Here is a 57048-nt window from a genome sequence, read left to right as displayed (position 1 = left end):
GGACCGGATGCCGGAGATGCTCGGGGCGGCGGACGAACCGTCGGCGTTCGTGCCGCGGCACCGGCTGCTGGCGACGGCACAGCACCGGCGGCCCGGGCTGCGGCTGACGCGCAGCGGGCTGGTGCTGGAGTCGCTGATCCCGTCGATCCTGGAGCAGAAGGTCACGACGGACGAGGCCTACCGGGCGTGGCGGCTGCTGGTGCGCCGCCACGGCGAGCCCGCGCCGGGCCCGGCGCCCGAGCGGATGTACGTGATGCCGGCGCCGCGCACCTGGGCGCTGATTCCGTCGTGGGAGTGGCACCGCGCCGGGGTCGACAACAAGCGGGCGTCGACGATCCTGCGTGCCGTGCGGGTCGCCGCGCGGCTGGAGCAGGCCGCCGGGCTGGAGCCCGCCGCCGCCCGGGCGCGGCTGGAGCTGGTGCCGGGGATCGGGCCGTGGACCTCCGCGGAGACGGTGCAGCGCAGTCACGGGGCGGCGGACGAGGTGACGGTCGGGGACCTGCACCTGCCCGGCATCGTGGGCTGGGCGCTGGCCGGGGACCGGGACGCGGACGACGCGGCGATGCTGGAGCTGCTCGAGCCCTACGCGGGGCAGCGGCACCGGGCGGCCCGGCTGATCCTGCTGAGCGGACGGGTCCCCGCGCGCAGGGCGCCGAAGATGCCCCGGTGGGACATCGGGCGGCTGTGAACCGCGCGGACGGGACGGCCCGTCCGCCCCGGCCGCCCCGTCCGTCGTGCGTCCTACTGGTCCGACGAGAAGCGGACCGCGCCCGCGGGGATGCGGGCGTCGCACCATATGCGGGCGCCTTCGAGCAGTTCGTTGTCGGCGCCGATGACCGCGCCGTCGCCGATGACCGTGCCGGTGAGGACCGAGCGCTCGCCCACACGGGCCCGGGTGCCGATCAGCGAGTCGGTGATCACGGCCCCCGGCTCGATCACCGCACCCGGCAGGATCGTGCTGCCGAAGACCCTCGCGCCCTCCGCGACGAACGCGCCCTCGCCCACCACCGTGCCGCCGGACAGCTTGGCGTCGGAGGCGACCCGGGCCGTCGGCAGCACCAGGCGGTCGCCGCAGCGGCCCGGGACGGCGGGCGACGGGGCCCGGCCCAGCACCAGGTCCGCCGAACCGCGCACGAAGGCGGCCGGGGTGCCCAGGTCGAGCCAGTAGGTGGAGTCGACCATGCCCTGCAGGTGGGCCCCGGCGGCCAGCAGGCCGGGGAAGGTCTCGCGCTCCACCGACACCGGCCGGCCCTGCGGGATCGTGTCGATGACCGAGCGGCGGAAGACGTACGCACCCGCGTTGATCTGGTCGGTGACGATCTCCTCGGGCGTCTGCGGCTTCTCCAGGAAGGCCAGGACCCTGCCCGTGCCGTCCGTGGGGACCAGGCCGTAGGCGCGCGGGTCGGTGACCTTGGTGAGGTGCAGGGAGACGTCGGCGCCCGACGTCGCGTGGGTGTCGACCAGGGCCCGGATGTCCAGGCCCGTGAGGATGTCGCCGTTGAAGATCAGGACCGGGTCGTCGGGCCCGGAGTGCAGCCGGGAGGCGACGTTGCGGATGGCTCCGCCGGTGCCGAGCGGCTCCTCCTCCGTCACGTACTCGATGTGCAGCCCGAGCGCGGCCCCGTCGCCGAAGTAGGGCTCGAAGACCTCGGCCAGGTACGACGTGGCGAGGACGATGTGCTCGACGCCCGCCGCTCTCGCCCGGGCCAGCTGGTGCGTGAGGAAGGGCACCCCGGCCGCCGGGACCATGGGCTTGGGCGTGTGCACCGTGAGCGGGCGCAACCGGGTGCCCTTGCCGCCGACCAGGAGGATCGCTTCTGTCACGTGTCGTCTCTGCTTCCTGCCGGGACCGGCCGAACTGTCTTTCGGCCGGTCAGTGTATGCAGACCGTTCCGTGGCGCCTTCGCTGGCCGTGCGGCGTTCCGCCCCCCTGCCCCGCATGCCCCCCGGCGGCGGTGAACGTGCGCTCAGCGGCCCTGGTACTGGGCCGCCTTGGAGCGGGCCGAGCCGAGCTTCGCGTAGAGCTTCCCGCCGGGGCACTCCGTCTTGAAGCCGTCCCGGTGTCCCGAGATCACGTTCAGTCGTACCTTCTTACCTTTGCCGTAGAGGTTGCTGCCAGCCGACTTCAGCGTGGTCTTCTTCTTCGGGTTCATCCCGTGCAGCCCCAGCTTCCAGGCACTGAGCCGGGCGACGGCCTTGACCGCGGCCTTCGCCGGCTTCTTCGAGCCGTACGTCCCGAGGACGGCGATCCCCATGCTGTTGCTGTTGAAACCAAGGGTGTGCGCGCCGAGGACCGGCTTGGCCACGCCTCCGGCCCGGCCCTCGTAGATCTTTCCGCACTTGTCGACGACGAAGTTGTAGCCGATGTCCCGCCAGCCCATGCTCTTGACGTGGTAGCGGTAGATACTGCGGATGAGTGAGGGGACCTGCGAGCAGCTGTAGCCGTTGCCGCTGGCCGTGTGGTGCACGAAGGCGGCCTTGACCTTCTTCGTGTACTTGAAGCCCGACTCCCGCAGCCCCTCGTCCGCGCCCCAGCCGCGTCGCGTCACGATGGCGGGGCGGGGGCCGATGTACGGCTTGGCCCGGGGCGCACCGGCCACCCCCTCGGCGGCGAGCGCGAAGAGCTCCTGCTCGGTCTCGGCGCGGCTGAGGGCGGCGATCTCGGTGGCACCGGGCGCGGCGAGGCCGGCGTTGGCGGCGGACGCCTCGGCGGCTTCCGCACTCTCGGCGGCGGCGCCCGCCGTGCGGGGACCGTCGGCGGGCGTGGCGTCGTCGCCCGGGTCGACGAGTTCGAGACGGAGTCCGGCGGGCAGCGGGGGCGCGGCCGGCACTTCGCGGGCGTCCGCGCCCTGCCGGGCGTCCTGCTGCGCGGCCTCGGAGCGGACCCGGAGTTCCACACCGTCGGAGTCGCCCACCCACAGCGGTGCCGTGGCGCCGCGCACCCGGCCCGAGGCGCCCTCGGCGGTGTCCCGGTCGGCCGCGTGCTCGGTGTTGTGCGTCTCCAGGTCCTGCCAGCCCGACCAGGTGCCGGTGCCCGCGGCGCGGGTGCGGACCTGGACACGGCCGTGCAGTTCGGCCTCGGGGTCGTCCCAGACGACGCCGAGGAGGGAGAAGTGGCGTACGGAACGGCGGGGCACGACCTGCTCGGTGGCGGGGGCGGAGGGGGTGGCGCGGTCGCGGGCGGGTGGCTCCAGGGGGATCGACTGGGTGCTGCCGGGGGCGGTGGACGGGGCGACGCGCGGGGCCGGCGCGCCGGGGGTGCCCGCGTCGACCGCGGGTCTCGCCGCCGTGGCGGCCTCCGCGGTCGGCACCGGACTCGCGGTCGCCGCGGCGGCGGGCGGGGTGAGAGGGAGGGCCAGAGCGGCCGCACAGGTGACACCGATCGAGGAAGCAAGGAATCCACGCATGCCCCTGATCTTGGACATAGTCATACAAATCTGTCCATCCGGGATGTGACGGACTGTCGGCCCGGATTCCGCCGAACCGGTGGCGCATTCGGGGCGGGGCGGTGGGCCGTCCCTTGGGCGCGGAGCCGGGGGTTGCGTACGCTTGCGCGGGTGAACGCCACCGATCGCACCCCTGCCGACCTGCTGGCTTCCGCGCTCGCCGCGGACCCGGGACGCCCCCTGGTCACCTTCTACGACGACGCGACCGGCGAACGGGTCGAGCTGTCCGTGGCCACCTTCGCCAATTGGGTGGCCAAGACCTCGAACCTGCTCCAGGACGAGCTGTCGGTCGAGCCCGGGGACCGGGTGGCCCTGCTGCTGCCGGCGCACTGGCAGACGGCGGTGTGGCTGCTGGCCTGTGCGTCGGTCGGTGTCGTCGCGGACATGGCCGGGGACGTGCGGGCGGCCGACGTCGTGGTGAGCGGACCCGAAGGACTGGAGACGGCCCGGGGCTGCTCCGGGGCGCGGATCGCGATGGCTCTGCGGCCGCTGGGCGGACGGTTCCCGCAGGCGCCGGAGGGCTTCGCCGACTACGCGGTGGAGGTGCCGGGGCAGGGCGACCGGTTCGTGCCGTACGCGCCGGTGGATCCGGACGGGCCCGCGCTGATCGTGGCCGGCCGGGAGTTCAGCGGGGCCGAGGTCGTCGAGCGGGCCCGGGCGGAGGCGACGGGCCTCGGACTGACCGGGCCCGGGTCGCGCATCCTGTCGGGGCTCGGCTTCGACACGTGGGAGGGCCTGAACGCGGGGCTGTACGGGCCGTTGGCGACCGGGGGCTCGGTGGTGCTGTGCCGGAACCTGGACCGGGCCGGTGCCGGGGTCCTGGACAAGCGGATCGAGAGCGAACGCGTCACGACGGTCGCCCGGGGCTGAACCGGTCCGCCGGACCACGTGCGTCGGAGCCTGCCCCCGCGGTCGAGTCGGGCGGCCTGACCGGGTGGGTCCGGAGCGTTGCGCGGGGCCGCGGCGGTCCGGCTCCCGGGCACGTCGGAGCCTGCCACCGGCTCCCGGGCGGCCCGACCCGGCGCGTCGCACTGCAGCCCGGAGCCGCGGCGGGGAGCCGGACCGCGCGCGTCGGGGCCTGCCCTTGCGATCGAGTCGGGCGACCTGACCCGGCGCGTCGCACAGCCGCCCGGAGCTGAACCGGGCCGCCGGACCACGTGCGTCGGAGCCTGCCCCCGCGATCGAGCCGGGCGACCCGACCGGGCGGCTCCGGAGCGTTGCGCGGGGCCGCGGCGGGCCGGCTCCCGGGCACGTCGGAGCCTGCCACCGCGATCGAGTCGGGCGGCCCGACCGGGCGGCTCCGGAGCGTTGCGCGGGGCCGCGAGGGGTCGGCTCCCGGGCACGTCGGAGCCTGCCACCGCGGTCGAGTCGGGCGGCCCGGCGCGTCGCACAGCCGCCCGGAGCCGCGGCGGGGAGCCGGACCGCGCGCGTCGGAGCCTGCCCCCGCGATCGAGTCGGGCGGCCCGACCCGGCGCGTCGCACTGCCGCCCAGGGTGCGACGGGCCACCGCACCGAGTACCGGGGCCTGCCCCCACAACCCAGCCGGGCGTCCGGCCGAGTGCGGTTGCGGCCGTGGAGGGCCGATGCGGCCTGCGGCCGCAGCCGGTCCCGTTCGCCCGTTCGGTCCATCCCCACCCCGCGCCCGGGGCCCGTCCGGGCCATCGTCGTAGGAACGGTGCGCACGTTCCTACGTCAGGAGGGGTGGTCCCTGTCGTGGCCGACACAGGAGGACAGGGGCCGGTGCCGAGGCCGGTCGCCGGGGCCTCGGCCGGCGGGGGCCTGGTGCGACGGCGACGGCGACGGCGACGGGTGCGGATCGCCGCGTTCGCCTTCACCGGTGTCGTGCTCGCGGCCGCGGGCGCGAGCTGGGCCGTCTACGCGAAACTCAGCGGGAACATCACCCCGGACGAGGCCGCGGCCGCCGAACTGGCGCGGTACGACAAGGAGCGGCCCACCGCGCTGGTCAAGGGCGCCCGCAACATCCTGCTCATCGGTTCGGACTCGCGCGAGGGCGACGACAACGCCCGCTACGGGCGGGACTCGGGCACCGAGCGGTCCGACACCGCGATCCTGCTGCACCTGTCCGCGGGCCGGGGCCGGGCGACCGCGGTGTCCCTCCCGCGCGACCTGATGGTCCACCTGCCGGGCTGCCGCCGCCCGGACGGGTCCCGCAGCGCGCCCCGGTTCACCGTGTTCAACCAGGCGTTCGAGGTGGGCGGTTCGGCGTGCACGATCCGCACGGTGGAGAAGCTCACCCGCATCCGGGTGGACCACCACGTCGTCGTCGACTTCCACGGTTTCAAGGAGATGGTCGACGCGGTCGACGGCGTCGAGGTGTGCCTGCGGGAGCCCATCGACGACCGGGCCGCGAAGCTGCGGCTGCCCGCAGGGCGGGTCACCCTGAACGGCGAGCAGGCCCTCGGTTACGTCCGTGCCCGCAAGTCACTCGGCGACGGCAGCGACACCGAGCGGATGGAACGCCAGCAGCACTTCCTCGGGGCACTCGTCACCAAGGTGCGCAGCAATGGCGTCCTGCTGAATCCGGCGAAGCTGTATCCCGTGCTGGACGCCGCCACGTCCTCTCTCACGACGGACCCGGACCTGGCGAGCCTGCGCGGTTTGTACGAACTCGTGCGCGGTCTGCGCGACATCCCCGTCGAACACGTGCAATTCCTGACCGTACCCCGGGAGTCGTACGCGTTCGACGCCAATCGCGACCAACTCGTGGAGCCCGAGGCGGAGGAGTTGTTCGAGCGGCTGCGCACCGACAGACCGGTGGTCGTGGCGGGAAACGTACCGCCGGGTTCCGCTCCCGGCCGGCCACGCGACGGGCGCGGCGGGTCGAACGGGGAGACGTACCGGGAACACTCGGTGAAGCCGTCCGTCACCGTTTCTCCGCCTCCGACGTTCCGGGGGAACACGGCGGCCGAACACTCCTGTGAGTAAAGCGGGCCCCAAGGCGGTCCGCGGCAACGAACTCTTCATCTGGGAAATGGGCGAATTGCCCAGGTGTAGGGACGTGGAATTTGTCACCGCCGTCGTTCGACGCTGAAGTGGGCGGTTAGTGTGAGCGATCCGGTGCGCCCGGCTTCCGGGGAACGGTCCTCGGGCCGCGCACCGTGACCGAGACCCGAGCGCCTGAAGGGGGAAGGCGCCGCGTGCCCCGACGGAGGAATCAGGCAACCGTGGACGCGCAAGGCCGTGGGCGGGCGGACGACATCGATCCCGCCGACCAGTGGGTGCTCAACCCGAACACCGGCGAATACGAACTGCGACTGGGCCCTTCCGCACCGCAGTCGGCGGTGCCCGGGCCCCGCAGGCCGCGGTCCTCCGACGCGGCCCCGCCGGCCCGCGGCCGCAGGGAGGCCGCCGGACGCCAGCGCCGCGACGGCGCGGGCCGGGAGGGCGAGGGACGCGAGGGCGCGGGCCGGGGCGGCGCGGGCCGGGAGAACCGGAGTCGTGAGACACCGCGCCGCGAGGGCGCGGGGCGTGAGAACCGGAGCCGTGAGACACCGCGCCGCGAGGGCGCGGGGCGTGAGGGCGCGAGCCGGGCCGTGCCGCCGCCGCGCAGACGCCGCGCGGCGCCGGAGGAGCCGCCGCCGGGACGCCGCGGCAGGCGGCCGGTCAAGAAGTCCTCCAAAGGCAAGAAGATCCTGCTGTGGACCGGCGGCACGATGGCCTTCGTGCTGGTCGCCGGGGCGGGCGCCGCGTACCTCTACATCCAGCACCTCAACGACAACATCGCCTCCGTCTCCGACGACGGAGCGAGCACCGGTGGCTTCGAGAAGGACAAGGCCATCAACATCCTGCTGATCGGCACGGACAAGCGCACCGGCAAGGGCAACGAGAGCTACGGCGACGCGGGCAGCGTCGGGCACGCCGACACCACGATCCTGCTGCACGTCTCCAAGGACCGCTCCAACGCGACCGCGCTGAGCATTCCGCGCGACCTGATCGTGGACGTGCCGGACTGCCCGACCACGCAGGACGACGGTTCGCAGAAGGTCATCCCCGGCACCCAGCGGGTCCGCTTCAACACCAGCCTCGGCCAGGACGGCCGCACCCCCAGCTGCACCATGCGGACCGTGACCGAGCTGACCGGAGTCAAGCCGGACAACTTCATGGTGGCCGACTTCAACGCGGTCAAGACGCTGACCAGCGCGGTCGGCGGGGTCGAGGTCTGCCTGGGCAAGGACATCGACGACCCGGACTCCCACCTGAAGCTGTCGAAGGGCACGCACACCATCGAGGGCGAGCAGGCACTGGCCTTCGTGCGCACGCGCCACGCCGTGGGCTTCGGCGGCGACCTGAGCCGGATCGGGCTGCAACAGCAGTTCCTGAGCGCGCTGATGCGCAAGCTGAAGTCCAACGACACTCTGACCAGCCCGCAGAAGATGCTCGACCTGGCCGAGGCCGGCACCAAGGCGCTCACCGTCGACTCGCAGCTGGACAGCATCGGCAAACTGAAGGACCTCGGCCTGGAGCTGGGCAAGCTCAACGTCAAGAACCTGACCTTCACCACCGTGCCCGTCGTCGACAATCCGGCGGAGAAGGTGAAGGCCACGGTCGTCCTCGACGACTCCAAGGCGGCCCAGGTCTTCAAGATGATCCGGAACGACGTGTCCTTCACCGCCGTCAAGCAGAAGAAAAAGAAGGAGGCGGCCGCGGTCGCCGCCCGGCTGAAGGGCACCAAGGCCCCGGCCTCTGAGGTCCGGGTGCGGATCCTCAACGGCGGTGCCGTCGCCGGCAGCGCCCAGGAGACACTCAGCTGGCTGCAGAACGAGGAGGGCGTCACCAAGTCGGAGAACGCCGGCAACGCCCCCGAGGCCCTGAAGAAGACGACCCTGGAGTACGGCCCCGACCAGGCCGGCCAGGCCCGGCGCCTCGCCGCCATCATGGGCCTGTCCGGGTCCGCGATGAAACCCGGCGAGAGCGTCACCAACTCCCAGGGCCTGCCCGCCATCACCCTCACCCTCGGCAAGGACTTCGAGGGCGCGGGGGTGCCGCTCACGACCCCCGACAAGGCGCCGGAGGGCGTCGACAGGTCCACGGCCGACAAAGTCGAGTGCGCCAAGTGACGTGACGGGCCTGTCGTACGTCCTCCAGGGCGTACGGCAGGCCGTCCGGCCGGGCGTGCGACGCGCGGGGCGGGGAAGCGGGGAGAGATGGCGCAGGGCAGCAGTGTGTTCGCGGAGGGGACCAAGCCGGGTCCCGGGCCGCGCCGGCCGGTGGACGGCCCGGACAGCCGGGACGGCGGAGCGGACGGCCGCGGCGGTACGGGCGGCCGGCCGCCGCGAGGCCGCGGGCGCCGAGCGCTGCGCTGGTCGGCGCTCGGGCTGTCCGCGCTCGTCCTCGTCACGGCCGGGGCCGGCTACCTCTACTACGAGCACCTGAACGGCAACATCCTCAAGGGCGAGCGCAGCAGCGGCGACTCCAAGGCGCGCAGGGCCGAGCCGAACGCGGCCGGGCAGACACCGCTGAACATCCTGCTGATCGGCTCCGACAGCCGGAACTCCGACGCGAACGTGCGGCTGGGCGGCAGCCGGGACAGCCGCGGCAATCCCCCGCTGGGTGACGTGCAGATGCTGATCCACCTGTCAGCGGACCGCGAAAGCGCGTCCGTGGTGAGCATCCCGCGCGACACCCGGGTCGACATACCCGAGTGCACCGACCCGGCGACCGGCCGGACGTACCCGCCGGTCAACACCATCATCAACGCCTCCCTGGCCCGCGGCGGGGCGGGTTGCACGCTGACCACGTGGGAGAACCTCACCGGCGTCTACATCGACCACTGGATGACGATCGACTTCGCGGGCGTGGTGCGGATGGCCGACGCCATCGGCGGGGTCGAGGTGTGCGTGCGCCAGAACGTGTGGGACCGCCCGCTGCCCGGCGTGCCCGGCGGCTCGGGGCTCAAGCTGAAGGCCGGTCACCCCAAGGTCCGGGGCGAGCAGGCGCTGCAGTGGCTGCGCACCCGCCACGCCTGGGGCAGCGACCCGCTGCGGGCCCGGGCGCAGCACATGTACATGAACTCGATGATCCGCACGCTCAAGGCGCAGAACGTGTTCACCGACACCGGCCGGCTCACGGCCCTCGCGGAGGCGGCCACCAGGTCGCTGCACGTCTCCGAGGAGATCGGCACGGTCAAGAAGCTGTACGACCTCGGGACGCAGCTCAGGACCGTGCCCACCGGCCGCATCACCATGACCACGCTGCCGACGGCCGCGGACCCGCAGGACGCCAACCACCTGGTTCCGGCGGGTGCCGACGCCGACCGGGTGTGGGAGATGCTCCGCGACGACGTCCCGTTCGACGGCGAGGGCGCCCGGCGGGCGGCGAAGAAGCCCGGGGCGAAGGCCTCCCGGGACCCGGCCGCGCCGGACGGCGAGATCGAGGTGCTGGTGCGCAACGCCACGCGTTCCGCCACCCTCGGGCCGGTCGGCGGACGGGCGGCTGCCGTTGCGCGCACCCTCACCGGGAAGGGCTTCACCAAGGCCTCGGCGGACACCTCCGGCGCGCTCGCCGAGGAGCGGACCGTGGTGCGGTACCCCGGCGCCGGCCTGGAGGGCGACGCCCGGCGCGTGGCCAAGTCACTCGGGATTCCGGTGAGTTCGGTACGCCGGTCGACGGACGTCTCCGGTGTCACGGTCGACGTGGGCGCCGACTGGCGTACGGGCACGGCGTATCCGAAGCCGCCGAAGGCCGGGGCCGGGCACCTGCCCGGTGACGCGGACGCCCTCAACGGCTCGGACGCCGGCACGTGCATGGACGTCTACCAGCCCTACCGCTGGTAGGACCCGGAGCCATACACGCACACGGGTCCGCCGAACGGCCGTTCCCGGACTTGAGGGGTATTGCCCGATGTGCGGATGTCGAATTTGTCGTTCGGCGCACATCGACGTTCAACTGGGCGGATAGTGTGAGCGATCCAGTGCTTCTGTGATGACCGAGTACCCGTGCGCCTCCCGGGGGGAGGGGCGCCGCGTGCCCCGACGGAGGAAACAGCGACCGTGGACGCGCAACGCCGTGGGCGGGGGGAACGGATGGACCCCGCGGACCAGTGGGTGCTCAACCCGAACACCGGTGAGTACGAGCTGCGACTGACACCTTCCGCCCCGCAGTCGCCCGGCGGCCGGGCACCCGGATCCGCGACCGCCGCCCGCACGGCGGCTCCCCGCCCCGGCGCCTCACGCCCGGCGGGTTCCGGCACGACGGGCTCCGGCACGGGGGGCTCCCGGACGGCGGGTTCCCGGACGGGCGGCGCCACCCGCACGGACGTGCCGCCGCAACGCAAGCGGCGCACCCAGCCCGCCGAGCCCGCGGCCGGACGGCGCGGGGGTCGCCGGCCGGTGCGGCAACGGCCCCGGCGGACCCGGAAGATGCTGCTGTGGACCGGCGGCACGATGGCCTTCGTGCTGGTCGGCGTGGCCGCCGCCGGCTACCTCTACCTCCGGCACCTGGAAGGCAACGTCACCACCACCGACGTCGGCAGCGCCGGTGCCTCGGACTTCAGCAAGGACGAGGCCTTCACCATCCTCGTCGTCGGCACGGACAAGCGCACCGGCGCCGGCAACGAGGGGTACGGCGACAAGGGCAGCGCGGGGCACGCCGACACCACGATCCTGCTGCACGTCGCCAAGGACCGCACCAACGCCACCGCGCTCAGCATCCCCCGCGACCTGATCGTGGACATCCCGGACTGCCCGACGAAGCTGGAGGACGGCTCGGAGAAGGTCGTCCCCGGGGTGCGGGGCGTCCGCTTCAACCGCAGCCTCGGGGAGGGCGGCCGGGACCCGGGCTGCACGATGCGCACGGTGGAGGAGAACACCGGCATCTCCGTGGACCACTTCATGATGGCCGACTTCAACGCCGTGAAGACGCTGACGACGGCGGTCGACGGCGTCGACGTGTGCGTGGAGAAGCCGGTCGACGACAAGGACTCCAAACTCGTGCTGCCCGCCGGCGAGTCGACGGTCGAGGGCGAGCAGGCCCTGGCCTTCGTCCGCACGCGCAAGAGCTTCGGCAACAGCGGTGACCTCGACCGGATCAAGGTGCAGCAGCAGTTCCTCGGTTCGCTGATGCGCAAGATGGCCTCCGGGGACACCCTCACGAGCCCGTCCAAGCTGCTGAAGCTGGCCGAGGCCGCGACCGAGGCGCTGACGGTGGACAAGGCGATCGGCTCGGTCGGCGCGCTCAAGGACGTGGCGCTGGAGCTGAAGAAGGTGCCGACGAAGAACATCACCTTCACCACCGTCCCCGTGAAGGACAACCCGGCGGAGACGGTGAAGGCGACGGTCGTCCTCGACGAGTCGAAGGCGCCCCAGGTGTTCGAGATGATCAGGAACGACGTCTCCTTCACCGAGGTCAAGCGGCGGCAGAAGAAGGAGAAGGACGCCGCGGCAGCCCGGCTGAAGGGCACCAAGGCCCCGGCCTCCGAGGTCCGGGTGCGGATCCTCAACGGCGGTGCCGTCGCCGGCAGCGCGCAGAAGATGCTCCAGTACCTCCAGGTCGAGGAGGGCGTCACCAAGTCGGAGAACGCCGGCAACGCCCCCGAGGCCCTGAAGAAGACGACTCTGGAGTACGGCCCCGACCAGGCCGGCCAGGCCCGGCGCCTCGCCGCCGTCATGGGCCTGTCCGGGTCCGCGATGAAACCCGGCGAGAGCGTCACCAACTCCCAGGGCCTGCCCGCCATGACGCTCACCCTCGGCGAGGACTTCAAGGGCGCCGGAGTGAAGCTGAGCGCCCCGGCCGAGGCGCCGGACGTGGAGAGGTCCACGGCCGACAAGGTCGTGTGCGCGAGTTGACCCGCTGAGGGCAACTGACGGGCCCGTCGTGCGTCTAACAGGGGGCAGGACGGGCCTGCTGCATGCGCCGGGGGGCGGGAAGGACCGGGGAAGTGACGCAGAGCGGTGTGCGGGAGGACGGAGCGCGACAGGGCGTCCGTGAACCGGGAGCGGAGAAGACGGTGCCGGACGAGGATCCCCCCGGCGACGGACCGGCGTCCCACCACGGCGAGTCCGTCACGTCGGAGCGGGACGCAGCGCCGCACGAGGGCAACCCCTCGGACGACCCCGGCCCGCCGGACGGTGACACCGCCCCGGACGGCGCCGTCTCCCGCGGTGCGTCTCTCGCCGGTGCCGCCTCCCCCGGCGGCGGCTGCGGTGACGGCCGCGACGGGAAGGCGGGGAAGCCGGGTCGCGGGGGCCGCCCCCCGCGGCGGCGGCGGGCGCTGAAGTGGGCCTCCGCCGTACTGGCCGTGCTCATACTCGGGACCGCCGGGGCGGGTTACCTCTACTACCGGCACCTCAACGGCAACATCAAGAAGGACGCCCTGAACCTCGGCGACGGCAAGGTCGCCGCCCCCACCCCCAACGCCGCCGGGCAGACGCCGCTGAACATCCTGCTCATCGGGTCCGACGCCCGCGACACCGAGGAGAACCAGAAACTCGGCGGTGCCCGCGAGACGTTCGGCTCCACCCCGCTCGCGGACGTCCAGATGCTGCTGCACGTGTCGGCCGACCGCAGCAACATGTCGGTCATCAGCATGCCGCGCGACACCCTGGTCAAGATCCCCAAGTGCACCGACCCGGACGACGGGAAGGTCTACCCGGCCACCCGGGGCCGGACCATGACCAACCAGAGCCTCGGCCACGGCGGTCCCGGCTGCACCGTCGCCACCTGGCAGGAGCTGACCGGCATCCACATCGACCACTTCATCATGGTCGACTTCGCCGGGGTCGTGTCGATGGCCGACGCGATCGGCGGTGTCCCCGTCTGCGTGGACGCCAACATCCACTCCCGCACCTCCGACGGCAAGGGCTCGGGCCTGAAGCTGAAGAAGGGCACCACGTACATCCAGGGCGAACAGGCCCTGCAGTGGCTGCGCACCCGCTACGGCTTCGAGGACGGCAGCGACCTCGCCCGCGCCAAGGCCCAGCACATGTACATGAACGCGATGGTCCGCCAATTGCGCGAGAACGCCACCCTCAGCAGCCCCAACAAGCTGCGCAGACTCGCCGAGGAGGCCACCCGGGCGCTGACCGTCGACCCGGGCCTGGACACGGTCAAGAAGCTCTACGACCTCAGCGACCAGCTGCGGATGGTCGAGCCGGAGCGCATCACCATGACCACGATGCCCAACCGGTACGTCGGCGCCCGGGTCGAGCCCACCGAGGACGCCGAGCAACTGTTCCGGCTGGTGCGCGAGGACATCGCGCTGGACGGCAGGGACAAGCCGAAGACGGCGGTGGACAAGACCTCCGACGACCCGGCCGCCGCCGACGCCGAGATCGCCGTGCAGGTCCGCAACGGCACCCGGACCGACACCCTGGCCCCGGCGGGCGGCCGGACCAGCGCGGTCGCCGGGCTGCTGAAGGAGCGGGGCTTCACCCAGGCCGTCGCCGACACCGACGGCTCGTGGAGCGAGAAGACCACCGTCGTCCGCTACCCGAGCGCCGACCTGGAGGGCGACGCCCAGCGCGTGGCCAGGGCCCTCGGGATCCCGCTGGGTTCGGTGAAACGGTCCACCGACGTCAGCGGCGTCACCCTCGTCGTCGGCGCGGACTGGCGCACGGGCGACGACTACGAGGCGCCCGAACGCAGCGACAGGACGCCCGAGTCGGCGCAGGCGCTCAACGGGGCCGACGACAAGGCCTGCATGAAGGTCGGCACCGGCTTCACCTGGTGACGGCCACGGGCCCCTTCCGCGGTGGGAAGGGGCCCGTCGCGCAACACCCGTGCACCCAAGCGGCGTCAGCCGGTGGCCGCGTCCGCGCGGACCGCCGGACGACGGGAGGCGATGACCTTCTTCGCCAGCGACCGGGGACTCGTCAGGAAGCCCCAGCCCCACGACATGTGCATCGTGGCCAGCGCCACCGGGATCTGCAACCGCGCCTTCAGCGGCAGCCCCTTGCCCGCCGGCACCGAACCGAGCACGATCGCCGCGAGGTAGCCGCCGGGCACGACGAAGCCCCACGGCGTCAGCAGGGCGCCCACCACGGTCCCGGCCGCGATCGCGCACACGGCGGTCGGCGGGGCCAGGTAGCGCAGGTTGATGGAGCCCTCGTGGTAGCGCGCGACGACGTGCCGCCACCGGCCGTAGTCCTTGTACTGCTTGGCGAGCGCCTTCATGCTGGGCCGCGGCCGGTACGACACCTTCAGCTCGGGCGAGAACCAGATCAGCCCGCCGGCCTCACGGATGCGGAAGTTCAGTTCCCAGTCCTGGGCGCGGATGAACTCCACGTTGTAGCCGCCCTGCTGCTCCAGCGCCTCGCGCCGGAACACCCCCAGGTACACCGTCTCGGCGGGGCCCGCCTGGCCGCCCGTGTGGAAGGCGGCGTTGCCGACCCCGATCTTCGAGGTCATCGCGGCGGCGACCGCGTGCTCCCAGTCGTTCTCGCCCTCGGCGTGCATGATGCCGCCCACGTTCTGCGCGCCGGTCTCCTCCAGGAGCCGTACGGCGGTGGCGATGTAGTTCGGCGAGAGCATGCCGTGGCCGTCGACGCGGACGACGATCGGGTGCTTCGAGGCGTCGATCGCGGCGTTCAGCGCGGCGGGCGTACGGCCCGTGGGGTTGGGGACGGTGTGCACGCGCGGGTCTTCGGCCACGAGCTCGGCGGCGATCTCGTCCGTGCGGTCCGTGGACGGACCGAGGGCGATCACGACCTCCATCTCGCCGGCGTACTCCTGCGCGAGGATCGCTTGGACTGCTCCCCGCAGATGCCGCTCCTCGTTGAGGACGGGCATGATCACGGAAACGGCGGGGAGCCGCACGTCGGGATTGGCGTTCATAGGGGCCTCACGTTACCGCGAACGGGGGACACCGGTGCGCGCCACCGGGGCGGTACCGCGGGCCGCAGATCGTATCGGCCTACGGTTTCACGGATCCCACGCTCGGCCGTCGTCCGGAGGTGCCCCATGCCCACGCCGCCGCGGTCCCCTCGGTCCACCGCCGCCCCGCAACGCCGCCCCCAGCCCCCCTCCGAGCGGGCCGCCCCGCGCCGGCCCACGCCGACCGGGCGCGTGCGCCGCCCCCGCTGGGGCCTGCGGATCGTCACCACGCTGTCCGTGGTGGTCCTCGCCTCGGCCGGGATCGGGCACGCGGTGATGACCAGTCTGGACGCGGACATCGCCCGGGTCGACCCGTTCAAGGACATGAAGAACCGCCCTCAGGCGGGCCACGGCATGAACGTCCTGCTGGTCGGCACCGACGGCCGCGACAGGATCAGCAAGGAGGAGCGGCGCAAGTACCGGCTGGGCGGCGCCCCCTGCCACTGCACGGACACGATGATGATCGTGCACATCTCGCAGGACCGGGAGCGCGCGAGCGTGGTGAGCCTGCCGCGCGACTCCTACGCCGTCACGCCGGCGCACGTCGACCGCACGTCGGGCAAGCGGCACCGCGGGCACCCGGTGAAGCTGAACGCGGCGTACGCCGAGGGCGGGCCGCAGCTGACCGTGCGCACGGTGGAGAGCATGACCAAGGTGAAGATCGACCACTACCTGGAGGTCGACTTCACCAGCTTCATGAAGACGGTCGACGTGGTGGGCGGTGTGCGGATCTGCACCGCGGATCCGCTCAAGGACAGCTACACCGGCCTGAACCTGCCGGCCGGCCGGCACACGCTCGCCGGCGGGCAGGCCCTGCAGTACGTGCGTGCCCGCCATGTCGACGGGGCGTCCGACCTGGGCCGGATGAAGCGGCAGCAGCGTTTCCTGGCGGCGCTCGTGGAGCGGGTCACCTCGTCCGGGATCCTGCTCAACCCGATGAAGTTCCGGGACGTGACCCGGGCGGTGCTGGGCTCGGTGCGCGCGGACAAGGGGTTCGGCACGGACGAGATGCTGGACCTGGGCCGGGCGATGCGGAACTTCTCCCCCTCCTCGTCCGAGTTCACCACCGTCCCGATCGGGCGCATGGGCTACGCCGTCAAGGGCGTCGGCTCCACGCTGAAGTGGGACCCGGTGAAGGCCGAGCGGCTCTTCGACGCCCTGCGCCGGGACCAGCCGCTGTCGGTGCACCGGCAGCGCGGCGCGGCGCTGATCGTCCCGGTCGCCCCGCAGCAGATCCGCGTCCAGGTGGAGAACGGCACCCGGACCGCCGGTCTCGGGCGCCGCGTGGACGCGGCCCTGGCGTCGACGGGCTTCCGCACCACCAAGGCCCCGGTGAACTCGGCCTCGCGCGACGTCAGGCGCACGGTCGTCGCCCACGACCCGCGCTGGGACCGCTCCGCGAAGTCCCTCGCCGCCGCCCTGCCGGGCAGTGAACTGCGCCCGGTCAAGGGCCTGGGGCCGACGCTGAAGGTGATCGCGGGCGCGGACTTCGAGCGGGTGCGCAAGGTGCGGGCGGAGGACCCGGGGCAGGGCGAGTTCGGCGTGGTGCGCGGCGACGAGGTGGCGTGCTCGTAGGACCGCGGTCCGTGCCGTGGGACCCGCGGCATCTGCCGGGAGGGGGCGGCCCGCCCTCCTCCGGGAGCGGGCGGGTCAGTCCTCGAAGCCCTCCGCGGCGCGCTTCTCACGGAGTTCCATGATCGCGCGGCGGCGGGCCAGGCGGTGGGTGCGGCGGATCTGGGCCTCCTGGTAGCGGCGCTTGTCGCGCTCCGTCTCCGGGAGGACCGGCGGGACCCGGCGGGGCTTGCCGTCGGCGTCGACGGCGGCGAAGACCAGGTAGGCCGAGCCGACCTGGGTGGGCGGGGTGGACTCGTTCCAGCGTTCGGCCAGCACCCGGACGCCGACCTCCATGGAGGTCCGGCCGGTCCAGTTGACCTGCGCCTTGACGTGCACCAGGTCACCGACGCGGACCGGCTCCAGGAACACCATCTCGTCCATGGAGGCCGTGACCGCCGGCCCGCCGGAGTGCCGTCCGGCCACCGCCCCGGCGGCGTCGTCGACCAGCTTCATGATGACGCCGCCGTGCACCGTCCCCAGGAGGTTCGTGTCGTTGTGGGTCATGATGTGGCTGAGGGTGGTGCGGGACGCCGAAGTCGGCTTGCCCGGGATCTCCGAAGCGCCGGAATCCGCAGCTGGGGCCTGGTCTGTCATGACCCCCACCTTATGCCGAGGCGGCCTGCGGGGGATTTGTGTCAGCTTCGCCACAGCCACGCTCTGATTTTCCGACGACTCTTGTATGGCCCACCACCGGGACCTGCACACTGTCGGCATGAATGATTGGCCCGAGGGGTTCTCCGGCGACAACCGCGGCAGCCGGTACGGACGGGGCAGCTCCAGCGCACGGCCCGAGAGCGCCCGTGTCATGCGGCAGGTCCGCCGCGGTCCGGCGGCACCGCCCGGGCAGTCCGGCTACGGCGGGGTGCCGCCGCAGCCGTCGTACGTCGACGGCGCCGGGTACGGACCCGGCGACGGCTACGACAGCGGCTACAACACCGGCCAGGTCTACGGCACTCCCGGCGGCAGCGGCCCCGGCGGTCCCGGGGACGGCAGGTACGAGCCGCGCCCCGCGCCCGACTGGCGCCGCCGCATCAAGCTCACGGCCATCACGGTCGCGACGGTGCTGGTGGTGACGGGCGTCGGCACCTACTTCTGGGCCGACTCCAAGCTGAACCGCGAGGTCGACCTGTCGAAGGTCATCGAGCGGCCGGAGGCGGGCGAGGGCACCAACTACCTGATCGTCGGCTCCGACAGCCGCAAGGGCATGTCGGCCGAGGAGAAGAAGAAGCTGCACACCGGGTCCGCCGAGGGCAAGCGCACGGACTCGATGATGATCCTGCACACCGGTGGCGGCGCCCCGACGCTGATCTCGCTGCCGCGCGACTCGAACGTGACGATCCCCTCGTTCAAGGGCTCCGACTCCGGCAAGTTCTACCCGGCCACGGGCCGCCAGACGAAGCTGAACGCGGCCTACTCCGAGGACGGCCCGGAGCTGCTGGTGCGCACGGTGGAGGCCAACACGGGCCTGCACATCGACCACTACGTGGAGATCGGCTTCGCCGGCTTCGCGAACATCGTCGACGCGGTCGGCGGGGTCGAGATGGACATCCCGCAGGACATCAAGGACACCAAGTCGGGCGCGGACCTCAAGAAGGGCAGGCAGACGCTGAACGGCGAGCAGGCCCTCGCCTTCGTCCGCACCCGCTACGCCCTCGCCGGCTCCGACCTGGACCGGACGAAGAACCAGCAGAAGTTCCTCTCGGCCCTGGCCAACCAGGTCGCCACCCCCGGTACGGTCCTGAACCCGTTCAAGCTGTACCCGACCATGGGCGCGGGCCTCGACTCGCTGGTCGTCGACAAGGACATGGGCCTGTACGACCTGGCGTCGATGTTCTGGGCGATGAAGGGCGTCAGCGGCGGCGACGGCAAGTCCATGAACATGCCGATCGCGGGCAACGCCGCCAACGGCAACCTGCAGTGGGACACCGCGAAGGTGAAGACGCTGGTGAACCAGCTGAAGAACGACGAGACGGTCACCGTCTCGGGCAACTGAGCACGGCACAGCGCAGGCCGGCGAGGAGGGGGCATCCGGGCGGGTGCCCCCTTCGCCGTGCGGGCGGTGCTCACATCGCCGCGGTGGACATCGACCGGCACAGGTCGGCGCAGTGGCGACACGCCTCCGCGCACCGCATCATCTGGGCGTCGTCCGGCATGGACATACACGCCTCGGCGCACATGTCACAGGCCCGGGCGCACATCGCGCACATCTCGGCGGACAACGGCGAGCGGCGCATCATCATGTCGGCGCACATGCGGGTCATCTCGGCACAGTCGATGACCGCGCGCATGATCGGCATCTGGGCCGGGCCGCCCCTGTGCAGGCAGGAGCTCATGGTCTCCTCGCAGACGCCGTGGCAGGTCATGCAGGCCTGCACGCAGTCCTGCATCTCCCGGCTCAGCGGGGTGGCGGTGGCGGGCTGCTGGGTCATGACTACCTCCCGGAGGGAGCGGGAGCCGCGGATCGGCGCCCGCCCTTCCGTCCTACGCCTGTCGTCCCATGAGCACCACAGGGCTGACGCGTCCGTCCGCGAGGCGGTGCCGGCCCGTCCCGGCTCCCGCGGCGGTGAGCCACGACTCGAACACGGCGGCGTGAAATCCCCGTCAGCGGCAAAGAGGGTGGGTGGCGCGTCCGCGGGGAGCGGCGTCGCGCAGGCGGGGCGCCGAGCAGTTCGTGGCAGGGGAGACCACACATGACACAGCAGACCGAGGAACGGCCGTCGGCAAGGCCGGAGGACCCGGAGGAGCGCAAGCAGCGGCTGCGCAGACGGCTGGAGCGGCTCATCGGCATCGCCGCGACCGAGGGCAACGAGCTGATCCCGCTGCGCAACGGCGACGAGATCTTCCCGGCGATGCTGGCGGCCATCCGCGCGGCGCGGCACACCGTCGACATGATGACGTTCGTGTACTGGCGCGGCGACATCGCCCACGAGTTCGCCGCCGCGCTGGCCGAGCGGGCCCGGGCCGGCGTCCGGGTACGGCTGCTGCTGGACGGTTTCGGGGCCAAGCAGATCGAGCGGGACCTGCTGGACGCCATGGACGAGGCCGGCGTGCACGTGGCCTGGTTCCGCAAGCCCACGCGGTTGTCGCCGATGCGGCAGAACCACCGCTGCCACCGCAAGGTGCTGGTCACCGACGAGCGCACCGCCTTCACCGGCGGTGTCGGCATAGCCCGCGAGTGGTGCGGCGACGCGCGGAACCCGGACGAGTGGCGCGACACCCACGTGCAGGTGCGCGGACCGGCCGTGGACGGCATCGCCGCGGCCTTCGCGCAGAACTGGGCCGAGTGCCACGACGACCTGTACGACCACCACGACCGCTTCACCGAGCAGGAGCAACCGGGGCGGGCCACGGTCCAGGTCGTGCGGGGGTCGGCGAGCTTCGGCTGGCAGGACATGCAGACCGTCCTGCGGGTGGTGATCACCTCGGCGCAGGAGCGGCTGCGGCTGTCCACCGCCTACTTCGCCCCCGACACGTACTTCATCGACCTGCTGGCCGCCGCGTCCCGCCGGGGCGTGGAGGTGGAGATCCTGCTGCCCGGGCCGCACACCGACCAGCGGGCGTGCCTGCTGGCCGGGCGGCAGCACTACCAGACGCTGGTGGACGCGGGCGTGCAGGTGCGGGAGTACCAGCCGACCATGCTCCACACGAAGATCCTCACGGTGGACGGGGTCTGCTCCCTGATCGGCTCCACCAACTTCAACCGCCGCTCCATGGAGCACGACGAGGAGGTCCTGCTGGCCGTCCTCGACGAGGACTTCACCGCGGCGCTCGACGCCGACTTCGAGGCCGACCGGAAGCTGAGCGAGCCCATCGACCCGGCGCGCTGGCGGCGGCGCCCGCTGCCGATGCGTCTGGCCGAGGCCTCGGTCACCCCCATCCGCCGCTTCCTGTGAGACACCGCGGCCCCCGGCGCGAGCCGGGGGCCGAGGGCGTCGCGCGGGACGGGGTCACGGCAGGTTGCGGGCCATGACGATGCGCTGGACCTGGTTGGTGCCCTCGTAGATCTGCGTGATCTTGGCGTCGCGCATCATGCGCTCGACCGGGTAGTCGCGGGTGTAGCCGTAGCCGCCGAGGAGCTGGACGGCGTCGGTGGTGACCTCCATCGCCACGTCCGAGGCGAAGCACTTGGCGGCGGCGCCCAGGTAGGTCAGGTCGGCGTCGACGCGCTGGGAGGCGGCGGCGGCCTGGTAGGTCAGGGCGCGGGCGGCCGAGATCTTCATGGCCATGTCGGCGAGCATGAACTGGATGCCCTGGAAGTCGGCGACGGGCTTGCCGAACTGCTTGCGCTCCTTGACGTAGCCCTTGGCGTAGTCGAGGGCGCCCTGGGCGATGCCGAGGGCCTGGGCGGCGATGGTGATGCGGGTGTGGTCGAGGGTCTTCATCGCCGTGGCGAAGCCGGTGCCCTCCTCGCCGATCATGCGGTCGGCGGGGATGCGGACGTTGTCCAGGTAGACCTCGCGGGTGGGCGAGCCCTTGATGCCGAGCTTCTTCTCCGGGGCGCCGAAGGAGACGCCCTCGTCGGACTTCTCGACGACGAAGGCGGAGATGCCCTTGGAGCGCTTGGCCGGGTCGGTGACGGCCATCACCGTGTAGAACTCGGACTCCCCGGCGTTGGTGATCCAGCGCTTGACGCCGTTGAGCACCCAGAAGTCGCCGTCGCGGACGGCCTTGGTCTTCATGCCCGCGGCGTCGGAGCCGGCGTCCGGCTCGGACAGGCAGTAGGAGAACATGCCCTCGCCCTTGGCGAGCGGGGCCATGTACTTCTTCTTCAGCTCCTCGGAGCCGGAGAGGATCACGGGCAGGGAGCCGAGCTTGTTCACGGCCGGGATGAGCGAGGAGGAGGCGCAGACGCGGGCGACCTCCTCGATGACGATGACGGTCGCCAGGGCGTCGGCGCCCGCGCCGCCGTACTCCTCGGGCACGTGCACGGCGTGCAGGTCGTTGGCCACCAGCGCCTGGAGCGCCTCACGCGGGAAGCGGGCCTCCTCGTCCACCGCGGCGGCGTACGGCGCGATCTTCGCCTCGGCCAGCGAGCGGACGGCGTCACGGAGCATGTCGTGCTCCTCGGACGGGCGGTACAGGTCGAAGTCAGCCGATCCGGCCAAGGTCTCTCACGCTCCAAAACGCTGCGATGGTGGCGCTAACTACCGTTAAGTAATCAAAAGTTTATGACGTAGCCCACGGGAGTGATACGTGAGCTAGGCGACAGCCGGAAAGTCGCCCCGTGGGGCGCGCCGCCGGGCCCCGGATATGCTCGGGCGCGCACGACATGCCGCAGACGTCTGGAGCACCCATGGCCCTGAAGATCACCGTGATCGGCACCGGTTATCTCGGTGCGACCCACGCGGCGGCCATGGCCGAGCTGGGCTTCGAGGTACTGGCCCTCGACGTGGTGCGCGAGAAGATCGAGAAGCTGGAGCGCGCCGAGGCCCCGATGTACGAGCCGGGCCTGGACGACCTGCTGCGCCGGCACGTCGCAGGGATCGAGGGCTCCAGCGGACGGCTGCGCTTCACCCAGGACTGGGCCGAGGTCGGCGCCTTCGGCGATGTGCACTTCGTCTGCGTGAACACCCCCCAGCGGCACGGCGAGTACGCCTGCGACATGTCCTACGTGGACTCCGCGATCGCCTCGCTCGCCCCGCACCTGCGCGGCCCGGCCCTGGTGGTCGGCAAGTCGACGGTGCCGGTGGGCTCCGCCGACCGCCTCGCCTCCTACCTGGCCGCGCACGCGCCCGCCGGGGAGGACGCCGAGCTGGCCTGGAACCCGGAGTTCCTGCGGGAGGGCTTCGCCGTCGACGACACGCTCCATCCCGACCGGATCGTGGTGGGCGTGCGCAGCGAGCGGGCCGAGAAGCTGCTGCGCGAGGTCTACGCGACGCCGATCGGCGAGGGCTCCCCGTTCGTGGTGACCGACTTCCCCACCGCCGAGCTGGTGAAGACGTCCGCCAACTCCTTCCTCGCGACGAAGATCTCCTTCATCAACGCCATGGCGGAGGTGTGCGAGGCGGCCGGCGGCGACGTGGCCAAGCTCGCCGAGGCGATCGGTTACGACGACCGGATCGGGCGGAAGTTCCTGCGGGCCGGGATCGGCTTCGGCGGCGGCTGCCTGCCGAAGGACATCCGGGCGTTCATGGCGCGCGCCGGTGAGCTGGGCGCGGACCAGGCGCTGACGTTCCTGCGGGAGATCGACTCCATCAACATGCGCCAGCGCGGCCAGATGGTGGAGCTGGCCCGGCAGGCGCTGGGCGGCGGCCCGTTCCTGGGCAAGCGCGTGGCGGTACTGGGCGCGACCTTCAAGCCCGACTCCGACGACGTACGGGACTCCCCCGCGCTGAACGTCGCCGGGCAGATCCACCTCCAGGGCGGCCAGGTCACGGTCTACGACCCCAAGGGCATGGACAACGCCCGCCGTGTCTTCCCGACCCTCGGCTACGCCGGCTCGGCGCTGGACGCGGTGCGCGGTGCGGACATCGTGCTGCACCTGACGGAGTGGCGGGAGTTCCGCGAGCTGGACGAGGAGGCCCTCGGCGAGGTCGCCGCGGCCCGCGTCATCCTGGACGGCCGCAACGCGCTCGACCCGGAGCGCTGGCGCAAGGCCGGCTGGACGTACCGGGCGATGGGCCGCCCGAGGGCCTGAGCGCGCGGAGCGCGAGACGGGTGACGCCGGTTCGGCCGAGGCTCAGTCGGCCGAACCGGCGTCTTGCTGCATTCTGCACCACCGAAGCGGACCGCGGGGCGGTCGGCGGGCTCTCGGCGCCCTGCCCGGCCGCGCGGGGGTCCTGGTGTGCGGCCCGTCCCCGCAGGCCGCACCTCCACCCGTCACACCCCTACCCCTCCTTGGCGCGGTACCTGCGCATCTTCGCTCTGGCCCCGCACACCTGCATGGAGCACCAGCGGCCCCGGCCGGCCGGGCTGCGGTCGTAGTAGGCCCAGTGGCAGTCGGCGGCCTCGCAGGCCTTCAGCCGGGTCCAGGCTCCGGTGACCAGGGACTCGGCGACGGCGGCCGCCACGCGCGCGTGCAGCGAGCGGGTGCCGGCGGGGGCCAGGGCGGCGGAACCGTCCGCGGTGTCGACCGTGACGACGAGCGGGGCCGCGGCCAGCAGCTCCCCGAGCGGCGTCACCGCGCGGTGGGGCGGATGCCCGGCGTGGGCGAGGAGCGTCGCGCGCAGCGACTCGCGCAGCTCACGGGCCCGGTCCGTCTCCTTCGGGGCGATCCCGAAGCGCGCCCGGCCCTCGGCCGTGTCCAGGGCGTCGGCGCCCGACTCGATGTCCAGCGTGTTGACCAGCGCCTCGATCAGGGCCAGGCCGCCGGGCGCGGGCGATCTCTCCGTCATGGCTGGACCGTACCTCTCGCGTTTTCCCTTGCGAGGTTACCGCCAATGCGGGAGCATGCAGTAACGGTTACTGGTTACCCGCCCTCTGTTGGTAACACGACGGGTGACGCGACTTCGAGGAGGAAGTCATGGCTCTCGCCAAACTGGGTGTCGTCGTCCTGGACTGTCCCGACCCGCGCGCACTGGCCGGTTTCTACGCCGAGGTGCTGGGCGGCACACCGACGGTGGAGACCGACGGGGAGGGCGAGTGGGCCGACCTGAAGGTGCCGGGCGGGCCGGCCCTGGCCTTCCAGACCGCCCCCGGGTACGTGCCGCCCCGGTGGCCCTCTCCGGAGCACTCGCAGCAGTTCCACCTGGACCTGGTGGTGGAGGACCTGGACACGGCCGAGAAGGGCGTCCTGGCGCTGGGCGCGAAAGCCCTCGACGCCGACGACCGGGAGCGCACCTTCCGGGTTTACGCCGACCCGGCCGGGCACCCGTTCTGCCTCTGCGCCTGCTGACAAAGGGAGGGTTCCATGTCCGCTGTGGCACGTTTCCGTTCGGTGGTCGTCGACTGCCCCGACCCCCGCGAGCTGGCCCGCTTCTACGCCCAGGTCGCCGGCGGGACGCCGGAGGACGGCGACCCGGACTGGGTGGTGCTGCGCGTGCCCGACGGGCCCCGGCTCGCCTTCCAGCGCTCCTCGGACCACACGCCACCCGAGTGGCCCCGTGCCGACCGCAACGCCCAGCAGTTCCACCTCGACTTCGACGCCGGGTCGACGTGGGAGGAGATGGACGCGGCCGAGGAGCGGGTGCTGGCGCTGGGCGCACGGGTGCTGGACAAGGAGGACGACGAGAAGAAGGACTTCCGGGTCTACGCCGACCCGGCGGGGCATCCGTTCTGCCTCTGCCGCATCGAGCACGGCTGACCCCCGCGGGCCCGTCCGGGAAGGACGGGCCCGTCAGCCGTCCAGTTCCGCGATCGTCGCGGTCGACGGCCGGCGCCGCTGCTGCGCGGCCCGGGCCGTGAAGTCCGCCCCGCGCAACACACGCTGCACGTTGCCCCAGGTCAGCAAGGACACGTCGTGCTCGTCCCAGCCGCGCCGCAGCAGTTCCGCGACCAGCTTGGGGTAGCAGGAGGTGTCGCCCAGCTCCTGAGGGTGGGCGGCCCCGGAGTCGTAGGTGCCGGACAGCCCGACGCTCTGGGCGCCGGCCACCGCGCGTACGTGGTCGAGGTGGTCGGCCACGTCGCGCACGGTCGGCCCCGTCTGCTCGGCGGTCAGCGGCACCAGGCACAGCCCCTTCGCCGCGCCGAGCTCCGCCAGCAGGTCGTCGGGGAGGTTGGCCGGGTGGGGGCGGATGGCCCGGGCGGCCGAGCGGCTGCACAGCACGGGCGCGCGGGACAGGGACAGCACCCGGCGGATGGTGGGGGCGGACGCGCCGGACAGGTCCGCGATCACCCCGAGCCGGTTCATCTCGCGCACGACCGCCTCCCCGAACCGGGTCAGCCCGGCTTCGCTCGCCCAGGACACCCCGGTCAGGGTCAGCGCGCGCACCCCGAGCAGGTGCAACTGGCGCAGGATGCCGAGCGAGTCGCCGACGGCCGGGGCACCGGCGGGCCCCAGCAGCACGGCGACCCGGCCGCAGTTGCGGGCGTCCACGACCTGCCCGGCCGTGGCGGTCAGCCGCAGCCCCTCGTCGCAGGTCCCGGCGACGCTCTTCGCCAGGTCCAGCTGGTCGAGGGTGGCGCCGACGGCCCGGTCGCCGTCCAGTCCCTCCGGCAGGTGCAGCGACCAGAACAGCGCGCCGACCCGGCCCTCGCGCAGCCGGGGCACGTCCGTGCCGACCGTGCTCTCGCCCTCCTCCAGGTCGTACCAGGACAGCCGCTTCAGCGCCCAGGGCAGGCCGTTGTAGCCGTCGGCGACGGGGTGCGCGGCGAGGACGGCGTGAGCCCGGGTCAGGGGCGCGTCGTCCGGGTCGGAGACGGGCTCGTAGGACTCCGCCGTGACGACGGCCTCTTCGGGGTACGGGTCGGCCAGGTCGTCGAACTCGCCGGCCGCGGCGGTGGGGCGCAGGTCGTCCTGGAGGTCTGCCATGGCGGCTCCCGTACGGTCGTTCGTGAGGTACGGTCACCGTCGCACGCGGCAGGGGGTTGTTCCTGGTGGGCGGGGCGTTCGGGGTACGGCTCGCGGAGCCGCCCGGCACGCGGTGCGCGCGGCTCCGCGACGGACCCGGGCGGGACGGCCGGCCGCCCGGCCCGGGACGCTCAGCCGGCGGGCCCGTCCAGCGACTCCAGGGTGGCGTGGGACGGCGGGCGCGTCGCCCGCAGCCCGCGGGCCACGTCCTCCGCCGCCTCCAGCACCCGTACCGCGTTCTTCCAGGTCAGCTTGGTCAGGTCCGCCTTGGACCAGCCGCGGTCGAGGAGTTCGGCGATCAGGTTCGGATAGCCGGAGACGTCGTCCAGGCCGGCCGGGGTGAAGGCCGTGCCGTCGTAGTCGCCGCCGATGCCGATGTGGTCGACGCCGGCGGCCTCGCGCATGTGGTCCAGGTGGTCTGCGACCGTCGACACCGTGGCGACCGGCCGCGGGTGGCGTTCCTCGAAGTCCCGGTGGACCCTCATGGCCTCGGCGGTGGTGTCGAGGTGGTGGAAGCCGTGGGCGCGCAGGTTCTCGTCCGCCGCGGCCGTCCAGTCGACGGCGGCCTGGAGCACGAACTTCGGCACGAACGTCACCATCGCGACCCCGCCGTTGGCGGGCAGCCGCTCCAGGACGTCGTCCGGGACGTTGCGCGGGTGGTCGCAGACGGCCCGGGCCGAGGAGTGGGAGAAGATCACCGGGGCGGAGCTCGCGTCGAGTGCGTCCCGCATGGTCGTCGCGGCCACGTGGGAGAGGTCGACGAGCATGCCGAGACGGTTCATCTCCCGTACGACCTCGCGGCCGAACGCGGTGAGCCCGCCGGCCCTCGGCACGTCCGTCGCCGAGTCCGCCCAGTCCACGTTGTCGTTGTGGGTGAGCGTCAGGTACCTCACGCCGAGCGCGTACAGGCCGCGCAGGGTGCCCAGGGAGTTGGCGATCGAGTGGCCGCCCTCCGCGCCCATGAGGGAGGCGATGCGGCCCTCCCCGCGCGCGGCCTCCATGTCGGCGGCGGTGAGCGCCGGACGCAGGTCGTCCGGGTGGCGGTCCAGCAGCCGCCGCACGCAGTCGATCTGCTCCAGCGTGGCGGCGACCGGGTCGGGCGAGTCCGTGCGCACGTACACCGACCAGTACTGCGCACCGACCCCGCCGGCGCGCAGCCGGGGGATGTCGGTGTGCAGGTGGGCGCTCTGGTCGGCGGACACGTCCCGCGCGTCGAGGTCGTAGCGCACCTGCTCGCGCAGCGCCCAGGGCAGGTCGTTGTGCCCGTCGACGACGGGGAACTCGGCCAGCAGCGCCCGGGCCTCGCCGAGGGACGGCACCGCCGTCACTTCCCGAACCCGAAACCGCCGCCCGCGCCCTCGACCTTGGAGCGCAGGCGCTTGCCCTTCTCGGTGGCCTGGTCGTTGAGCTCCTGCTGGAACTCGCGCATCCGTGCGCGCAGGTCCTCGTCGTGCGCGGCGAGGATGCGGGCCGCGAGGAGACCGGCGTTGCGGGCGCCGGCGACGGACACCGTGGCGACCGGGACACCGGCCGGCATCTGCACGATCGACAGCAGGCTGTCCATGCCGTCCAGGTACTTCAGCGGCACGGGCACGCCGATCACGGGCAGCGGGGTGACCGAGGCGAGCATGCCGGGCAGGTGGGCGGCGCCGCCCGCCCCGGCGATGATCACCTTGAGCCCGCGGGTGTCGGCCTGCTCGCCGTAGGCGACCATCTCGCGCGGCATGCGGTGCGCGGAGACGACGTCGACCTCGTAGGCGATCTCGAACTCGTCGAGGGCCTTGGCGGCGGCCTCCATGACGGGCCAGTCGGAGTCCGACCCCATGACGATGCCAACAACGGGGCTCATTCGGTGATGGTGCCTCTCAGGTAGCCGGCTGCGTGACGGGCGCGCTCCAGCACGTCGTCCAGGTCGTCGCCGTAGGTGTTGACGTGACCGACCTTGCGGCCGGGCTTCACGTCCTTGCCGTACATGTGGATCTTGAGCTGCGGGTCGCGGGCCATGCAGTGCAGGTACGCGGAGTACATGTCCGGGAAGTCGCCGCCGAGGACGTTGACCATCACGGTCCACTTCGCGCGCGGGCGCGGGTCGCCCAGAGGCAGGTCCAGGACCGCGCGGACGTGGTTGGCGAACTGGCTGGTGACGGCGCCGTCCATCGACCAGTGGCCGGAGTTGTGCGGGCGCATCGCCAGTTCGTTGACGAGGATGCGGCCGTCGCGGGTCTGGAACAGCTCGACCGCGAGATGGCCGACGACCCCGAGTGCCTCGGCGATGTTCAGCGCCATCTCGGAGGCCTGAAGGGCCAGGGCCTCGTCGAGGCCGGGCGCCGGGGCGATGACCGTGTCGCAGACGCCGTTCACCTGCTGCGACTCCACCACCGGGTAGGCCACCGCCTGGCCGTGCGGCGAGCGGACGACGTTGGCGGCCAGCTCCCGGACGTAGTCGACCTTCTCCTCGGCGAGCACGGGGACACCGGCCCGGAAGGGGTCGGCGGCCTCCTCGACGGACTCGACGACCCACACGCCCTTGCCGTCGTAGCCGCCGCGGACCGTCTTCAGCACGACGGGGAAGCCGTCGCCCTCGGCCGCGAACGCGGCCACGTCCTGCGGGTCGGACACGATCCGGTGCCGGGGGCAGGGCACGCCGATCGCGTCGAGCCTCGCGCGCATCACCCCCTTGTCCTGGGCGTGCACGAGCGCGTCCGGGCCCGGGCGCACGGGGATGCCGTCCGCCTCCAGCGCCTTGAGGTGCTCGGTGGGTACGTGTTCGTGATCGAAGGTGATCACATCGCACCCGCGCGCGAACTCGCGCAGCGTGTCGAGGTCGCGATAGTCGCCGACGACGACCTCGCTCACGACCTGCGCAGCGGAGTCCTGCGGGGTGTCACTGAGAAGCTTGAACCTGATGCCGAGCGGGATGCCCGCCTCGTGTGTCATACGAGCGAGCTGGCCACCGCCGACCATGCCGACTACCGGGAACGTCACGCTCCCAGGGTAATGGCCGCGCCGGGGTGGCCGGTTTCCCGTCCCTCCCCGGGCCGGACCCGGACCCTCCGCGGCCGTCCTCCGGCGTCCACAGGAAGATCGCGCGAGCGGGTGGTTAGCATGGCTGGGTTGACGCCGACCACGGACGGGGGCCTGTACGACCATGGCAGATGGTGCCTCCGGGCTTCGGCGGCTCGTCCGCGAAGTCGCCAAGTTCGGCGCGGTGGGCGGTGCGGGGGTGCTGGTCAACCTCCTCGTGTTCAACCTGGTGCGGCACGTCACGGACCTCCCGGTGGTGCGGGCGAGCGTCATCGCGACCGTCGTGTCGATCGCCTTCAACTACGTCGGCTTCCGGTACTTCACCTACCGCGACCGCGACAAGTCCGGCCGCACCCGTGAGCTGACCCTGTTCCTGCTGTTCAGCGCGGTCGGTCTCGTCATCGAGAACGGCGTGCTCTACACGGCCACGTACGGCTTCGGCTGGGACACCCCACTGCAGAACAACGTGTTCAAGTTCGTCGGGATCGGGGTGGCGACCCTGTTCCGCTTCTGGTCCTACCGCTCCTGGGTCTTCCGGGCCCTGCCCGCCGCCCAGGAGCCGGGGACGGACACGCGGCCGGAACCGGCCCGTCCGGCCCGGACCGGCCAGCGCGTGCCGTAGGGCCTGCCCCGGGCACGTCCCGCGCGCTCCCGGCGGCTCTAGCGGACCGTCGGCTCGTCGCCGCCGGGGGACTTCCGCACCGGCGTGCGGGACAGGAACAGGCCGAAGACCGGGGGCTTGGTCTGCAGCATCTCCAGACGGCCGCCGTCGGCCTCGGCGAGGTCGCGGGCGACCGCCAGGCCGATGCCCGTGGAGTTGCGGCCGCTGATCGCCCGCTCGAAGATCCGGGCACCGAGGTCGGCGGGGATGCCGGGGCCCTCGTCGGTGACCTCGATGACGGCCTGGTTGCCGGTGACGCGGGTGCGCAGGGCGACCGTGCCGCCGCCGTGCATCAGCGAGTTCTCGATCAGCGCGGCGAGGACCTGCGCGACCGCGCCGGGCGTGCCGACCGCCTCCAGGTGCCGTTTGCCGGAGCTGACGATGGCCCGGCCCGCGCTGCGGTACGCCGGCCGCCATTCGGCGAGCTGCTGCTGGATGACCTCGTCGAGGTCGAAGGTGACGGCGGAGCCGGTGCGCGGATCGCGCGAGTTGGTCAGCAGCCGTTCCACGACGTCCGTGAGCCGCTCGACCTGCGTCAGCGCGATCGTCGCCTCCTCCTTCACCGTGTCCGGGTCGTCGGTGAGGGTGATCTCCTCCAGTCGCATGGACAGCGCCGTCAGCGGGGTGCGCAGCTGGTGGGAGGCGTCGGCGGCGAGCCGCCGCTCGGCGGTCAGCATGCGGGCGATGCGTTCGGCCGAGCCGTCCAGCACGTCCGCGACCCGGTCCAGCTCGGGCACCCCGTAGCGCTTGTGCCGCGGGCGCGGGTCGCCCGAGCCGAGCCGCTCGGCCGTCTCGGCGAGGTCGGTCAGCGGGGAGGCGAGCCGGTTCGCCTGGCGCACGGCCAGCAGGACGGCGGCCACCACCGCCAGCAGGGCGACCAGGGCGATGATCAGCAGGGTGCGGCCGACCTCGCGGGTCACCGAGGAGCGCGGCTCCTGGACGGTGACGGTCTCGCCCTCCTCGCCGGGGGCGGTGGCGCTGATGACGTCCCCGGCCGGCTGGGTGCCGATCTCGATCGGTGCCTCGCCGGGGATGCGGATGACGGCGTAGTAGCGGTCCTGCGCGACCTGGCCGCGCAGCACCTCGGCGTCGACCTGCTGCTCGCCGAAGAGCCGGCTGTCGACGATGCTGGCCAGCCGCACCGCCTCGGACTCGACCCGCTCGCGGGCACTGTTGCTGATCGTCCGCGTCTCGACGATGACGAGGGAGACGCCGAAGACGGCGATCACCACGAGCACCACGGCGAGCGTGGACTGGATCAGTCGGCGGCGCATGTTCTCTTACCCGATCCCCGTGACGGCCCGCGGCTCAGCTCTTCTCGAAGCGGAAGCCGACACCGCGCACGGTGGCGATGTAACGGGGGTTGGCCGCGTCGTCGCCGAGCTTCTTGCGCAGCCAGGAGATGTGCATGTCGAGGGTCTTGGTCGAGGACCACCAGGTGGTGTCCCAGACCTCGCGCATCAGCTGGTCGCGGGTGACGACCCGGCCCGCGTCGCGCACCAGCACCCGCAGCAGGTCGAACTCCTTGGCGGTGAGCTGCAGCTCCTCCTCGCCCATCCAGGCGCGGTGCGACTCGACGTCGATGCGCACGCCGTGGGTGGCGGGCGGCTGCTGCGGTTCGGCGGCGCCGCGCCGCAGCAGGGCCCGCACGCGCGCCAGCAGCTCGGCGAGCCGGAACGGCTTGGTGACGTAGTCGTCGGCGCCGGCGTCGAGCCCGACGACGGTGTCCACCTCGTCCGCACGGGCGGTCAGGATGAGGATGGGGATGCTGTGCCCCTCGCCGCGCAGGCGGCGGGCCACCTCCAGACCGTCCATGCCGGGCAGACCCAGGTCGAGCACGACCAGGTCGACGCCGCCCTGCAGTCCGGCGTCGAGCGCGCTGGGTCCGTCCTCGCGCACCTCGACCTCGTAGCCCTCCCGGCGCAGAGCACGGGCCAGCGGCTCCGAGATGGACGCGTCGTCCTCGGCGAGCAGTACTCGGGTCATGAGGTGATGGTAGACCTGCACGGCCCCGAGCCGGCGTGTGACCGCGAGCCCCGGCTCTTACCGCGCGCATACCCGCCTCTCACCCTCCTGGGGTATGGGTACGTGCCTGCGCCTGTGGGGTGCGATCCTGGTAAGGACCTTGGAAACCGGGTGCGCGGTTCCCCCGGCACCTGTGATCCGCGTCTCAAACGCTTCCATATCCGGCGGTGTCCTGCCGTATGGTGATTCAACGCCTGTAGCACCGCGGCGACCTTCAGAGGCCGTTTGCCCTGAAGGTCTCTTTTGTGTGCGGGCCGGTTTCCGCCGGCCCCCGACAGTGAACGACCTGTGGCCGGGCCTTCGCGTGCGGCGATGCGCGTGAGGGCGTGGATCCCGGTGGCGACCGCCCACCGCTTCGTGATCCGGAGCGGACCCCCGAAGGCGTCGGGCGGACGGCCGTACGCACCGGTGCCGGCAACCCCACCGGGCGCGCCACCGCTGCTGCGGTACGCGTCCCGAGCAGCAAGGAACGACCATGGCGTCCAGCCTGACGAAGGACTCGGCCCGACCGGGCACCCCCGGTTCCGAGAAGACCTTCTTCGGCCACCCCCGCGGACTGGCCACTCTCTTCATGACCGAGATGTGGGAGCGCTTCAGCTTCTACGGCATGCGGGCCCTGCTCGTCGTGTACCTGCTCTCCGGCGGCCCCGACGCCAAGAAGGGCAGCATGGGCGGCGGTCTGGGCATGGACCTCGCCACGACTACGGCGATCTACTCCGTCTACCTGTCGATGGTGTACCTGCTCGCCATGCCCGGCGGCTGGCTCGGCGACCGGGTCTGGGGTCCGCGCAAGACGGTGGCGATCGCCGCGGTGACGATCATGGCGGGTCACCTGGTGCTGGCCCTGCCCGGCGGCCAGGCGCCGTTCTTCGCCGGCCTGGCCCTGGTCGCGCTCGGCTCCGGCCTGCTGAAGGCCAACATCTCCACGATGGTCGGCCACCTCTACGACGGCCCGGACGACCCGCGCCGTGACGGCGGCTTCACGATCTTCTACATGGGCATCAACATGGGTGCCTTCTTCGCGCCGCTGATCATCGGCACCGTCGGCCAGCAGGTCAGCTGGCACCTCGGCTTCGGCCTCGCCGCGGTCGGCATGGGCATCGGCCTGATCGCCTTCCTCCTCGGCACCCGCCACCTGAGCCCGCAGAGCAACGTCGTGCCCAAGCCGCTGGCCGCCGAGGAGCGCGCCTCCTGGCTGCGCAAGGGCCTGCTGTGGCTGATCGTCGCGACCGTCTTCTACGGCGTCGTCGGCTTCACCGGCCACTTCACGCTCAACTGGGCGATGATCCCGCTCACCGTGATCGGCCTGATCATCCCGGCGGGTGTGCTCATCCGCATCAAGCGGGACAAGGAACTGAGCGACGTCGAGCAGTCGAAGATGACCGGCTACATCTGGTTCTTCGTCGCGGCCGCCGTGTTCTGGATGATCTACGACCAGGGCGGTTCCACGGTCCAGGCGTTCGGCGAGACGAAGGCCTCGGGCTCGCTGCTCGGCTTCGACTTCCCGTCCTCCTGGTACCAGTCGCTGAACCCGGTCTTCATCATGGCGCTGGCCCCGGTCTTCGCCTGGATCTGGCTGTGGCTCAACCGCAAGGGCAAGGAGCCGAGCACCGTCGCCAAGTTCGCCGCGGCACTGTTCTTCATCGGTGTCTCGTTCTTCTTCTTCCTGCTGCCGCTGGGCATGGCCGACGGCGAGAAGCTGGTCAGCCCGATGTGGCTGGTGGGCATCTACCTGATCCAGACCGTCGGCGAGCTGTGCCTCTCCCCCGTCGGCCTGTCGGTGACCACGAAGATGGCCCCGGCCAAGTACGCCAGCCAGATGATGGGCGTGTGGTTCCTCGCGGTCACGGCGGGCGACTCGGTGACGGGCCTGCTCTCCAACCCGGCCGTGGGCGGCGTCGACCTGAGCGGCACCGGCGCGGTCGCCGTGGAGGCGATCCTGGCCGCCGCCGCGGGTGTCGCGGTGTACATGTACCGCAGGAAGGTCAAGGCCCTGATGGGTGACGTGCACTGACCCTCTGCACCGGCACGCGGAAGGGCCGCCACCCCGCTCGGGGTCGGCGGCCCTTTCCGCGTGTGCGGCCCTCTTCCGGCGAGAAGCCGGTTCCGGCGTGCGGGGCCCCGAGGACGAAACGGCAGCCCCGGAGCTTCGCGACCCCGTGCCGGCCTGGCTGCCCACAGCAGGGACGGCGGCACTCCGCGGCGTTGCGTCACCCGGACGGCCCAACGGAACGGTGAGAAGCCGACGAACCCACGGCGGGGCGGTTGAAGCCGGAGGAGCGCCGGTGACGGGGGACGGACGGCGGCAGGGGTGGGCACGGCATCGGGGCACCCGCGGGAGGGGGCCCCGTGTGGCGCGTGCTCAGGCGGGGGCGCCCAGTTCCGCCCAGACGGTCTTGCCCGCGACCCCGGGCGTACGCACGACACCCCAGTCCAGGCACAGCCGCTGGACGATGAACATGCCGTGGCCGCCCGGGCGTCCGGCCCGGTGGGGCGTACGCGGCGCCGGCTGGCCCGTGCCGCGGTCGGAGACCTCTATGCGGATCACCTTGTTGTCACAGGTGATGTGCAGCTGGTCGGGCCCCTCGGCGTGCAGGCAGGCGTTGGTGACCAGCTCGGACACCACCAGCAGCACGTCCTCGGCGGCGGCCCGCTGGTCGGCCGAGTCGGCCGGCAGCCAGCCCCACGCGTACAGCGCCTGGCGGGTGAAGTCGCGGGCGAGCGGTACGACGCCGCTCTCGCCCTCGAAGCTCAGCCGGCGCACCTGCCGGCCTCCCGGCGGCGCCGCGGCCCCGGAGGGCGCGGCCGCGCCCTCCACGGACGCACCGACCGCCGGTTCGCCACCCTCGGACGTCCCGGAAGCGCCGCTGGGCTCCGGCCCGCGGTCGCCCGGCGGGTAAGGCCGGGTGGTGCTCATCAGCGCTTCACCTCACCGATTAGCCAGTTCACGATTCAAAGGATTCACTTCACCGTCAGTCACGCGGAACGCGGCCGGTCGGTTGCGCGGCGCCACTGCCACCCCGGTGGCCGACAGGTTCAGGATGTCTCCTGCCCGGGGGGACCGGCGGAACACCCATGTATTCGGCACCAAACTCGTGACGGTTGTGGAGAACCGGTCACAAGGGGACGGCCGGGGCTCGGCGCGCCGACGCACCGCCGCTCAGCCCGACCCTTCGCTCAACGCCGCTTCGATCGTGTCGTGAACACTGAAGACGGCGTCCGCTCCCGTGATCTCGAAGACGCGCGCGACCACCGGCTGCATGCCGACGAGCGCGACGCCGCCCCCGGCGGCCTCCGCCTTCAGCCGCGCCCCGAGGAGCACGTTGAGCCCCGTGGAGTCGCAGAACTCCAGGCGCGCGCAATCGATGACCAGGCGCTTGAATCCCTTGGCGAGGCAGTCCTCGAGTGGCTCGCGCAACACATCGGCGGTGTGGTGATCCAACTCACCCGCCGGAGTCACGACGGCACTAGGGCCCTCTTCCCGCACCTCGACCAGAAGCCGGCCAGACTGTGCGCTGCCGACCGTCCCGCGGTCCATGCCGTCTCTCTCTCCCGACGTCGTGGCTGGTTGCTGACGCCCTCGAACACTACGCCTTCCCGCCACGCTTCGACACCCGAACAACTACACACAAACGGACATATGCCCACACAACGCACTTGCGGTGGGCTCAGGAAAGCGGGTAGGCCTAGTAGGGACACGTACCCGACACGGCCGGCTTTGGAGGCGCCGCACACCGCAGTGCACGTACTGGCTCCGGCAGCCATATGCCGAGAACGATGGAGGACATCATGTCACCCCGGCTCGACGGATCGCGTACCCACGAAGCGACGTCGACACCCCCTCCGGAACATCTGGATCCCATCGAGCAGGACGAGATGCTCGTCACACAGGACGACCTCCTCGCCGGACTTCCGGACATCCCCCCGTACGCGGACGTCGACGCGGTCGACGCGCGGGCCCTGTCCAAGACCCTCTTCGAGCGGCTCGAGTCGCTGGAGGAAGGGACCCACGAGTACTCGTACGTCCGCAACACGCTCGTCGAACTGAACCTGGCGCTGGTCAAGTTCGCCGCGTCCCGGTTCCGCTCCCGCAGCGAGCCGATGGAGGACATCATCCAGGTCGGCACCGTCGGCCTGATCAAGGCGATCGACCGCTTCGAGCTGTCGCGCGGTGTCGAGTTCCCCACCTTCGCGATGCCGACCATCATCGGCGAGATCAAGCGCTTCTTCCGCGACACCTCGTGGTCCGTGCGCGTACCGCGGCGGCTGCAGGAGCTGCGGCTCGACCTGGCCAAGGCCGGCGACGAGCTGGCCCAGAAGCTGGACCGCGCCCCGACGGTGGCCGAACTGGCCGAGCGCCTCGGCATCTCCGACGACGAGGTCGTCGAGGGCATGGCGGCGTCGAACGCCTACACCGCCTCCTCGCTGGACGCTCAGCCGGAGGAGGACGACTCCGAGGGCGCGCTCGCGGACCGGATCGGCTACGAGGACAACGGCCTCGAAGGCATCGAGTACGTCGAGTCGTTGAAGCCGCTGATCGCCGAACTGTCGCCGCGCGACCGCACGATCCTGTCCCTGCGGTTCGTCGCCGGCATGACCCAGTCGGAGATAGGCGAGGAGCTGGGCATCTCCCAGATGCACGTCTCGCGGCTGCTGTCGCGGACGCTGGTACGGCTGCGCAAGGGGCTGACCGTCGAGGAGTGATCCTCACCGGGTGCACGTGTCCCCCGGGGGCGGACCGCACGGTCCGCCCCCGGGCGCGTGTCACGGATGCCCGGCCGCCGGCCTTTCAGAAGTCGAGGAACAGCACCGCCGTCGGCGGCGACGGGGCCGTCGTCACACCACGCGCACTCCGCGGCGCCACACCCCGCTCACCAGCGGTACGCCCGGCCGGTAGGCCAGGTGGACGTGGCTGGGGGCGTCGAGCAGCGTCAGGTCGGCGTACGCGCCCGGCGTGAGGCGGCCGATGTCGGTGCGGCGCAGGGCCGCCGCGCCCCCCGCCGTCGCCGACCACACGGCCTCGTCCGGGGTCATGCCCATGTCCCGTACGGCGAGGGCGACGCAGAACGGGACGGACGAGGTGAACGACGACCCGGGGTTGCAGTCGGTGGACAGCCCGACCGTCACGCCCGCGTCCAGCAGCCGGCGGGCGTCCGGCCACGCGGCGCGCGTGGAGAACTCCGCACCGGGCAGCAGGGTCGCCACCGTGCGGCCGCTCGCCAGGGCGTCCACGTCCGCGTCGGTGAGGTGGGTGCAGTGGTCGGCGCTGGCCGCGTCGAGTTCCACCGCGAGCTGCACGCCGGGGCCGTGGGTGAGCTGGTTGGCGTGGATGCGGGGGTGCAGGCCCCTCGCCCTGCCCGCGGTGAGGACGGCCCGGGCCTGGTCCCCGTCGAAGGCGCCCTTCTCGCAGAACACGTCGATCCAGCGGGCGTGCGGGGCGCAGGCGTCGAGCATCTCGCCGGTGACCAGGGCGACGTAGCCGGCCGGGTCGTCCGCGTAATCCGGGGGGACGACGTGGGCGCCGAGGTAGGTGACCTCGTCGGTGTGGGCGGCCGCCAGGCGCAGGGACCGGGCCTCGTCCTCGACGGTCAGCCCGTAGCCGGACTTGGTCTCGAACGTGGTGGTGCCCTGCCTGAGGGCCTCGGCGAGGTAGCGGGTGAGGTTGCGCTCCAGTTCCTCGTCGCTCGCCGCCCGCGTGGCCGCCACCGTGGTCCGGATGCCGCCGGCGCTGTACGGGCGGCCCGACATGCGGGCGTTGAACTCCTGCGTGCGGTCGCCCGCGAAGACGAGGTGGGAGTGGGAGTCGACGAAGCCGGGCAGGACCGCCCGGCCACCGGCGTCGACCCGGTTGTCAGTGGCGGGTGCTTTCCTGTGATCACCGGTCCACGCGATGCGGTCGCCGTCGATGACGACGGCCGCGTCCTGGATCAGTCCGAGGGGGGAACCGTCACCGAGGGAGGGGTCGTTGGTGACCAGGGCGGCGATGTTGGTGATGAGCGTGCTTGCGGTGCTCGCGGAGTGGGCGGGGCTGGGGGTCGTCGCGTTGCTCATGGCGTCCTTGCTGGCCTGGTCGGCGGTGGGCTGGGGGTCGGGGGCGGACCGCCCGCAGGGGCGGCCCGGGATCATCCGCGCAGGGCTGCGACGGCGTCCGCGAGGGCGCGCGGCACGTCCGGGACGAGCGTGTGCACCCCGTCCCGTACGACGTGCCGTCCTGCCACGACCGTATGCGACACGTCCGCTGCCGACGCGGCGAATACGGCCGTCTCGGCCCCGAGTCGCGGAAGCGGCCCTGCCGTCCTGACCGAGTCCAGGCGGATCGTCGTGAAGTCGGCGAGCGCGCCGGGCTCCAGGGCGCCCGCGTCCTGCCAACCGAGGGCGGCGTGACCGTCGGCGGAGGCGGCCCGCAGCAGGGCCCCGGCCGTCCAGTGGCCCCGGGTGCGGGAGCGCAGCCGCTCGTTCAGCTCCATCGCCCGCGCCTCTTCGAGCAGGTCGATCACGGCGTGGCTGTCGGAGCCCAACGACAGGGGGGAACCGGCCCGTTGCAGGGCGGCGGCGGGTCCGATGCCGTCGGCCAGGTCCCGCTCGGTGGTGGGGCACATGCAGGTGCCGGTGCCGGAGCCGCCGAGCAGGGCGATGTCCTCGTCGGTGAGGTGGGTGTTGTGGACGCCGGTGGTGCGCGGCCCGAGCACTCCGTGGTCGGCGAGGAGCCGGGTGGGGGTGCGGCCGTGGGCCTCGCGGCAGGCGTCGTTCTCGGCGGTCTGCTCGGAGAGGTGGACGTGCAGCGGGGCCCGGCGCTCCTCGGCCCAGCGGGCGACGGTCGCCAACTGGGCGGCGGGCACGGCCCGTACGGAGTGGATCGCCGCTCCGATCCGGGCGTGGGCGCGGTCCTTCAGGGCGGTGCAGCGTTCCGCCCAGGCGTCCGCGGTGCCGTCGGAGAAGCGCAGCTGGGGGGTGGTGGGCGGGTGCCCGAAGCCGGAGGAGAGGTAGGCGGTGTCGAGGAGGGTGATGCGGATGCCGGCCTCGGCGGCGGCCGCGATCAGGGCCTCGCCCATGGCGTTGGGGTCGGCGTAGGGGGCGCCGCCGGGGGCGTGGTGGACGTAGTGGAATTCGCCGACGGCCGTGACACCGGCCAGGGCCATCTCGGCGTACACGGCGCGGGCCAGGGCGTGGTAGCTGTCCGGGGTGAGCCGGGCGGCCGTGGCGTACATGACCTCGCGCCACGTCCAGAAGGTGCCGGAGCCGACCTGGACGGTGCCGCGCAGGGCCCGGTGGAAGGCGTGGCTGTGGGTGTTGGCCAGGCCGGGCAGGGTGAGCCCGCGCAGGACCTCGGCGCCGGGGGGCGGGGCGGGGGTGTCCGGGCGGACGGCGGTGACGCGGCCGCCGTCCACGTCCAGGGCGACGCCCGGCTCGACGGCCGAGCCGAGCCAGGCGTGCTCCAGCCAGTACGTCTGTGTCACGTGCGGGCCAGTCCTTCCAGTACGTCGGCCAGGGCGAGCACACCGGCGACGCAGTCGTCCTCGGCCGCGGACTCGGCCGGGGAGTGGGAGACGCCGGTGGGGTTGCGCACGAACAGCATGGCGGTCGGGACGCTCCCGGACAGGATGCCGGCGTCGTGTCCGGCACCGGTGCCGAGGACGGGGACCGTCAGCTCGGTGTCCTTGCCGAGGATGCGGGCGAGTTCGTCGCGCAGGGCGTGGTCGAACTCGACGACGGGCGTGAAGGACTCGCGGACGACGGCGAGGTCGACCCCGTGGGCGGCGGCGTGCTCGGCGGCCGCCTTCTCGATGCCGGCGACGACGGTGTCCAGCCTGTCCTGGTCCTCGGCGCGGGAGTCGAGCCAGCCGCGCACGAGGGAGGGGATGGCGTTGACCCCGTTGGGTTCCACGGAGATCTTGCCGAACGTGGCGACGGCCGAGGTCAGTTCGGCCTCGCGGCGGGCGGCGAGGACGGTCTCGGCGTAGGGCAGCATGGGGTCGCGCCGGTCGGCCAGCCGGGTGGTGCCGGCGTGGTTGGCCTCGCCGGCGAAGTCGAAGCGCCACCGGCCGTGCGGCCAGATGGCGCTGGCGATGCCGATCCGGTCGCCGGACAGGTCCAGGGCCCGGCCCTGTTCGACGTGCAGCTCGACGAAGGCGCCGATGCGGGCGAGCCGTTCGGGGTCGGGTCCGATCGTCTCCGGGTCGAGACCGGCGGCCTCCATGGCCCGGGGCAGGGTGGTCCCGTCCCCGTCGGTCAGCCGGTGGGCGTCCTCGACGGTGAGCCGCCCGGCGGTGAGCCGGGAACCGACGCAGGCGAGTCCGAAGCGGGCACCCTCCTCGTCGCCGAAGTTGACGATCCCGAGGGGCTTGGTGAGGTCCGCTCCCCTGACACGCAGTTCGTCCAGTGCCGCGAAGGCGGACACGACGCCGAGGGGCCCGTCGAAGGCGCCGCCGTCGGGCACGGAGTCGAGGTGGGAGCCGGTGACGACCGCGTCGCCCCGGGCCGGATCGCCCAGCCAGGCCCACTGGTTGCCGTTGCGGTCGGTCTCGTAGGCCAGTCCGCGGGACTCGGCCTGCTCCTTGAACCAGGCCCGGCAGTCGAGGTCGGCGCCCGTCCAGGCGAAGCGGCGGTAGCCGCCGGAGGCGGAGCTGCGGCCGATCGGCAGCAGCTCCGCCCACATGCTGTGGAAGCTCACGCCGGGTCACCCTCGCGCATCGGGACGCGCACCCCGCGCTCGCCGGCGACGGACTCGGCGATGTCGTAGCCCGCGTCGACGTGCCGGATGACGCCCATGCCCGGGTCGTTGGTGAGGACACGGCGGATCTTCTCGCCGGCCAGGGCGGTGCCGTCGGCGACGGTCACCTGTCCCGCGTGGATGGAGCGGCCCATGCCGACACCGCCGCCGTGGTGGATCGACACCCAGGACGCCCCGGACGCCACGTTGACCATGGCGTTGAGCAGCGGCCAGTCGGCGATCGCGTCGGAGCCGTCGAGCATGGCCTCGGTCTCCCGGTAGGGGGAGGCGACGGAGCCGCAGTCGAGGTGGTCGCGGCCGATGACGACCGGGGCGGCCAGCTCCCCGCTCGCGACCATGTCGTTGAAGCGCTCGCCGGCCTTGTCGCGCTCCCCGTAGCCGAGCCAGCAGATGCGCGCGGGCAGGCCCTGGAAGTGGACGCGCTCCCCGGCCATCCTGATCCAGCGGGCCAGGGACTCGTTCCCCGGGAAGAGGTCGAGGATCGCCTTGTCGGTCTTGGCGATGTCGGAGGCCTCGCCGGACAGGGCGGCCCAGCGGAAGGGCCCCTTGCCCTCGCAGAACAGGGGGCGGATGTAGGCGGGGACGAAGCCGGGGAAGGCGAACGCCCGCTCGTACCCGGCGAGTCGGGCCTCGCCGCGGATGGAGTTGCCGTAGTCGAAGACCTCGGCGCCCGCGTCCATGAACCCGACCATGGCCTCGACGTGCCGGGCCATGGACTCGCGGGCGCGGGTGGTGAAGCCGGCCGGGTCCTTGGCGGCCGCGTCGGCCATGTCGTCGAAGTCCACGCCGACCGGCAGGTAGGCCAGGGGGTCGTGGGCCGAGGTCTGGTCGGTGACGATGTCGATGGGCGCGCCCATGGCGAGGAGCTGCGGGACCAGTTCGGCGGCGTTGCCGAGCACTCCGATGGACAGGGGGCGGCGGGCGTCACGGGCCTCGGTCGCCAGGGAGAGCGCGTGGTCCAGGCTGTCGGCCTTCACGTCCAGGTAGCGGTGCTCGATGCGCCGGTCGATGGCGCGCGGGTCGCAGTCGACGCAGATGGCGACGCCGTCGTTCATGGTGACGGCGAGCGGCTGGGCGCCGCCCATGCCGCCGAGTCCGGCGGTGAGGGTGATGGTCCCGGCCAGCGAGCCGCCGAACTTCTTGGCGGCGACGGCGGCGAAAGTCTCGTAGGTGCCCTGGAGGATGCCCTGGGTGCCGATGTAGATCCAGGACCCGGCGGTCATCTGGCCGTACATGGTCAGGCCGAGCTGTTCCAGGCGGCGGAACTCCTCCCAGGTGGCCCAGTCGCCGACCAGGTTGGAGTTGGCGATGAGGACGCGCGGGGCCCACTCGTGGGTCTGCATCACGCCGACCGGACGGCCCGACTGGACCAGCATGGTCTCGTCCTGCTTCAGGCCCTTGAGCGTGCGGACCATGGCGTCGAAGGAGCGCCAGTCGCGCGCGGCCTTGCCGGTGCCGCCGTAGACGACGAGCTTGTCGGGGTGCTCGGCGACCTCGGGGTCGAGGTTGTTCTGCAGCATCCGCAGGGCGGCCTCCTGCTGCCATCCCAGGGCGCTCGGCTGCGTGCCGCGCGGTGCTCGGACAGGACGGGGTCCTGACATGGTCTGCCTCCTGGTGGGTGCTCGCTCCCGGCGGGATGTTGCTGCTTCTATTCACATCCTGGCGTCATGAATAGAGCTAGTCAACACCCGGGAGGCCGACGCGCCCGGGCCGGGGATGTTTGGCTGGATGCCATGGGCGCACACATCGGAACGGAAGAGACGGACGGATCCGGGGCCGCGCGGGCGGCCCGGCGCGACGAGGCGGTGCGGGCCGCCGTGGATCAGGGGCTCCTCGGACCGGACAGCCCCGTCGTCGCACTGCTGGACGTCACCGGCATCCGGGAGTCGGCGGCCGCGCTGCGGGCCGCGTTCGAGGCGGTGACGGCCCCCGGCACCGCGGTGCTGCACGCCTTCGCGGTCAAGGCGACCCCGCTGGTGCCGGTGCTGCGGCTGCTGCGCGAGGAGGGCATCGGCGCGGAGGTCGCGAGCCCCGGCGAGCTGGCCCTGGCCCGGGCCGCGGGGGTGCCGGCGGAGATGACGGTGCTCGACTCGCCCGCGAAGACACCGGCCGAGCTGCGCGAGGCGCTGGACCTGGGCATCGCGGTCAACGCGGACAACCCGCAGGAGCTGACCCGGCTCGACGCCCTGATGCGGTCGGCGACCAGTCGCTCCCCGATCGGGATCCGGGTGAACCCGCAGCTCGGCGCGGGCTCCATCGAGGCCCTGTCGACGGCGACGGCCACCAGCAAGTTCGGCGTGGCGCTGCGCGACGAGGGAGCGCGGGAGTGGGTGGTACGGGCGTATCTGGACCGGCCCTGGCTGACCCGGCTGCACGCGCACACCGGTTCGCAGGGCGTGCCGCTGTCCCTGATGGTGCGGGGCGCGGCGGAGACGTACGCGCTGGCCGAGGAGATCAACCGGCGGGCGGGCAGGCGACAGGTCGACACGCTCGACATCGGCGGCGGGCTGCCGGTCAACTTCGCCTCGGAGGCGACGACGCCGACGTACGCGCAGTACGCGCGGATGCTGGCCGGGGAGGTCCCCGGGCTGTTCGGCGGCAGGTACGGGCTGGTCACCGAGTTCGGGCGGTCGCTGCTGGCCGAGCACGGCACGGTGGTGGCGCGCGTGGAGTACGCCAAGCGCTCCGGCGGGCGCGCGGTCGCGGTCACCCACGCCGGGGTGCAGGTCGCCGCGCGGACGGTGTACGCGCCGCAGAACTGGCCGCTGCGGATCGCCGCGTACGACGCGAAGGGGCGGCCGAAGGAGGGGCCCGTCGTGGTGCAGGACGTCGCCGGCCCGGCCTGCTTCGCCGGGGACCTGCTGGCCGAGGGCCGCTCCATGCCGCTGCTGGAGCAGGGGGACTACGCGGCCGCGCTGGACACCGGGGCGTACTACTTCGCGCACCACTACGCGTACAACTCGCTGGCGCGGCCGGGGGTGTACGGGTTCTGGCCCGGGGGCCGGTTCGCGGTGGTGCGCGAGGCGCAGACCGTCCGGGAGGTGGTCGCGGAGTCCGGCGGCGCCCAGGTCGACGCCCTGACCTGAGCACCACCGCGGCGCTGTGGGGCGGGTGCGGGGCCCGAGCGCGGGTGCCCCCGCCCACCTGGGCCGGACGAGTGCCGCGCCTTGCGCGGCGGGTGCGGCGCCTTGCGCGGCGGGTGCGGGGCGTGGGTGCCCCGCACCGCCCGGGTCAGACGAGTGCCGGGGCCTTGCGGCGGGCTCCGCCCGGGGCCGCGTCACCCGCGGCGACGCCCGTGCTGCGGTACGCCTTGACCCGCTTGCCGGCCGGGCCGGCCGCGTCCGAGCGCAGCCAGTCCACGCGGACCCACAGCAGCGCCTCGCCGGTCTGCTCCCGACGGCCGAGCCAGGCGGCCTTCAGCCACAGGCCCGCGCCGCAGCCGGCCAGCAGCATGCCGCCCGCGGCCGGCACGGCGAAGGCCGAGCCGACGGCCGCCGCGAAGGCGAGCAGGAGCCACCAGCGGTGCAGGCGGCGCCAGTTGCGGGTCGTCACCGCGCGGTCCTGGAGCACGTCGTGCTTCCCGGCGCGGGCCGCGGAAGCGGCCAGGGCGGCGTACCGCCGCCGCCGGGCGCAGGCCACGGTCACCGCCGCCAGCACGAACAGCGCGGCCCCGGCCAGAACGCCGATGCGGCGCCCGGTCAGTCCCGGCACCAGCGCTCCCACACCGGCCGCGCACACACCCAGCCACCACAGCGGGGCGGCCCCCGCCCGTACGACGACGGCCACCCGGGCCAGTCCCTGTCCTCCGCGTGTCACGATCAGCCTCCGTCCGGTACCCGAAGCGTCTGAAAGGGGTTGCAGCGCGAGGCAGGTTAGCGGCGGAACGTGAGACGAGTCTGAGAAACCGGACGGGGGCGTTCAGTCGACGAACAGGCCCCGCGCGGCGGCTTTGGCGTCGAACTCCTCCAGACGCGACTGGGCCTCGGGCAGGTCGTCGCACATGGCCTCCAGCAGCACCCGCCCCAGCAGCATCGGGGCGCAGGCCGTGTCGAAGGCGAGGCCCGTGCCCACGGCGGCGGGCAGCAGCAGGTCGGACACCTTGGCGACCGGGGCGAAGGCGGAGTCGGCGACGGTCACCACCGTCAGCCCGGCCTGCTCCTTGGCGTAGGCGAGGGTGTCGAGGACCTCGCGGGGGTGCCGGGGCAGGGCGAAGCACAGCAGGGTGCTCGCCCCGGCCCGCACGGCCGCGTCGATGCGGTCGTGGAGCATGGTGCCGCCCTCGCCGAGCAGCCGTACGTCGGGGTGGACCTTGGCGGCGAAGTAGGCGAAGCCCTGCGCCTGGGCGGCCGCCGCCCGCAGCCCCAGGACGGGCAGGGGACGGGAGGCCGCCAGCAGGCGGCCCGCACGCCGCACGGGTGCGGGGTCGGCCAGCGCCTCCGCGAGGTGCCGCAGGTTCTCGATCTCCGCCTCCACGGCCTGCTGGTACTCGTTGCAGTCCCCGGTCTCCGCCGCACTTTCCGCGGGGGCGACCTCGCGCAGGTGCCGGCGCAGGGCCGGGTAGCCGTCGAAGCCGAGGGCGACGGCGAAGCGGGTCACGGACGGCTGGCTGACCCCCGCCAGTTCGGCGAGCTCCACGCTGGACAGGAACGGCACGTCCGCGGCGCGGCGCACCATGCTGTGCGCGATGCGCCGCTGGGTCGGCGTCAGCCGATGGCCCTCGAAGAGGGCCTGCAGCCGCGCGGCAGGGCTGTCGGTCACGCTCATGACGTGCTCCCCCTCGCCTATTCAGTAGCTGAGGATTCTGCATGAGCATATGCAGACCGGCAAGCGGGGACCGGAGCGGCCGTCCCCCGCCCCGGCCCGCCCCCGGCGCGAAACGGGGGCTACCCCCAGTGCGGCCCGGGCCGCCCCTTCCTACCGTGGGTGCCATGAGCGGAACGGACGCGCGCGACACCGACCTGAAGAAGGAACTCGACGCCACTCTGCACGCCCGCAGGGACCTGGGCGAGGAGTACGAGTCGGCGCTGGTCGACTCGTTCCTGGAGAAGGTCGACCAGCGGATCGACGGAGCGGTGGAGCGCCGGGTGCGCCGGCAGCTGGCCGAGCAGCAGATGCAGACGGCGCGTGACTCGCGCACGCCGAGGGCCACCGACTCCTGGGGCGAGCGCTTCGGCTTCGGGATCGTCTCCCTGGTGCTGGCGGTGCCGCTGTCCGCGATCGGCGGAGGCATCGCGCAGACACCCGGCCTGCTCATCGCCTGGGCGGGCATCGTCGGCGTCAACGTGGCCCAGGCCGCCCGCACCAACCCGGCCCTGTTCGGCGCCCGCCGCAAGTCCCGCCGGGACGACGACTGGTCGGACTGACGACGGTCGACGGCCGACGACGGACCGGGCGACGGGCCGATTGCCGCCCCGGCGACGTCCGAACGCGCCGCTGGCCGCACCGGACGGCCCGACGGCAGGACGACCGATGGCCGCACCGGACGACCGCCGGACGAGCCGACGACCGGGCGACCGACGACCGGGCGACGGGCCGATGACCGGACCGGACGGCTGGCGAACGGCCGGCCGCCGGGCGGCCGGAGGAGGCGCCGCGGTCAGACCTGGCGGGTCGGCAGCGCCACGATCTGGCGCAGGTTGACCCGCCGCGGCCGGCTCGCCGCATAGGCCACGAGGTCGGCCAGCTCCTGCGCGGACAACGCGCCCACCTCGTCCAGCATGCCCTCCACCTGCCGGGACAGCTCCGCGTCGGAGATGTGCGTGCGCAGCTCGCTCTCCACGAACCCGGGCTCGATGTTGGTGACCCGCACGTCGCGGGGCCCGAACTCCCCGCGCAGGGCCTGTGACAGATAGGTGACGGCCGCCTTGGTCGCGCCGTACACGGCGTAGTTCGGGAAGCCGACGTGCGCGGCGATGGACGAGATGTTCACGATGTCGGCACTCCGGCCGTCCGCGGCGGCGGCCACCAGGTCGGCGGTGAAGGCGCCGATGACGCGCAGCACCCCGGTGACGTTGGTGTCGAGCATCCGCTGCCACTCGTCGGCGCGCCGGGCGTCGACGGGGTGCGGCAGCATGACGCCGGCGGCGTTCACCACCAGGTCGGCGGTCCCGTACTCGCTGTGGATCCGCTCGACGGCGTCCGTCACGGACGTCTCGTCGGTGACGTCCGCGGCGACGGCGAGGGCCTGTCCGCCGTCGGCGCGGATCTTCCCGGCGATCGCCGCGAGCCGTTCCCCGCGCCGGGCCAGCAGCGCCACCCGTGCGCCCTGGGCGGCCAGCAGTACCGCGACGGCCTCGCCGATGCCACTGGCGGCTCCGGTGACGACGGCGGTGCGTCCGGCCAGGTTCTCGTACGACATGGGTACTCCCTCGGTGTCGGGACCGGGGCGTCCGCCCGGCCTCGTCCACCACGATCGGCCGGGGCGGGAGCCCTACCCAGGGCTGTGCTTTTCCTGGGTCCGGCAGTACCAGGTTCACGGAGCCGGACCGGCCTAGGCTCGGACCCATGGACGGAGACCTGATGGACGGAGAGCTGGGGGACTTCCTGCGGTCGCGCCGGGCCCGGATCCGGCCGGAGGAGGTGGGGCTGCCCACGTACGGCCGCCGCCGCGTCCCGGGACTGCGCCGTGAGGAGGTGGCGCAGCTGGCCGGGGTGAGCGTCGACTACTACGTCCGCCTGGAGCAGGGCCGGGGCCCCGGGGGCCCTTCCCGGACGAAGTCCGGCGGGGTCTCGGACGCCGTGCTGGACGCGCTGGCGCGGGTGCTGCGGCTGGACGCCGCCGAGCACGAGTACCTGCGGGCGGTGGCCCGGCCCCGTCGGCGGGGCGTGCGGGCCGCGGGTGCCTCCCGGGACACGGAGTCACGGGTGCGGCCGGGTGTGCAGCTGATCCTGGACGGCATGGACCGCAACCCGGCCTACGTCCTGGACCACCGCATGGAGGTCCTCGCCTGGAACGCCCTCGCCGACGCCCTGCTCGGCTTCGGCGGCGCGGACGACCTCAGCCTGCCGCGCCGGCTCTTCCTGGATCCCGCCTCCCGCGACCTCTACCCCGACCGGGACGAGGTGACCGCGCAGACGGTCGCGCACCTGCGCCTGCAGGCGGGCCACCACCCCGGCGACCGGGCGACTGGAGAGCTCGTCGCCGAACTGTCCGAGGCCAGCGCGGAGTTCCGCCGCCTGTGGGCCGACCACCTGGTCAAGCCGTGCGACCACGGCGTGAAGCTGCTCCGCCACCCGGTCGCGGGCCTGCTGAGCCTGCCCTACGAGACCCTGACCGTCCCGGGGGCGCCGGACCAGACGATCGTGGCGTACGTGCCGGAGCCGGGCTCGGACGCCGAAGAGCGCCTGGCGCTGCTGGGGAGCTGGGCGACGACCCGCGCGGACTGACCCGGGCGGGCACCCCGGCCACCGGCGGGGAAGGAGAGGGAAGGTGCGCGGGGACCGCCGCACCCCCGCGAACGGGGGGCGGGACGACGGCGGTCCCCGCGAGGACGCGAAGCGCGGTCAGGCCGCGCTTCGCGTCCGTGGCGTCCGTGGAGGTCCGGGAGCCGCTCCGGAGGTCCTGCGACGCCGCTCGGCGCCGGCCCGGGCGGGGATCCTGCCCCGTGCTCAGCGCCTGGGAGGTTTCCCCGTCGCCCTGCCGACACCTCCACTGTGCAGGGCCCGTGTTAAGCCGGTGCTGCGCGGACGTGACACCCGCGTACCGCTTGCGCGAAGTCCGCGAAGATCACGGGCGCCCGCGACTCCGCCCGGTTCACGGGCGGTTCAGCACCCGCTCGCCGTCACGTGCCGCTCTTGGCGAGGAACGAGAGCAGGTCCTGCCGGCTGACCACACCGGTCGGCTTGCCCTCGACGAGCACGATCGCGGCGTCCGCCTTGCCGAGCACGGCCATCAGGTCGGCGACCGGCTCGCCGGAGCCCACCTGCGGCAGCGGGCCGGACATGTGCTTCTCCAGCGGGTCGTCCAGGGAGGCGCTCTTGCTGAACAGCGCGTCCAGCAGCTCGCGTTCGACGACGGAACCGACGACCTCGGCGGCCATCACGTCGGGGTGGCCAGCGCCCGGCTTGACGACCGGCATCTGCGAGACGCCGTACTCGCGCAGCACCTCGATGGCCTGGCCGACCGTCTCCTCCGGGTGCATGTGGACCAGGGAGGGCATGCGGTCGCCCTCCTTGTCGTTCAGCACGTCGGCGACGCGGGCGCTGGAGCCGGAGTCCTCCAGGAAGCCGTAGTCGGCCATCCACTCGTCGTTGAAGATCTTGCTGAGATAACCGCGGCCGCCGTCCGGCAGCAGGACCACCACGACGTCGTCCTCGCCGAGCCGCGCGGCGACCTCCAGCGCGGCCGCGACCGCCATGCCGCAGGAGCCGCCGACCAGCAGGCCCTCCTCCTTGGCCAGACGGCGGGTCATCTGGAAGGAGTCCTTGTCGGACACGGCGACGATCTCGTCCGCGACGGTGCGGTCGTAGGCGGTCGGCCAGAAGTCCTCGCCGACGCCCTCGACGAGGTAGGGGCGGCCGGAGCCGCCGGAGTAGACGGAGCCCTCCGGGTCCGCGCCGATGACCTTGACCTTGCCGTCGCTGACCTCCTTGAGGTAGCGGCCGGTGCCGGAGATGGTGCCGCCGGTGCCCACGCCCGCCACGAAGTGGGTGATCCGTCCCTCCGTCTGCTCCCACAGCTCGGGGCCCGTGGAGTGGTAGTGGGAGAGCGGGTTGTTCGGGTTGGAGTACTGGTCGGGCTTCCAGGCGCCCGGCGTCTCACGGACCAGCCGGTCGGAGACGTTGTAGTACGAGTCCGGGTGCTCGGGGTCGACGGCCGTGGGGCAGACGACGACCTCGGCACCGTAGGCGCGCAGCACGTTGATCTTGTCGGTGCTGACCTTGTCGGGGCACACGAAGATGCACTTGTACCCCTTCTGCTGCGCCACGATGGCGAGACCGACACCGGTGTTGCCGCTGGTCGGCTCGACGATCGTGCCGCCGGGCTTGAGCGCGCCGCTCTCCTCCGCCGCCTCGATCATGCGCAGGGCGATGCGGTCCTTCACCGAACCGCCGGGGTTGAAGTACTCCACCTTGGCCAGGACGGTCGCCCTGATGCCCTTGGTCACGCTGTTGAGCCTCACCAGCGGGGTGTCGCCTACGAGGCTGATCATCGAGTCGTGGAATCGCACCGTTGTCTCCGGATGCCGCAAAAGAAGTGGTCCTAGTGGTTCCGCCAGCCTAGGCCCTGCGGCCCGCTTCGCGCTGTCCGCCCGGGAGCGGGCCGCGACCGGGCCGCCGGCCGCGGCCTGCCCCGTGGTCCGTGCCGGTCGTTCACCGGCCGTCGCGATTGGAGCACGGCCTGTACGGGGCAAGCACTGGGTGTACGGGTTCGAGGAGGTGGCGGCGACGCATGTCGAGCATGTCGAGGGCGAGGGTGGCCCGGCGGATCGCGACCGGCGCTGCGTACGGCGGCGGCGGGATCGGTCTGGCCGGCGCGGCCACGGTGGGGCTGGTGCTGGCGGAGGTGCATCTGGCCCGGCGCCGGGTGGGCAACGGCCCGCCACCGCACGTGCCGAACGGGGACGGGCTGTACGGGCGCACGTACGGCACCGACACCCCGCTGCGGCTGACCATGCTGGGTGATTCCACCGCGGCCGGCCAGGGCGTGCACCGCGGCTCGCAGACGCCGGGCGCGCTGCTGGCCTCGGGGCTCGCGGCCCTGGCGGAGCGCCCGGTGCGGTTGCGCACGGTGGCGTCCCCCGGGGCCCGGTCGGACGACCTGGACCGTCAGGTGGCCCTGGTGCTGGCCGACCCCGGGCCCGTGCCGGACATCTGCGTGATCATGATCGGCGCGAACGACGTCACCCACCGCATGCCGCCGACCCGCTCGGTGCGCCACCTGTCCTCGGCGGTGCGACGGCTGCGCACGGCCGGTGCGGAGGTCGTGGTCGGCACCTGCCCCGACCTCGGGACGATCGAACCGGTGCGCCAGCCCCTGCGCTGGCTGGCCAGACGGGCCTCCCGCCAGCTTGCGGCGGCCCAGACGATCGGCGTCGTCGAGCAGGGCGGGCGCACGGTGTCGCTCGGCGACCTGCTGGGCCCCGAGTTCGCGCAGAACCCGCGCGAGCTGTTCGGCCCGGACAGCTACCACCCCTCCGCGGAGGGCTATGCGACGGCGGCGATGGCGGTCCTGCCGACGGTCTGCGCCGCCCTGGGCCTGTGGCCGGCCGAGGAGGAGCACCCGGACGCCTCCCGCCGCGAGGGTTTCCTGCCGGTGGCGCGGGCGGCCGCGGAGGCCGCCTCGGAGGCGGGCACCGAGGTCGCGGCGGCCATGCCGGCCGGCGCGAGGGGCCCCTGGGCGCTGCTGAAGCGGCGGCGCCGGCGGCGGGTGCCCGAGCAGGAGGCCGCCCCGGCCGCCCCGACGAACTGAGCCGGGCGAAAAAGCAAGCGCTTAGAAAACTGCGGCCAGGGTCACACCGCGACACCCGTGACCCGGCCCGTACGTACGGGTAACTTCCCAGTCAGCCCTGCCAGACCACCCGGTACGTCAATGGAGCCGTGATGCCCGAAGCCGTGATCGTCTCAGCCGCCCGCTCCCCCATCGGCCGTGCCTTCAAGGGCTCCCTGAAGGACCTGCGGCCGGACGACCTGACCGCCACCGTCATCCAGGCCGCACTGGCCAAGGTCCCCGAGCTGGACCCGCGCGACATCGACGACCTGATGCTCGGCTGCGGCCTGCCCGGCGGCGAGCAGGGCAACAACCTCGGCCGGATCGTCGCCGTGCAGATGGGCATGGACCACCTGCCGGGCTGCACCGTCACCCGCTACTGCTCCTCCTCGCTGCAGACCTCGCGCATGGCCCTGCACGCCATCAAGGCCGGTGAGGGCGACGTGTTCATCTCGGCCGGCGTCGAGACGGTCTCCCGCTTCACCAAGGGCAACTCCGACAGCCTCCCGGACACGCACAACCCGCTGTTCGCCGACGCCGAGGCCCGCACCGCCGCGGTCGCCGAGTCCGAGGGCTCCGACTGGCACGACCCGCGCGAGGACGGCCTGCTGCCCGACCCGTACATCGCCATGGGCCAGACCGCCGAGAACCTGGCGCGGCTCAAGGGCGTCACCCGCCAGGACATGGACGAGTTCGGCGTCCGCTCGCAGAACCTCGCCGAGGAAGCCATCAAGAACGGCTTCTGGGAGCGCGAGATCACCCCGGTGACCCTGCCCGACGGCACGGTCGTCAGCAAGGACGACGGCCCCCGCGCGGGTGTCACCCTGGAGGGCGTGCAGGGCCTGAAGCCCGTCTTCCGCCCCGACGGCAGGGTCACGGCCGGCAACTGCTGCCCGCTGAACGACGGCGCCGCCGCGCTGGTGATCATGTCCGACACCAAGGCCCGCGAACTGGGCCTCACCCCGCTGGCGCGGATCGTGTCGACCGGCGTCTCGGGCCTGTCCCCCGAGATCATGGGCCTCGGCCCGGTAGAGGCCACCAAGCAGGCGCTGCGCCGCGCCGGGCTCACCATCGGCGACATCGACCTGGTGGAGATCAACGAGGCGTTCGCCGCCCAGGTGATCCCCTCCTACCGCGACCTGGACATCCCGCTGGAGAAGCTGAACGTCAACGGCGGCGCCATCGCCGTCGGCCACCCCTTCGGCATGACCGGCGCCCGCATCACCGGCACGCTGATCAACTCCCTGCAGTTCCACGACAAGCAGTTCGGTCTGGAGACGATGTGCGTCGGCGGCGGCCAGGGCATGGCCATGGTCATCGAGCGCCTCCACTGACCACCGCTGCGTAGTCGCCATACCACACACCGTGAAGCGTCAGCCCAGAACCCCGGAAACGCCGGGGTTCTGGGCTGTTTTGTGATCCAATCTCCCCCAGGATGTGACCTATCTCCCTCCGCCGGGGAGAACCGCAGGTCACGACAGCACCGCCCGCTCCCCCGCGACCGAAGTCCTGTCCGTTTCGTGACGTTACGCACTGACAGCCGGTCAGTCCGCCCTTCAAGCTGATGTAGGAAGTCGGGGGTCGACTTTGAACCGGGAGTACGTCAGTGAGCGCCATGCCGATCGCGTTGCTGGTCACCACGGCCGCCACGGGCGCCGTGGGCGTCGCCGTCCTGCGCACCGTCCTGCAGCTGCGCCGGCAGGTCGCGGCCCTGCACACCGCGCTGGCCGAGAACCGCGCCGCCACCACCCGCGCCCTGCTGCCCGCCGCCCGCACCACGGCCGACACCGACGAGATACGGGCCGCCGTGGCCGCGGCACTCGCCGAGGAGCGGGAGCGGGAGCTCGCCGAGGCGCGCGCCTTCTGGGCCGCCCAGGAGGCCCGTGACGCCTCCGACGCCCCGTCCCTGCTGGGTCTGCCCGACGCGGACCTGTTCCTGCCCCGGCAGGCCGACTTCGCGGGCCTGGAGCCGGTGTCCGAGCCCGGCCCGGCGGAGGCCGAGGAGCCGGCCGGGGAGTCCCCGGAGCTGGCCGCGGCCCGCCGCCGCCACCCCTCCCACCCGGACTTCGTGCCGAACCCGTCGCCGGTGGCCAACGACCACGAGCGCACCGTCGCCGCCCTGGAGGAGCTGGCCGCCTCCCGCGTCGAACTGACCGACGTCCGCCCGGGCCCCCTGGGCACCCTCGACGTGTACGTCTTCGCCGACGGCACCACGCTGTGCATGACCCCGGGCCACCGGGAGACGGCGGAACAGCTGGCCCGGGCCCTGCGCGCGGGCCGCAGCGCCGTCCTGCTGGGCGGCTCGGGCATCTCGGGCGCCTACACCCTCACCTTCGAGTGCGGCGACGAGAACGTCTACATCCTGGCCGACCGGGTCATCGCGTCCTTCTAGAGCCGCTCACACCGGGGCGCTCCGCGGACCCGCTCACACCCCGGCCCGCTTCCGGGCCTCCTCGACCAGCCGTACCGCCTCGTCGACGTCGGCGTCACCGGGGAGCACCACGGCCAGGTCGTGTCCGGCGACCATGATCTGGTCCGCGGCGGCGAACATCCCCGCGTCGGGCATCTCCCGCGGTTCCTCGCCCTCGAGGAGCTGCGCCCTGCGGGACAGCTCCCGGGCCAGGCCGAGCGCCTCGGCGGCAGCGCCTCGCTGCAGCCGGCTCTGGGGCGCGGCCCTCAGGCGGTCGGCGAAGTGATCAACGGCTCGGAGGAGGGGCGTCGTATCAACCACGCGGCGAGCGTACGCGTCGCACCGGGACTGTTGCCAACGGGCGAACACTCAGGCACGGTGACCTGAAGGACCGGCTTGTATCCCAGCGTCCGGAGGCGCCGATGTCCCAAGTCTTCTCCGAAGAGACCCACCGCAACATGCTCGCCCGCATTCCGCACTGCACCGGTCGTGAGATCTCCGACTGGCTGCGCACCGTCGACGAAGGCCCGGCGCTCTTCCGCTTCGAGGAAAAGGTCAGCTGGCTCCGGCACGAGCACAACCTGGCGTACGGCCACGCCAAGGCGATCATCCACGAGTACGACCTGAGGCGGGCCGCGCGCAAACTCCTCTAGGGGCTGTCTGACGATTCCCGCCGCCGCCCGGAGGGCGGCCTCGCGGCGTCAGGTGCGTGCTCTCGGCGTGCCGGGCGGAGAGAGTCGTACGGGATGTACTCGGCTCTGCGCCCGGTGCGGCGAGAGTGCGTGCATGGCGTCGCGAGGCAGGAGGCAATTGTCGGACAGGCCCTGGGCGCGCACACCGTCCTCCCGACGACGAAGGGCCCCGGCCGGAGCCGGGGCCCTTCGCGCACGAGCGGGTCGGTGCTAGTCGCTGCTGTTGAGGATCGACAGGAGCCTGAGGAACTCCAGGTAGATCCACACCAGCGTCAGCGTCAGGCCGAAGGCGGCCAGCCAGGCCTCCTCGCGCGGGGCGCCGTAGGCGACGCCGTCCTCGACCTGCTTGAAGTCCAGGGCGAGGAAGCAGGCGCCGAGGATGATGCCGATGACGCCGAAGACGACGCCGAGGGCACCACTGCGGAAGCCGAGGCCGTCACCGCCGCCGAACACCGCGAACAGCAGGTTCACGGTCATCAGCAGGATGAAGCCGAGCGCGGCCGCCATCACGAAGCCGTAGAAGCGGCGGTTGACGCGGATCCAGCCGGCCTTGTAGGCGATCAGCACACCGGCGAAGACGGCCATGGTGCCGATCACCGCCTGCATGGCGGCGCCGCTGGCGATGCGGTTGTCGACGATGTTGGACACGACGCCGAGGAAGACACCCTCGAACGCGGCGTACGTCAGGATCAGCGCGGGCGAGGCCTTGCGCTTGAAGGACTGCACGAACGCCAGGACCATGCCGATCAGCGCGGCGCCGATGCCGATGCCGTAGCTGCGGCTGATGTTGGCGTCGTCGACCGGCAGCAGCGCCCAGGAGAGCGCCGCGGTGACGACGAGCACACCGAGCGTGCTCGCCGTGCGCAGGACGACGTCGTCGATGGTCATCCGGCCGGTGGCGGCCGGGGCCTGCGGCGGCGCGCCGTACTGCTGGTCCTGCTGGGCGTAAGGGTTCTGCGCGTACGGGTTCTGGGCGTACGGGTTGCCCGTCGGCTGGGCGTACGGGTTGCCCTGGGTGGCGACAGCGGGGCCCCCGGCCTGCGGCGCGGTGTTGAAGCCCGCGTAGCCGTTGTCGCGGCTGAACCCCCGTCGCGAGAAGACCGGGTTTCTGCTCCTCATTTCACTCCTCCATGGCCACACAGCATGGCCTTGGCTCAAGAGTAATAGGTAGGCAAAGGAATGACCCTACTGCTTGGGAAGGATCTTTCCCTCGTCGTGCAGCGCAACACGCTACGCCGCTCCCTGATTCCCCAGGCCGGAGGACTTCATTCCACAGGGACCCGGTACCGGTCCGGAACCGGCTCGGTACCGGTCGGTGATCATCGGCCGGCCGCGGGTCCGGCGTCGGCGTGCAGTGGATCACGCCGGTGGAACGCGCGGAGAGCGGAAAGTGCCCGGAGCCGGACTTGAACCGGCACGCCCGCGAAGGGGCAGCGAGGTTTAAGCTCGCCGTGTCTGCATTCCACCATCCGGGCAGGCCATGGGCTCCGCAACGAGGTCCGAGACTATCGGGACGCGTCCCCCGAACAGCGGACGGGCGGGCCGATGTTGTCTTATTTTATTGACGTCTGAGGGTGCATCAGCACACGGGACGCGCCGTCCGCACTTGCCACCAGCCTTGCGTGCGACTGACAGCGGCGTATGCGGAATGACGGAATTTCACCGCCTGAACGAGGGCGATCCACCCGTTCTCGACAGCCGGAGGCACAGGTTCCGTCACGGGCTCCCCGCAGGGGCGGGCCGTCATCCCCAGGTATGACTCCGGGCGTCCGGGTCCGACCCGAGTCGCCCCCGGGAACGGGAACAGCGGGTGACTACACGGCCGCCGCGGACCCGGACGATGGAACACGTCCATCCTCCGCACAGCCGTCCGACAGGAGAGCCATCCCGTGACCACCGCATCCCTCGCCGACCGGGCCACCGCCGTGGCCGCGCGCGCCACGGATCTGTCCAAGATCTACGGGCAGGGTGAGACCCAGGTGGTCGCCCTGGACCGGGTCACCGTCGAGTTCCGCCGGGCCGAGTTCACCGCGATCATGGGGCCGTCCGGTTCCGGCAAGTCGACCCTGATGCACTGCGTCGCCGGACTCGACACCTTCTCCTCCGGGTCGGTGCGCATCGGCGACACCGAGCTGGGCTCCCTGAAGGACAAGCAGCTGACCAAGCTGCGCCGGGACAAGATCGGCTTCATCTTCCAGGCGTTCAACCTGCTGCCGACGCTGACGGCCCTGGAGAACATCACGCTCCCCATGGACATCGCGGGCCGCAAGCCGGACAAGCAGTGGCTGGACTCCGTGATCGGCATGGTCGGCCTGGCCGACCGGCTCGGCCACCGGCCCTCCCAGCTCTCCGGCGGCCAGCAGCAGCGCGTCGCCGTGGCCCGGGCGCTGGCCTCCCGGCCCGAGATCATCTTCGGTGACGAGCCCACCGGGAACCTCGACTCGCGTTCCGGCGCCGAGGTCCTGGGCTTCCTGCGCAACTCGGTGCGCGAGATGGGCCAGACCGTCGTGATGGTGACCCACGACCCGGTGGCCGCGTCCTACGCGGACCGCGTGGTCTTCCTCGCGGACGGCCGGATCGTCGACGAGATGCACCGGCCGACGGCCGACACGGTCCTCGACTTCATGAAGCAGTTCGACGCCAAGGGCCGCACCAGCTGATCCCCCGCCAGGACCGACAGGACTGAGAACCACCACCATGTTCCGTACCGCCTTGCGCAACGTCCTCGCGCACAAGGCC

50 protein-coding genes and 1 tRNA gene (2 of these 51 cut by a window edge) are annotated in these 57048 nt (G+C 72.5%); 25 read left to right on the top strand and 26 right to left on the bottom strand.

What is annotated here, in order from left to right:
- Positions 1-688: the 3' portion of a DNA-3-methyladenine glycosylase family protein gene (locus Q5694_RS24965; RefSeq protein WP_333935568.1), read on the top strand. The gene continues 314 nt to the left of window position 1, outside the view; 688 of the gene's 1002 nt are visible here — the last part of the coding sequence; the start codon falls outside the window, past its left edge; it ends in the stop codon at positions 686-688.
- Between the two features lie 53 nt (positions 689-741).
- Here Q5694_RS24965 and Q5694_RS24960 read toward each other — a convergent pair whose 3' ends face one another.
- Both Q5694_RS24960 and Q5694_RS24955 read right to left on the bottom strand, forming a co-directional pair.
- The gene (locus Q5694_RS24960; protein ID WP_333935567.1) at positions 742-1824 is read right to left on the bottom strand and encodes an NDP-sugar synthase; all 1083 of its coding nucleotides are present in this window, start codon (positions 1822-1824) and stop codon (positions 742-744) included.
- Positions 1825-1967: 143 nt separating this feature from the next.
- Entirely contained in the window at positions 1968-3407 is a 1440-nt protein-coding gene (locus Q5694_RS24955; protein ID WP_333935566.1) for a peptidoglycan recognition protein family protein, read from the bottom strand.
- Between the two features lie 150 nt (positions 3408-3557).
- Between Q5694_RS24955 and Q5694_RS24950 the strand changes: the two genes are divergently transcribed.
- From Q5694_RS24950 to Q5694_RS24925, 6 genes are all read left to right on the top strand, one after another.
- Positions 3558-4316, top strand: coding sequence for a TIGR03089 family protein (locus Q5694_RS24950; protein WP_333935565.1), 759 nt, complete (start codon positions 3558-3560; stop codon positions 4314-4316).
- 870 nt (positions 4317-5186) lie between these two features.
- Complete coding sequence (locus Q5694_RS24945) at positions 5187-6392, top strand: LCP family protein (protein ID WP_333935564.1); 1206 nt, start codon at positions 5187-5189, stop codon at positions 6390-6392.
- A gap of 239 nt (positions 6393-6631) precedes the next feature.
- Positions 6632-8524, top strand: a complete 1893-nt coding sequence (locus Q5694_RS24940) for an LCP family protein (RefSeq protein ID WP_333935562.1) — start codon at positions 6632-6634, stop codon at positions 8522-8524.
- 87 nt (positions 8525-8611) lie between these two features.
- The gene (locus Q5694_RS24935) at positions 8612-10240 is read left to right on the top strand and encodes an LCP family protein (RefSeq protein ID WP_333935561.1); all 1629 of its coding nucleotides are present in this window, start codon (positions 8612-8614) and stop codon (positions 10238-10240) included.
- 216 nt (positions 10241-10456) lie between these two features.
- On the top strand, positions 10457-12250 hold the full coding sequence (locus Q5694_RS24930) for an LCP family protein (RefSeq protein WP_333935559.1): 1794 nt from the start codon (positions 10457-10459) through the stop codon (positions 12248-12250).
- 92 nt (positions 12251-12342) lie between these two features.
- Positions 12343-14133: an LCP family protein gene (locus Q5694_RS24925; RefSeq protein WP_333935558.1), complete on the top strand. Its 1791-nt coding sequence runs from the start codon at positions 12343-12345 to the stop codon at positions 14131-14133.
- 65 nt (positions 14134-14198) lie between these two features.
- Here the strand turns inward: Q5694_RS24925 and Q5694_RS24920 are convergent, their stop codons facing one another.
- Positions 14199-15236, bottom strand: coding sequence for a glycosyltransferase family 2 protein (locus tag Q5694_RS24920; RefSeq protein ID WP_333935556.1), 1038 nt, complete (start codon positions 15234-15236; stop codon positions 14199-14201).
- A 126-nt stretch (positions 15237-15362) separates the two neighbouring features.
- Here Q5694_RS24920 and Q5694_RS24915 point away from each other — a divergent pair, with 126 nt between their 5' ends.
- On the top strand, positions 15363-16850 hold the full coding sequence (locus Q5694_RS24915) for an LCP family protein (RefSeq protein WP_333935555.1): 1488 nt from the start codon (positions 15363-15365) through the stop codon (positions 16848-16850).
- 75 nt (positions 16851-16925) lie between these two features.
- On the opposite strand, the gene Q5694_RS24910 is transcribed toward Q5694_RS24915, so the two are convergent.
- Positions 16926-17483 (bottom strand): acyl-CoA thioesterase, encoded by a 558-nt coding sequence (locus Q5694_RS24910; protein ID WP_333935554.1) that lies wholly within the window; start codon positions 17481-17483, stop codon positions 16926-16928.
- A 118-nt stretch (positions 17484-17601) separates the two neighbouring features.
- Between Q5694_RS24910 and Q5694_RS24905 the strand changes: the two genes are divergently transcribed.
- The gene (locus tag Q5694_RS24905; protein ID WP_333935553.1) at positions 17602-18882 is read left to right on the top strand and encodes an LCP family protein; all 1281 of its coding nucleotides are present in this window, start codon (positions 17602-17604) and stop codon (positions 18880-18882) included.
- Between the two features lie 70 nt (positions 18883-18952).
- Here Q5694_RS24905 and Q5694_RS24900 read toward each other — a convergent pair whose 3' ends face one another.
- Positions 18953-19318 carry a four-helix bundle copper-binding protein gene (locus tag Q5694_RS24900; protein WP_333935551.1) on the bottom strand — a complete coding sequence of 122 codons (366 nt, stop codon included), beginning with the start codon at positions 19316-19318 and terminating at the stop codon, positions 18953-18955.
- 261 nt (positions 19319-19579) lie between these two features.
- Between Q5694_RS24900 and Q5694_RS24895 the strand changes: the two genes are divergently transcribed.
- A complete protein-coding gene (locus Q5694_RS24895) occupies positions 19580-20782 on the top strand; it encodes a phospholipase D-like domain-containing protein (RefSeq protein ID WP_333935550.1) in 1203 nt (400 codons plus the stop codon).
- 54 nt (positions 20783-20836) lie between these two features.
- Here Q5694_RS24895 and Q5694_RS24890 read toward each other — a convergent pair whose 3' ends face one another.
- Positions 20837-21994, bottom strand: a complete 1158-nt coding sequence (locus Q5694_RS24890; protein ID WP_333935549.1) for an acyl-CoA dehydrogenase family protein — start codon at positions 21992-21994, stop codon at positions 20837-20839.
- A 188-nt stretch (positions 21995-22182) separates the two neighbouring features.
- Between Q5694_RS24890 and Q5694_RS24885 the strand changes: the two genes are divergently transcribed.
- Positions 22183-23526: a UDP-glucose dehydrogenase family protein gene (locus Q5694_RS24885; protein WP_333935548.1), complete on the top strand. Its 1344-nt coding sequence runs from the start codon at positions 22183-22185 to the stop codon at positions 23524-23526.
- A gap of 190 nt (positions 23527-23716) precedes the next feature.
- Here the strand turns inward: Q5694_RS24885 and Q5694_RS24880 are convergent, their stop codons facing one another.
- Entirely contained in the window at positions 23717-24223 is a 507-nt protein-coding gene (locus tag Q5694_RS24880) for a CGNR zinc finger domain-containing protein (RefSeq protein ID WP_333935547.1), read from the bottom strand.
- Between the two features lie 128 nt (positions 24224-24351).
- Here Q5694_RS24880 and Q5694_RS24875 point away from each other — a divergent pair, with 128 nt between their 5' ends.
- Complete coding sequence (locus tag Q5694_RS24875) at positions 24352-24723, top strand: VOC family protein (protein WP_333935546.1); 372 nt, start codon at positions 24352-24354, stop codon at positions 24721-24723.
- A 15-nt stretch (positions 24724-24738) separates the two neighbouring features.
- Positions 24739-25131, top strand: coding sequence for a VOC family protein (locus Q5694_RS24870; protein ID WP_333935545.1), 393 nt, complete (start codon positions 24739-24741; stop codon positions 25129-25131).
- 33 nt (positions 25132-25164) lie between these two features.
- Here the strand turns inward: Q5694_RS24870 and Q5694_RS24865 are convergent, their stop codons facing one another.
- The 4 genes from Q5694_RS24865 to Q5694_RS24850 all read right to left on the bottom strand — a co-directional run bounded on the left by Q5694_RS24865 (position 25165) and on the right by Q5694_RS24850 (position 29322).
- Positions 25165-26298, bottom strand: coding sequence for a dipeptidase (locus Q5694_RS24865; protein ID WP_333935544.1), 1134 nt, complete (start codon positions 26296-26298; stop codon positions 25165-25167).
- 170 nt (positions 26299-26468) lie between these two features.
- On the bottom strand, positions 26469-27656 hold the full coding sequence (locus tag Q5694_RS24860) for a dipeptidase (protein ID WP_333935589.1): 1188 nt from the start codon (positions 27654-27656) through the stop codon (positions 26469-26471).
- A gap of 5 nt (positions 27657-27661) precedes the next feature.
- Entirely contained in the window at positions 27662-28186 is a 525-nt protein-coding gene (gene purE, locus Q5694_RS24855) for a 5-(carboxyamino)imidazole ribonucleotide mutase (protein ID WP_333935543.1), read from the bottom strand.
- On the bottom strand, positions 28183-29322 hold the full coding sequence (locus Q5694_RS24850) for a 5-(carboxyamino)imidazole ribonucleotide synthase (protein WP_333935542.1): 1140 nt from the start codon (positions 29320-29322) through the stop codon (positions 28183-28185). Before Q5694_RS24850 ends, purE begins: the two co-directional genes overlap by 4 nt.
- Before the next feature lie 163 nt (positions 29323-29485).
- On the opposite strand from Q5694_RS24850, the gene Q5694_RS24845 reads away from it, so the two are divergent.
- Positions 29486-29983, top strand: a complete 498-nt coding sequence (locus tag Q5694_RS24845; RefSeq protein WP_333935541.1) for a GtrA family protein — start codon at positions 29486-29488, stop codon at positions 29981-29983.
- A gap of 38 nt (positions 29984-30021) precedes the next feature.
- On the opposite strand, the gene Q5694_RS24840 is transcribed toward Q5694_RS24845, so the two are convergent.
- Together Q5694_RS24840 and Q5694_RS24835 are read right to left on the bottom strand one after the other, a co-directional pair.
- Positions 30022-31296 carry an ATP-binding protein gene (locus Q5694_RS24840; RefSeq protein ID WP_333935540.1) on the bottom strand — a complete coding sequence of 425 codons (1275 nt, stop codon included), beginning with the start codon at positions 31294-31296 and terminating at the stop codon, positions 30022-30024.
- A 34-nt stretch (positions 31297-31330) separates the two neighbouring features.
- Entirely contained in the window at positions 31331-32008 is a 678-nt protein-coding gene (locus Q5694_RS24835; protein ID WP_333935538.1) for a response regulator transcription factor, read from the bottom strand.
- Positions 32009-32522: 514 nt separating this feature from the next.
- Between Q5694_RS24835 and Q5694_RS24830 the strand changes: the two genes are divergently transcribed.
- The gene (locus Q5694_RS24830) at positions 32523-34061 is read left to right on the top strand and encodes a peptide MFS transporter (RefSeq protein ID WP_333935537.1); all 1539 of its coding nucleotides are present in this window, start codon (positions 32523-32525) and stop codon (positions 34059-34061) included.
- Positions 34062-34409: 348 nt separating this feature from the next.
- On the opposite strand, the gene Q5694_RS24825 is transcribed toward Q5694_RS24830, so the two are convergent.
- Both Q5694_RS24825 and Q5694_RS24820 read right to left on the bottom strand, forming a co-directional pair.
- Positions 34410-34964 (bottom strand): ATP-binding protein, encoded by a 555-nt coding sequence (locus Q5694_RS24825; RefSeq protein ID WP_333935536.1) that lies wholly within the window; start codon positions 34962-34964, stop codon positions 34410-34412.
- Between the two features lie 243 nt (positions 34965-35207).
- Complete coding sequence (locus Q5694_RS24820) at positions 35208-35585, bottom strand: STAS domain-containing protein (protein ID WP_333935535.1); 378 nt, start codon at positions 35583-35585, stop codon at positions 35208-35210.
- 239 nt (positions 35586-35824) lie between these two features.
- Here Q5694_RS24820 and Q5694_RS24815 point away from each other — a divergent pair, with 239 nt between their 5' ends.
- Positions 35825-36751, top strand: a complete 927-nt coding sequence (locus Q5694_RS24815; protein WP_333935534.1) for an RNA polymerase sigma factor SigF — start codon at positions 35825-35827, stop codon at positions 36749-36751.
- 132 nt (positions 36752-36883) lie between these two features.
- Here the strand turns inward: Q5694_RS24815 and hutI are convergent, their stop codons facing one another.
- From hutI to hutU, 4 genes are read right to left on the bottom strand one after another with little or no spacing between them, the layout of a single operon-like run.
- Entirely contained in the window at positions 36884-38173 is a 1290-nt protein-coding gene (gene hutI, locus Q5694_RS24810; RefSeq protein ID WP_333935532.1) for an imidazolonepropionase, read from the bottom strand.
- A complete protein-coding gene (locus Q5694_RS24805) occupies positions 38170-39504 on the bottom strand; it encodes a formimidoylglutamate deiminase (RefSeq protein WP_333935531.1) in 1335 nt (444 codons plus the stop codon). Before Q5694_RS24805 ends, hutI begins: the two co-directional genes overlap by 4 nt.
- Complete coding sequence (locus tag Q5694_RS24800) at positions 39501-40718, bottom strand: allantoate amidohydrolase (RefSeq protein WP_333935529.1); 1218 nt, start codon at positions 40716-40718, stop codon at positions 39501-39503. Before Q5694_RS24800 ends, Q5694_RS24805 begins: the two co-directional genes overlap by 4 nt.
- Complete coding sequence (gene hutU / locus Q5694_RS24795; RefSeq protein ID WP_333935528.1) at positions 40715-42379, bottom strand: urocanate hydratase; 1665 nt, start codon at positions 42377-42379, stop codon at positions 40715-40717. The genes Q5694_RS24800 and hutU overlap by 4 nt, the downstream gene beginning before the upstream one ends.
- Positions 42380-42511: 132 nt before the next feature.
- On the opposite strand from hutU, the gene Q5694_RS24790 reads away from it, so the two are divergent.
- Positions 42512-43864: a diaminopimelate decarboxylase gene (locus Q5694_RS24790; protein ID WP_333935527.1), complete on the top strand. Its 1353-nt coding sequence runs from the start codon at positions 42512-42514 to the stop codon at positions 43862-43864.
- A 145-nt stretch (positions 43865-44009) separates the two neighbouring features.
- Here Q5694_RS24790 and Q5694_RS24785 read toward each other — a convergent pair whose 3' ends face one another.
- A complete protein-coding gene (locus tag Q5694_RS24785; RefSeq protein WP_333935525.1) occupies positions 44010-44594 on the bottom strand; it encodes a hypothetical protein in 585 nt (194 codons plus the stop codon).
- 102 nt (positions 44595-44696) lie between these two features.
- On the bottom strand, positions 44697-45542 hold the full coding sequence (locus Q5694_RS24780) for a MurR/RpiR family transcriptional regulator (RefSeq protein WP_333935523.1): 846 nt from the start codon (positions 45540-45542) through the stop codon (positions 44697-44699).
- A 164-nt stretch (positions 45543-45706) separates the two neighbouring features.
- Between Q5694_RS24780 and Q5694_RS24775 the strand changes: the two genes are divergently transcribed.
- The gene (locus Q5694_RS24775; protein ID WP_333935522.1) at positions 45707-46141 is read left to right on the top strand and encodes a hypothetical protein; all 435 of its coding nucleotides are present in this window, start codon (positions 45707-45709) and stop codon (positions 46139-46141) included.
- Between the two features lie 233 nt (positions 46142-46374).
- Here the strand turns inward: Q5694_RS24775 and Q5694_RS24770 are convergent, their stop codons facing one another.
- On the bottom strand, positions 46375-47136 hold the full coding sequence (locus Q5694_RS24770) for an SDR family oxidoreductase (protein ID WP_333935520.1): 762 nt from the start codon (positions 47134-47136) through the stop codon (positions 46375-46377).
- 161 nt (positions 47137-47297) lie between these two features.
- On the opposite strand from Q5694_RS24770, the gene Q5694_RS24765 reads away from it, so the two are divergent.
- The gene (locus Q5694_RS24765; RefSeq protein ID WP_333935588.1) at positions 47298-48164 is read left to right on the top strand and encodes a helix-turn-helix domain-containing protein; all 867 of its coding nucleotides are present in this window, start codon (positions 47298-47300) and stop codon (positions 48162-48164) included.
- A gap of 395 nt (positions 48165-48559) precedes the next feature.
- On the opposite strand, the gene Q5694_RS24760 is transcribed toward Q5694_RS24765, so the two are convergent.
- Positions 48560-49948, bottom strand: a complete 1389-nt coding sequence (locus Q5694_RS24760; RefSeq protein ID WP_333935518.1) for a cystathionine beta-synthase — start codon at positions 49946-49948, stop codon at positions 48560-48562.
- A 221-nt stretch (positions 49949-50169) separates the two neighbouring features.
- On the opposite strand from Q5694_RS24760, the gene Q5694_RS24755 reads away from it, so the two are divergent.
- The 3 genes from Q5694_RS24755 to Q5694_RS24745 all read left to right on the top strand — a co-directional run bounded on the left by Q5694_RS24755 (position 50170) and on the right by Q5694_RS24745 (position 53599).
- Complete coding sequence (locus tag Q5694_RS24755) at positions 50170-51189, top strand: SGNH/GDSL hydrolase family protein (protein WP_333935516.1); 1020 nt, start codon at positions 50170-50172, stop codon at positions 51187-51189.
- 131 nt (positions 51190-51320) lie between these two features.
- Complete coding sequence (locus Q5694_RS24750) at positions 51321-52541, top strand: acetyl-CoA C-acetyltransferase (protein ID WP_333935514.1); 1221 nt, start codon at positions 51321-51323, stop codon at positions 52539-52541.
- Positions 52542-52813: 272 nt separating this feature from the next.
- Entirely contained in the window at positions 52814-53599 is a 786-nt protein-coding gene (locus tag Q5694_RS24745) for a hypothetical protein (RefSeq protein WP_333935513.1), read from the top strand.
- Positions 53600-53632: 33 nt separating this feature from the next.
- On the opposite strand, the gene Q5694_RS24740 is transcribed toward Q5694_RS24745, so the two are convergent.
- Positions 53633-53938: a hypothetical protein gene (locus tag Q5694_RS24740; RefSeq protein WP_333935512.1), complete on the bottom strand. Its 306-nt coding sequence runs from the start codon at positions 53936-53938 to the stop codon at positions 53633-53635.
- A 101-nt stretch (positions 53939-54039) separates the two neighbouring features.
- Here Q5694_RS24740 and Q5694_RS24735 point away from each other — a divergent pair, with 101 nt between their 5' ends.
- Positions 54040-54270, top strand: coding sequence for a DUF4287 domain-containing protein (locus tag Q5694_RS24735; protein WP_333935510.1), 231 nt, complete (start codon positions 54040-54042; stop codon positions 54268-54270).
- A 249-nt stretch (positions 54271-54519) separates the two neighbouring features.
- Here the strand turns inward: Q5694_RS24735 and Q5694_RS24730 are convergent, their stop codons facing one another.
- Together Q5694_RS24730 and Q5694_RS24725 are read right to left on the bottom strand one after the other, a co-directional pair.
- The gene (locus Q5694_RS24730) at positions 54520-55428 is read right to left on the bottom strand and encodes a Bax inhibitor-1/YccA family protein (RefSeq protein WP_333935508.1); all 909 of its coding nucleotides are present in this window, start codon (positions 55426-55428) and stop codon (positions 54520-54522) included.
- A gap of 272 nt (positions 55429-55700) precedes the next feature.
- Positions 55701-55784, bottom strand: a tRNA-Leu gene (locus tag Q5694_RS24725).
- A gap of 414 nt (positions 55785-56198) precedes the next feature.
- Here Q5694_RS24725 and Q5694_RS24720 point away from each other — a divergent pair.
- Together Q5694_RS24720 and Q5694_RS24715 are read left to right on the top strand one after the other, a co-directional pair.
- Positions 56199-56969, top strand: coding sequence for an ABC transporter ATP-binding protein (locus Q5694_RS24720; RefSeq protein WP_333935507.1), 771 nt, complete (start codon positions 56199-56201; stop codon positions 56967-56969).
- A 37-nt stretch (positions 56970-57006) separates the two neighbouring features.
- Positions 57007-57048 carry the start of an ABC transporter permease gene (locus Q5694_RS24715; protein ID WP_333935505.1) on the top strand. It continues 2493 nt past the right edge of the window, so the window shows 42 of its 2535 coding nt (coding positions 1-42); its start codon is at positions 57007-57009; its stop codon lies beyond the right edge, outside the window.

This window comes from Streptomyces sp. AHA2 (assembly GCF_036857595.1).
Lineage (GTDB): Bacteria > Actinomycetota > Actinomycetes > Streptomycetales > Streptomycetaceae > Streptomyces.
The sequence above is the reverse complement of the archived record's forward strand: the minus strand, read 5'-3'. Positions and strand labels throughout refer to the sequence as shown.

Coding starts and splice junctions, on each gene's coding strand:
- Q5694_RS24955 (WP_333935566.1), bottom strand. CDS start 3,407: ATGCGTGGATTCCTTGCTTCCTCGATCGGTGTCACCTGTGCGGCCGCT.
- Q5694_RS24935 (WP_333935561.1), top strand. CDS start 8,612: ATGGCGCAGGGCAGCAGTGTGTTCGCGGAGGGGACCAAGCCGGGTCCC.
- Q5694_RS24920 (WP_333935556.1), bottom strand. CDS start 15,236: ATGAACGCCAATCCCGACGTGCGGCTCCCCGCCGTTTCCGTGATCATG.
- Q5694_RS24915 (WP_333935555.1), top strand. CDS start 15,363: ATGCCCACGCCGCCGCGGTCCCCTCGGTCCACCGCCGCCCCGCAACGC.
- Q5694_RS24910 (WP_333935554.1), bottom strand. CDS start 17,483: ATGACAGACCAGGCCCCAGCTGCGGATTCCGGCGCTTCGGAGATCCCG.
- Q5694_RS24905 (WP_333935553.1), top strand. CDS start 17,602: ATGAATGATTGGCCCGAGGGGTTCTCCGGCGACAACCGCGGCAGCCGG.
- Q5694_RS24900 (WP_333935551.1), bottom strand. CDS start 19,318: ATGACCCAGCAGCCCGCCACCGCCACCCCGCTGAGCCGGGAGATGCAG.
- Q5694_RS24895 (WP_333935550.1), top strand. CDS start 19,580: ATGACACAGCAGACCGAGGAACGGCCGTCGGCAAGGCCGGAGGACCCG.
- Q5694_RS24885 (WP_333935548.1), top strand. CDS start 22,183: ATGGCCCTGAAGATCACCGTGATCGGCACCGGTTATCTCGGTGCGACC.
- Q5694_RS24880 (WP_333935547.1), bottom strand. CDS start 24,223: ATGACGGAGAGATCGCCCGCGCCCGGCGGCCTGGCCCTGATCGAGGCG.
- Q5694_RS24875 (WP_333935546.1), top strand. CDS start 24,352: ATGGCTCTCGCCAAACTGGGTGTCGTCGTCCTGGACTGTCCCGACCCG.
- Q5694_RS24870 (WP_333935545.1), top strand. CDS start 24,739: ATGTCCGCTGTGGCACGTTTCCGTTCGGTGGTCGTCGACTGCCCCGAC.
- Q5694_RS24865 (WP_333935544.1), bottom strand. CDS start 26,298: ATGGCAGACCTCCAGGACGACCTGCGCCCCACCGCCGCGGCCGGCGAG.
- purE (WP_333935543.1), bottom strand. CDS start 28,186: ATGAGCCCCGTTGTTGGCATCGTCATGGGGTCGGACTCCGACTGGCCC.
- Q5694_RS24845 (WP_333935541.1), top strand. CDS start 29,486: ATGGCAGATGGTGCCTCCGGGCTTCGGCGGCTCGTCCGCGAAGTCGCC.
- Q5694_RS24840 (WP_333935540.1), bottom strand. CDS start 31,296: ATGCGCCGCCGACTGATCCAGTCCACGCTCGCCGTGGTGCTCGTGGTG.
- Q5694_RS24835 (WP_333935538.1), bottom strand. CDS start 32,008: ATGACCCGAGTACTGCTCGCCGAGGACGACGCGTCCATCTCGGAGCCG.
- Q5694_RS24830 (WP_333935537.1), top strand. CDS start 32,523: ATGGCGTCCAGCCTGACGAAGGACTCGGCCCGACCGGGCACCCCCGGT.
- Q5694_RS24825 (WP_333935536.1), bottom strand. CDS start 34,964: ATGAGCACCACCCGGCCTTACCCGCCGGGCGACCGCGGGCCGGAGCCC.
- Q5694_RS24820 (WP_333935535.1), bottom strand. CDS start 35,585: ATGGACCGCGGGACGGTCGGCAGCGCACAGTCTGGCCGGCTTCTGGTC.
- Q5694_RS24815 (WP_333935534.1), top strand. CDS start 35,825: ATGGAGGACATCATGTCACCCCGGCTCGACGGATCGCGTACCCACGAA.
- hutI (WP_333935532.1), bottom strand. CDS start 38,173: ATGATCCCGGGCCGCCCCTGCGGGCGGTCCGCCCCCGACCCCCAGCCC.
- hutU (WP_333935528.1), bottom strand. CDS start 42,379: ATGTCAGGACCCCGTCCTGTCCGAGCACCGCGCGGCACGCAGCCGAGC.
- Q5694_RS24790 (WP_333935527.1), top strand. CDS start 42,512: ATGGGCGCACACATCGGAACGGAAGAGACGGACGGATCCGGGGCCGCG.
- Q5694_RS24780 (WP_333935523.1), bottom strand. CDS start 45,542: ATGAGCGTGACCGACAGCCCTGCCGCGCGGCTGCAGGCCCTCTTCGAG.
- Q5694_RS24775 (WP_333935522.1), top strand. CDS start 45,707: ATGAGCGGAACGGACGCGCGCGACACCGACCTGAAGAAGGAACTCGAC.
- Q5694_RS24770 (WP_333935520.1), bottom strand. CDS start 47,136: ATGTCGTACGAGAACCTGGCCGGACGCACCGCCGTCGTCACCGGAGCC.
- Q5694_RS24765 (WP_333935588.1), top strand. CDS start 47,298: ATGGACGGAGAGCTGGGGGACTTCCTGCGGTCGCGCCGGGCCCGGATC.
- Q5694_RS24755 (WP_333935516.1), top strand. CDS start 50,170: ATGTCGAGCATGTCGAGGGCGAGGGTGGCCCGGCGGATCGCGACCGGC.
- Q5694_RS24750 (WP_333935514.1), top strand. CDS start 51,321: ATGCCCGAAGCCGTGATCGTCTCAGCCGCCCGCTCCCCCATCGGCCGT.
- Q5694_RS24735 (WP_333935510.1), top strand. CDS start 54,040: ATGTCCCAAGTCTTCTCCGAAGAGACCCACCGCAACATGCTCGCCCGC.
- Q5694_RS24730 (WP_333935508.1), bottom strand. CDS start 55,428: ATGAGGAGCAGAAACCCGGTCTTCTCGCGACGGGGGTTCAGCCGCGAC.